The organism is Streptomyces sp. CA-250714 (assembly GCF_050936705.1).
Taxonomy (GTDB): domain Bacteria; phylum Actinomycetota; class Actinomycetes; order Streptomycetales; family Streptomycetaceae; genus Streptomyces.
The window spans coordinates 1,596,216-1,652,055 of the sequence record NZ_JBNJMI010000001.1 but is presented as its reverse complement, the minus strand read 5'-3'; the positions used below and the strand labels follow the sequence as shown (position 1 = coordinate 1,652,055).

Below are 55,840 nucleotides of genomic sequence, written 5' to 3'. Positions count from 1 at the left end.
GAACTGGAGATCCTGGGCCACCTCAACCAGCCGATGGACGTCCGCGAGGGCCCGGTCGCGGTCTTCGACCAGGTGCTGGCCATGGTGGCCAAGCTGCGGGACACCGGGGTCGCCGAGGGGTTCGACGGCGCGGGCATCGGGGTACCGGGGCCCGTCCGCTTTCCGGAGGGTGTGCCGGTGGCGCCGCCGATCATGCCGGGCTGGGACGGCTTCCCCGTGCGGGAGGCGCTCAGCCAGGAGCTGGGGTGCCCGGTGATGGTCGACAACGATGTGAATCTGATGGCCATGGGCGAGATGCAGGCCGGAGTCGCCCGCTCGGTGCGGGACTTCTTCTGCGTCAAGATCGGCACCGGCATCGGCTGCGGCATCGTCGTCGGCGGCGAGGTGCACCGCGGTACCACCGGCAGCGCGGGCGACATCGGGCACATCCAGGTCGAGCCCGACGGCCGCCAGTGCGCCTGCGGCAACCGCGGGTGCCTGGAGGCGTACTTCGGCGGCGCCGCGCTGGCGCGGGACGCGGCAGAGGCGGCCAGGGAAGGGCGCTCGCCCGAACTGGCCCGGCTGCTGGAGGAGCACGGCAGGCTCGGTGCCGCCGACATCGCCACTGCGGCCTCCGCCGGGGACGGCGCCTCCCTCGACCTCATCCGCGACGGCGGCGCCCGGGTGGGCCAGGTCATCGCGGGCCTCGTCAGCTTCTTCAACCCCGGCCTGGTGGTCATCGGCGGCGGTGTCACCGGGCTCGGCCACACCCTGCTGGCCAGCATCCGCACCCAGGTCTACCGCCAGTCGCTGCCGCTGGCGACCGGCAACCTACCCATCGTGCTGGGCGAGTTGGGGCAGGTCGCGGGCGTCACCGGCGCCGCCCGGCTCACCAGCGACCACCTGTTCTCACCAGCCTGACAGCACCCAACACGCACCCGGCAGCGCACGTGCACCACCAGCGCCACCAGCATCACCAGCGCCCACAACAACACCGGCGGTCCTGAGCACCACCAGAGGTTGCCGGCACCGCCAGCGGCATCAGCACCACCAGCACCACCAGCACCCGAAGTACTGCCAAGGCCCTGAGCAGCAACGGATCCACCAGCACCACCAGCACCACCGCCCCCACCAGTACGACGCACAGCGCAGCGCCCCGCACCGCTATCGCACAGCGAAACCCGTACGGCCCCCTGGGACGGAGGTCCTGCATGCCCCTGTTGACCATGTCCGGAATCACCAAGACATTCCCCGGTGTCCGTGCGCTCGACGGTGTCGACCTCGATGTCGAGGAGGGCGAGGTGCACTGCCTGCTCGGCCAGAACGGCGCGGGCAAGTCCACCCTCATCAAGGTGCTCGCGGGCGCCCACCAGCCCGACGACGGCGAAATCACCTGGCAGGGCAGGCCGGTGCGGCTGCCCAGCCCCGTCTCCGCGATGCGGCTGGGCATCGCCACCATCTATCAGGAACTCGACCTGGTGGAGCACGTATCGGTGGCCGAGAACGTCTTCCTCGGCCATGAGATCGCCACCCGCGGCATCGTCCGCCCGCGCGAGGCCCGGGCGCGGACAGCGGAACTGCTGGCCCGGCTCGGACACCCCGAGATCGACCCGGCGGCGCTCGTGGGCTCCCTCTCCGCCGCCGGGGCGCAGATCGTGTCCATGGCGCGCGCCCTCTCGCACGACGTACGGCTGATCATCATGGACGAGCCGTCAGCGGCGCTCGACCCCGACGAGGTCGACAATCTCTTCCGTATCGTCGAGAACCTGACCGCGGACGGCGTCGCCGTCGTCTACATCTCGCACCGGCTGGAGGAGATCCGCCGGATCGGCGACCGCGTCTCCGTACTCAAGGACGGCCGCGTCGCAGCGCGTGATCTGCCGGCCCGCACCACGCCCACCAGCGAGCTCGTCGCCCGGATGACGGGCCGGGACGTGCAGTACGCCTTCCCCGAGAAGACCGCCGAGGGCCCGAGGCGTGCCGAGCCGGTGCTGGTCGCCGAAGGGCTGGCGCGGCAGGGCGAGTTCGAGCCGCTCGATCTGGAGCTGCGGCCCGGCGAGATCGTCGGGCTGGCCGGTCTTGTGGGCTCCGGCCGCTCGGAGCTGCTGGAGACGCTGTACGGCGCGCGCCGCCCCACTGCCGGGCGGGTCCTGGTGGACGGGCAGCCGTTGCGGCCGGGCAGCATCCTGGCCGCCGTACGTGCCGGGATCGGGCTGGCGCCCGAGGAACGCAAGTCGCAGGCGCTGCTGATGCTGGAGTCGGTCACCCGCAACGTCTCCGTCTCCTCGCTGCCCCGCTTCTCGCGCGGCGGCTGGCTCGACCGGGCGCGGGAGCGGGCCGAGGCCCGGCGGCACACCCGCGAGTTGGGGCTCAGCCCCGACGACCCCGATCGGCCGGTACGTACCTTCTCCGGCGGCAACCAGCAGAAGGCCGTCCTCGCCCGTTGGTTGCTGCGCGGCTGCCGGGTGCTGCTGCTGGACGAGCCGACGCGGGGTGTCGATGTCGGCGCGCGCGCCGAGTTGTACGCCGTCATCCGGCGGCTAGCCGATTCGGGGGTGTGCGTGCTGCTCGTCTCCAGCGAGCTGCCCGAAGTCCTCGGGCTCGCCGACCGGGTGCTGGTGCTCCGCGAGGGGCGCGTCGTCCATGCGGCTCCCTCCCATGAGCTGGACGAGCACCGCGTGCTCGACCTCGTCATGCAGGCGACTCCCTCGTGAGGGGGCGCCCGCAGACGGCGAACGGCGAGAACGCACGCACCCACCGGCCCTGCTCTCCCAGAGGTGACCTGAAATGAACTCACCAGCCAATGTGGCCGACAAGCAGTCGGCGCCGCCCCCAGCAAACGCGAGCCCCGCAAGACGCCGATTGCCTCTCGACGTGCGGCACCTCTCCCTCATCGGCGTACTGCTCGCGCTGGCAGTCGTCGGCACGATCACCAAGCCCGACGAGTTCCTGGCGGCGGAGAACCTCCGCCTGATCCTCACTCAGGCGTCCGTGATCGGCGTCGTCACCGTCGGCGTCACCTTCGTGATCATCGGCGGCGGCATCGATCTGTCCGTCGGCGCCATCGTCGCGCTCGCCTCCGTGTGGGCGACGACGGTGGCCACCCAGGACTTCGGCCTCGGCGGCATGCTGCTGTGCAGTGTCCTCGTCGGCGTCGGCTGCGGACTGGTCAACGGGCTGCTGATCGCCTACGGGCCGATGGTGCCGTTCATCGCGACCCTCGCCATGCTCGCCTCGGCGCGCGGTCTGGCGTTGCAGATCAGCGACGGCAAGACGCAGGTCGTCGAGGTCGACGCCGTACTGGACCTGGGCGTCAAGGACTCCTACGTACTCGGCGTTCCGCCGATCGTGCTCGTCTTCGCCGTCGTCTGCGTCATCGGGTGGCTGCTGCTCAACCGCACCACGTTCGGACGGCGCACGGTGGCCGTCGGCGGCAACGCGGAAGCCTCCCGGCTGGCGGGCATCGCCGTCAAACGGCAGCGGCTGCTGCTCTATCTGCTCTCCGGGCTGTGCTGCGGTATCGCCGCGTTCATGCTGATCGTCCTCACCGGCTCCGGTCAGAACACCAACGGCAATCTGTACGAACTCGACGCCATCGCCGCGGCGATCATCGGCGGCACGCTGCTCAGCGGCGGTCGCGGCACCATCCTCGGCTCGGTGCTCGGCGTCCTGGTCTTCACCACCATCACCAACCTGTTCGCCCTCAACAACCTCCAGACGGACATCCAGCAGATCGCCAAGGGCGCGATCATCGTCGCGGCCGTCCTGGTACAGAAGGGTCGTTCCTCCTCATGACTGACATCCCACGCGCACCCCGCGCCGCAACCAGCCGCAGAACCATGCTCTTCGGGACCGCGGCAGCGGGCGCTGCCCTGCTCGCCACGGGCTGCACCAGCAACGAGAACAACGACGAGGGCAAGGAGTCGGCGGGCGCCGAAGTCGCCGACTCCAAGCCGGGCAAGAAGGTCACCATCGGCTTCGCGGGCCCGCAGGCCGACCACGGTTGGCTCAACGCCATCACCACCCAGGCCAAGAACCGGGCCAAGAAGTACCAGGACGTCACCCTGGAGGCCACCGAGGGCTCCAACGACAACGCCACCCAGGTCGGCCAGGTCGAGACGCTCATCAACAAGAAGGTCGACGTACTGGTCGTGCTGCCGGCCGACGGCAAGGCGCTCACCCAGGTCGGCCTCAAGGCGATGCGCGCCGGGATACCCGTCGTCAACCTCGACCGGATCTTCTCCTCGCAGCAGGCGTACCGCTGCTGGATCGGTGGCGACAACTACGGCATGGGCCTCAACGCCGGGCACTTCATCGGCGAACGGCTCAAGGACAAGAAGAACGCCAAGGTCGTCGAGCTGGCCGGGATCGACAGTCTGGAACTGACCCGCGAGCGCACCAAGGGCTTCGACGACGCGCTGAAGAACTACCCGAACATCAAGAAGGTCGCCCGGCAGGCCGCCGAGTTCACCGTCGAGTCGGGGCAGAAGAAGATGTCCGAACTCCTCCAGGCGCAGAAGAGTTTCGACGCGCTGTGGAACCACGACGACGACCAGGGTGTGGGCGCCGAACGTGCCATCAAGCAGGCCGGCCGGGACGAGTTCCTGATGGTCGGCGGCGCCGGCTCCAAGCGCGTCATGCAGGCCATCAAGGACGACGACAGCGTCATCAAGGCCACCGTTCTCTACCCGCCCACCATGGCCGCCTCCGCCATCGACCTGGCCCGCGCCCTCGGCCAGGGCAAGGGCATCGCGGGCATGGCCGAGTACGAGATCCCCGCCCAGGTCACCCTCTACTCCGCCGTGGTGACCAAGAAGAACGTCGACGAGTACCTCCCGATCGGCTTCACCTGATGGGCCGCCCCGCACCGCTGACGTAGATCTGGGGCACTTCCCGGCCGAAGGCCGGGGGAGGAATCCGCGAGAGGGAGGACCTCAATGCCGTACGAGAGCACCGCGCCCGCCGTCGCGCCGCCGCTGGGCGTGGGCATGGTCGGCTACGCCTTCATGGGCCAGGCGCACTCGCAGGGCTGGCGCACCGTGGGGCGGGTCTTCGACCTGCCGCTGAGTCCGGCGCTGGCCGCCGTGTGCGGGCGTGACCCGGCGGCCGTACGCGCCGCGGCCGGACGGCTGGGCTGGGCCGCGGCCGAGACCGACTGGCGGGCGCTGATCGCCCGCCCCGACGTGCAGCTCGTCGACATCTGCACCCCCGGCGACAGCCACGCCGAGATCGCCGTCGCCGCGCTGGAGGCCGGCAAGCACGTGCTGTGCGAGAAGCCGCTCGCCAACACCGTGGAGGAGGCGGAGACGATGGCCGCCGCGGCCCGGGCGGCCCGGGCACGCGGCCAGGTGGCCATGGTCGGCTTCAACTACCGCCGTACGCCCGCGCTGGCGCTCGCCCGCCGTATGGTCGCGGACGGCAGACTGGGCGAGCTGCGGCACGTACGGGTCAGCTACCTCCAGGACTGGCTGGTCGACCCCGCCTTCCCGCTCGCCTGGCGGCTCCGCAAGGAAGCCGCGGGCTCGGGGGCGCTCGGCGACCTGGGTGCGCACGCCGTCGACCTCGCCCAGCACCTGGCGGGTTCCCAACTGGCCGGCGTCTCCGCGCAGACGGAGACGTTCGTAACAGAGCGCCCGCTGCGGCACGGTGAGCCGGACGGGGAACTGGGGCAGGTCACGGTGGACGACGCGGCGGTCTTCACCGGCAGGCTCCACTCCGGAGCGCTCGCCTCCTTCGAGGTCACCCGGGTCGCGGCCGGCCGTAAGAACGCGCTGCGCGTGGAGCTGAACGGCACGCTCGGCTCGCTCGCCTTCGATCTGGAGCGGCTCAACGAGTTGCAGTTCCACGACGATACGCAGTCCGCGGAGGAGGCCGGGTTCCGCCGCATCCTCGTCACGGAGCACGAGCACCCTTATCTGGAGGCGTGGTGGCCGCCGGGGCATGGCCTCGGGTACGAGCACACGTTTACGCACCAGGCGCGGGATCTGGTGCAGGCCATTGCGGACGGCACGCAGCCGGCGCCTTCCTTTGATGACGGGTTGCAGGTGCAGTGCGTGCTGGCCGCCGTCGAGGAGAGCGCGGAGAGGGACTGCGTTTATACGCCGGTGCGGGCTGGGGCGTTGCGGTGATTGCCACGTCCTGCCGTTCGCAGGCTGCGGACACGTCGTGGTTGCTCGCGCCCACGCGGCGGAGCCGCAAATAGACACAGCCCCGCGCCCCTGACGGGGCGCGCATCCCGAACATAGGAGGAGCCGTGGCACGTAAGTTCACTCTGTTCACCGGGCAGTGGGCGGATCTGCCGCTGGAGGAGGTCTGTCGGCTGGCCCGTGAGTTCGGCTACGACGGCTTGGAACTCGCCTGCTGGGGCGATCACTTCGAGGTCGACAAAGCGCTGCACGAGCCCGGATATGTGGACGGCAGGCGGCAGCTGCTGGACAAGTACGGGCTGGAGTGCTGGGCCATCTCCAACCATCTGACCGGCCAGGCCGTCTGTGACAGCCCCATCGACGAGCGCCACAAGGCCATCGTCGCCCCGCGCATCTGGGGCGACGGCGACCCCGAAGGCGTGCGCCGACGGGCCGCCGAGGAGATGAAGGACACCGCGCGGGCCGCCGCCGCACTCGGCGTACGTACCGTCATCGGTTTCACCGGTTCCTCCATCTGGCATCTGGTGGCCATGTTCCCGCCGACACCGCCCGAGATGGTCGAGCGCGGTTACGCGGACTTCGCCGAGCGCTGGAACCCCATCCTTGACGTCTTCGACGCGGAGGGCGTGCGGTTCGCGCACGAGGTGCACCCCAGCGAGATCGCGTACGACTACTGGACCACCCAGCGCGCCCTGGAGGCCGTCGAGCACCGCCCCGCCTTCGGCCTCAACTTCGACCCCTCGCACTTCGTGTGGCAGGACCTGGATCCGGTCGGGTTCCTCTACGACTACCGGGACCGCATCTACCACGTCGACTGCAAGGAGGCCCGACGCCGACTGGACGGCCGCAACGGCCGGCTGGGCTCCCACCTTCCCTGGGGCGATCCACGGCGCGGCTGGGACTTCGTCTCCGCCGGGCACGGCGATGTCGCCTGGGAGGACGTCTTCCGGATGCTGCGGGCCATCGGCTACGAGGGGCCCGTCTCCGTCGAGTGGGAGGACGCGGGCATGGACCGGCTGGCCGGGGCCCCGGAGGCGCTGGCGCGGTTGCGGGCCTTCGACTACGACCCGCCCAGCGCCTCGTTCGACGCCGCCTTCGGCAACTGAGGTCTCTGCCCGGCTCTTTGGAGCTCTCACTTTGTCCTGAGTGTGGACAAAATCAAGCGGAGGATTGTCAAAGGGGTTCCCGCCTCAAACAAACGTCGCTACCGTCCTTGAGGCGTACGGACAACAGCGCGGCCCCCCAGCGCAGGCGCAGCGCGCGCACAGCATCAGTCCGGCATCGGCACGGCACCGCAAAACGGCATCCATCCCCGTTACCTCTCAGGAGGAACCGCTGTGCACAAAAGACACCGCAGACTCCGAACCCGCGTAACAGCCCTGGCGAGCGCCCTCCTCATCAGCGGCGCCACCGTGGTGGCGGCCCAGGCGGCGCCCGGCCCCGCAGCCGCCGACAGGCCCGGAAAGCCGCAGGCCGAGACCGAGTTCCAGCAGGTGACCCTCGCCAAGGGCGTCGCGGAGACCGGCGAGCCGATGACGATGGCCGTCCTCCCCGACCGCTCGGTACTGCACACGGCACGCGAAGGCACTCTCCGGCTGACCGACGCCAAGGGCAAGACGAAGATCGCCGGTGAACTCGACGTCTACAGCCACGACGAAGAGGGGCTCCAGGGCGTCGGCGTCGACCCGCACTTCACCAAGAACCGCTTCGTCTACCTCTACTACGCCCCGCCGCTGAACACCCCCGAAGGCGACGCACCGGACACCGGCACGGCGGCGGACTTCAAGAAGTTCGACGGCGTCAACCGGCTCTCCCGGTTCGTGCTCGGCAAGGACGGCACGCTGGACAAGGGGAGCGATAAGAAGATCCTCGACGTGCCCGCCAACCGCGGCACCTGCTGTCACGTCGGCGGTGACATCGCGTTCGACTCCAAGGGCAATCTGCTCCTGTCGACCGGCGACGACTCCAACCCGTTCCAGTCGGACGGCTTCACCCCCATCGACGAGCGCGCGAACCGCAACCCGGCCTTCGACGCGCAGCGTTCGGCGGCCAACACCAACGACCTGCGCGGCAAGATCCTCCGGATCAAGGTCAGGAACGACGGGTCGTACAAGATCCCCGAGGGGAACCTTTTCGCGCCGGGCACCAGGAAGACCCGGCCCGAGATCTACGCGATGGGCTTCCGCAATCCGTTCCGGATGACCGTCGACAAGAAGACCGACATCGTCTACGTCGGCGACTACGGCCCCGACGCGGGCGCCGCCGATCCGAAGCGCGGCCCGTCCGGACAGGTCGAGTTCGCCCGGGTCACCGGACCCGGCAACTACGGCTGGCCGTACTGCACCGGAAAGAACGACGCCTACATCGACTACGACTTCGCCACCGGCGCCTCCGGTGAGAAGTTCGACTGCGCCGCACCCAAGAACACCTCGCCGCGCAACACCGGACTGACCAAGCTGCCCCCGGCCAAGCCCGCCTGGATCCCGTACGACGGCGCGTCCGTACCGGAGTTCGGCGACGGCTCCGAGTCCCCGATGGGCGGCCCCGTCTACCGCTACGACGCCGACTCCGACTCCAAGGCGAAGTTCCCCAAGAGCTACGACGGCGACTTCTTCGCCGGCGAGTTCGGGCGCCGCTGGATCAAGCGCGTCGAGCAGGACAGCAACGGCGGCAATGTGAAGATCAACGACTTCCCGTGGTCCGGCACCCAGGTCATGGACATGGACTTCGGCCCCGACGGCGCGCTGTACGTCCTCGACTACGGCACCGGCTACTTCAACGGCGACGAGAACTCGGCCCTCTACCGCATCGAGAACGCCACCGAGGGCCACAGCCCGGTGGTGAAAGCGAGCAGCGATGTGAGCGACGGACAGGCGCCGCTGAAGATCGCGTTCACGTCCAAGGCGACCGACGAGGACGGCGACGAACTCAAGCTCAGCTGGGACTTCGGGGACGGGACCACCTCCACCGAGGCCAACCCGACCCACACCTACGAGGCGAACGGCACCTACGCCGCGACCGTCACCGCCGAGGACTCCTCAGGCCGTACCGGGTCCGCGAGCGTGCACGTCACCGTCGGCAACACGGCGCCCAAGGTCGATCTGAAACTCCCCGCCGACGGACGGCCGTTCTCCTTCGGCGACGAGATCCCCTTCGAGGTGCAGGTCACCGACCCCGAGGACCCGCAGATCGACTGCTCCCGCGTCGAGGTCACCTACATCCTCGGCCACGACAGCCACGGCCACCCGATGACCTCGGCCAAGGGCTGCAAGGGCACCATCAAGACCCAGGCCGACGGCGAACACGACCCGAACGCCAACATCTTCGGCGTCTTCGACGCCAAGTACACCGACGGCGGCGCCAACGGCCAGCCCCCGCTGACCGGCCACGGTGAGAGCATCCTCCAGCCCAAGCACCGCCAGGCCGAGCACTTCAACAGCTCCGCTGACGGCGTCACCAAGGGCGAGGCGGCCGGCGCCGAGGGCGGCAAGGCCGTGACAGGGGCGAAGAACGGTCAGTGGATCGCGTACGAGCCCTACCAGCCGGGCGACGTCACCAAGCTCACCGCGCGGGTGGCCGGAAAGGCGACCGGTGCCATCGAGGTGCGCGCGGGTGCACCCGACGGTGCGCTCCTCGGCACCGCGAAGGTCTCCGCGACGGACGGCTGGACGGACGTGAGCACCGATATCGCGGGCGCACCCGAGGGCGCCGACAAGCTCTACCTCGTCTTCACTGGAGGCGAGGGGGCGCTCTTCGACCTCGACAGTTTCACCGTCACGACCGGCTGAGGGGAGGAGCCATGACCACCACAGCACACAGTCGCCGCTTCTCTTTTACTGCGGCTGCCGCCGCGCTGCTGGCCGGCGTGTTCGCGGTGCCGAGTCAGGCGGCCCAGCCGAGTCCCGCTGAGGACGAGGCCAGGAGCGTGCTCGTCTTCTCCAAGACCGCCGGGTTCCGGCACGACTCCATCCCCGAAGGCATCGCCGCCGTCCGGCAACTCGGCGCGGAGCACGGCTTCACGGTCGACGCCACGGAGGACGCGGCCACCTTCACCCCGCGGAAGCTGGCGAAGTACGACGCTGTCGTCTTCCTGTTGACGACCGGTGATGTGCTCAACGAGCGGCAGCAGCGGGCCTTCGAGAAGTACATCGGCAAGGGCGGTGGCTACGTGGGCGTGCACGCCGCCGCCGACACCGAGTACGACTGGAAGTGGTACGGCGGGCTGGCCGGTGCCTACTTCGAGTCGCACCCGGCGATCCAGCCCGCCACCATGAAGATCGAGGACCGCGGCCACCCGGCCACCGCCCACCTGGGCGAGAGCTGGAACCGTACCGACGAGTGGTACAACTACCGCTCCAACCCGCGCGAGAAGGCCCATGTCCTGGCCGCACTGGACGAGAGCTCCTACACCGGCGGCACCATGGGCGGGGACCATCCGCTGGCCTGGTGCCAGAAGTACGCGGGCGGCCGGTCCTTCTACACCGGCGCGGGCCACACCAAGGAGTCGTACGCCGACCCCGCCTTCCGGCAGCATCTGCTGGGCGGCATCCGGTACGCGACGGGCGCCGCGCAGGCCGACTGCCGCCCGGAGAACGGGTACACGCCGCTGTACGACGGACACGGTCTGGACGGCTGGAAACAGGCGGGCCCCGGTTCGTTCGAGGAGAGCGCGGACGGCACGCTCACCACGCGGGGCGGCATGGGAATGCTGTGGTACGCGGCGCGCGAGTTCGGCTCGTACTCGCTGAAGCTCGACTGGAAGATGGCGAGCGCGGGCGGGGACGACAACTCCGGTGCCTTCGTGGGCTTCCCCGCCTCCGACGATCCGTGGTCGGCGGTCGAGAAGGGGTACGAGATCCAGATCGACGCCTCCGACGTCGACGAGAAGACCACCGGCTCCGTGTACGGCTTCCAGTCGGCGGACCTCGCAGCGAGGGACGCTGCGCTGAATCCGCCGGGGGAGTGGAACACCTATGAGATCCGGGTCGAGGGTGAACGGCTCCGGGTGTTCCTGAACGGGGTTCTGATCAACGACTACACCAACGCGGATCCGGCGCGGAGTCTTGCGGACGGCTATGTGGGCCTTCAGAACCATGGGGAGGAGGACGAGGTCGCGTTCCGGAACGTGCGGGTGCGCGGGTTGCGCTGATCCCGTCTCCGCGGGTGGGTGGGGGTTCGCGTGGCCTTCACCCACCCACCCACCCACCCACCCGATACTCCGCATCGATCGGTTGTGGGCGGGCGTTCCGCAAGGGGCGGAACGGGCGGGCACAACCGCACCCGCAGTCGCGTACGGCCGCAACTCACCGCGGGCGCGGGGGTCGCACAGGGGAGCCCCCTGTGAGAAACGGGAAGGGGTGGGGCTGGGGCCGGCCCGCCGCAGGCGAACGGGCAACGAGCGGAACCCGCGAAGAGAGGGAGGACATCGTGACCCACCACAACGCAAGCCCCGCCGACGAGGCACCCCGCACAGGGGTATGGCTCATCGGCGCCCGGGGCTCCGTCGCGACGACCACCATCACCGGCGCCGCAGCCCTCGCAGCGCGCCTGCACCCACCCACCGGCATGGTCACCGAAACCGCCCCGTTCGCCCACGCCTCGCTCCCACCGCTCGACTCCCTCGTCTTCGGCGGGCACGACACCGCCTCCTGCCCCCTCCCCAAACGGGCCGAAGCCCTCGCGGAGGCTGGCGTCCTCCCGTACGGCCTCCCCGCAGCGCTCCGCGCGGAGCTCACCGCCGCCGACGCGGCGATCCGCCCCGGCGCCCCGGCCGCGGAGAACGCCGCCGCGGAGGACGAACTGATCGCCAAACTCGCCGCCGACATCGCTGAGTTCACCCGCGCCCACCAGCTCGCCCGCACCGTGGTCGTCAACGTGGCCAGCACCGAGCCGATCCCCTCCGACGCGGCGAACGGCCCGCTCCCGCCCAGCTCCCTGTACGCGGCGGCTGCGCTCCGCGCACGATGCCCGTATGTGAACTTCACACCGTCGGCGGGGCTGCACCACCCCCGCCTGGCCGAGACGGCCCGCACTGCCGGCGTGCCCCACGCGGGGCGGGACGGCAAGACGGGGCAGACCCTCCTCCGCTCCGTACTCGCTCCGATGTTCGCGCAGCGCGCGCTCGCCGTACGGGCCTGGTCCGGCAGCAACCTCCTCGGCGGCGGGGACGGTGCCGCCCTCGCGGACCCGGCCGCGGCGGCGGCCAAGAACGCGGGCAAGGCCCGGGTTCTCGCCGACAATCTCGGCGCGCTTCCCGAGGGGGAGGTGCACATCGACGACGTACCGGCGATGGGCGACTGGAAAACAGCCTGGGACCACATCGCCTTCGACGGATTTCTCGGCGCGCGGATGATCCTCCAGACCATCTGGCAGGGCTGCGACTCGGCCCTCGCCGCGCCTCTCGTGCTCGACCTCGCCCGCCTGTTGGCCCGCGCCGACGAACTGGGCCGCACCGGACCGGTCCCGGGGCTGGGCTTCTACTTCAAGGACCCCGACAACGGCCCCGCCGACCTGCCCGCCCAGTGGCAGGCACTCCTGGAACTGGCCGCCCGCTTCGCCGGGCCCGCCCGATGACGGGCGGTCGCGCCGCGGCCTGGGCGCAGCTGCTGCGGGTCTCGGCGGTGTCGACCGTGCCGGGTGACGCACTGGTGGGCGCTGTGGTGACCGGCCGGGGCCCGGGAAGGGGCACCGCGCTGGCGGCGGGCGCCTCCCTCTGCCTCTACGAGGCCGGCATGGCGCTCAACGACTGGGCCGACCGCGAGGAGGACGCCCGCGAGCGGCCCGAACGCCCCCTGCCCTCCGGCCGTATCAGCCCGTCGGCCGCCCTCGCGGCAGCCACCGGGCTGACGGTGACTGGGCTGGCACTGGCGGCCCGCGCCGGTCGCCTTCCGCTCGCCACCGCCACCGCACTGGCCGGCACCGTGTGGGCGTACGACCTGAAACTCAAACACACCCCGGCCGGCCCCGCAGCCATGGCCGCCGCCCGCTCACTCGACGTACTGCTGGGCGCGACGGCGACAACCGCGCACGGCGCACGGAGCCGCCCCGCGGCCGCGTCGTCCGCTCGCGGTGTCGCGTCGTCCGGCCGCGGTGCCGTTCCGGTGCTGGGCGCGGCGGCGACGGCCGCACACCGCGCACCGGGCCGCCCCGCCTCCGCGTCGTCTGCCAGCGGCGCTGCGTCGTTCGTACGCGCCTTCGCGTCGTTCGTACGCGGCGCTGCGTCGTCTGTCGGCGTCTCCGCCTCGTCCGCCCATGGCGCTACGTCGTCTGCCCGCGGTGCCGTTCCGGTGCTGGGTGCGGCGGCGACGGCCGCACACCGCGCGCCGGGCCGCCCCGCCTCCGCGTCGTCCGCCCGCGGCGCTGCGTCGTCCACCCCCGCCGCCGCGTCGTCCGCCCGGAGCGCCGCGATGTCCGCCCGCGCCGCCGCTCCTGCGCTCAGCGCCGCGGCGCTCATGGGGGCGCACACCCTTGCGGTCACCGCCGTTTCGCGGCGGGAGGCGGAGGGTGGGGCTCCGGGTGTACCGCTGGTGGCGCTGGGGGGTGTGGGGGCGATCGCGGGGTTGCTGGTCCGGCGGCGTACGCCGTTGACGGTGGCCGCGTGCGCCGCGTACGCGGGTACCGCCTCCCGGCCGTTGGTACACGCCGCGCTCAACCCCTCGCCGCCGCTGCTCCAGCGTGCGGTGGGCGGTGGGATCCGCGCCATGATCCCGCTCCAGGCCGCGCTCGCCGCCCGCGCGTCCTCACCTGCGGCCGGTGACGACGCGGCCCGCAACGAGCGGAATCGGGCCGCCGGTTCAGTGTCCGCCCTCGCGCTGCTCGGCCTGCTGCCCGTCGCCCGCCGCCTCTCCCGGAAGGTCAGCCCCACATGACCAAGTCCCCGCCCGCCGCCCTGCTGCGCTACGCCTACGGCACCAACGGACTCGCCGACCTGCGGCTCGACGACGCCCTGGGGTTGCTCGCCGACCTCGGTTACGCGGGTGTCGGGCTGACGCTCGACCATATGCATCTCGACCCTCTCGCCCCCGACCTGGCGGCCCGTACCGCGAGGGTGGGCCGCGCGCTGGAACGGTACGGGCTGACGGTGACCGTCGAGACGGGGGCGCGTTATGTGCTCGACGCCCGCCGCAAACACCACCCCACGCTGCTCGACCCGGACGCGGAGGCCCGCGCGGCGCGGACGGACCTGCTGCTCAAGGCGGTACGCGTCGCAGCCGATCTCGGCGCGCACGCCGTGCACTGCTTCAGCGGACAGCTCCCCTCGGGCACCACGGCGGACATGGGCTGGGCGCGGCTGGCGGACGGTATCGGCTCCGTGCTGGACGCTGCCGCCGCGGCGGACGTACCGGTGGCGATCGAGCCCGAGCCCGGCCATCTGCTGGCGGACCTGGCCGGGTTCCACCGGCTGCGCAGGGCACTCGGCAGCCCGGGACCGCTCGGGCTCACCCTCGACATCGGGCACTGCCAGTGCCTGGAGCCGCAGCCACCGGCCGACTGCGTACGGGCGGCGGCGCCATGGCTGCGGCACGTACAGATCGAGGACATGCGGCGTGGGGTGCACACGCATCTGCCCTTCGGCGAGGGCGACATCGACTTCCCGCCCGTGCTGGGTGCGCTGCGCGAGGTCGGCTACGCCGGGCTGGTCACCGTGGAACTGCCCCGCGACTCGCACGCCGGGCCCGAACGCGCCGCCGCCTCCCTCGACTTCCTGACCACCGCCGAGGCCCGAGCCGCCGCCCCGCAGGAGGACGCCCCATGCTGACCCCGCTCGCCTCCCTCCGCACCGGCCTGGAGCTGCGCCTGAGCGCCGAGGCCCGCGCCTGGCTGCACCGGGCGCTGGCCGAGGCGGCCGACGCGGCGCGGGACCCGGTCCGGGACCCGGCGGCGCCTGGCCAGGACCGGCACGATGCCGCGCCGACCGCGGCCGGACCGCACGATGCCGCGCCGACCGCGGCCGGACCGCACGATGCCGCGCCGACCGCGCCCGGACTGCAAGACGCCGCGCCGGCCGCGCCCGGACTACCCCGCTGGGAGCTGCACTTCATCACGGCGGGCCGCAAGTGCCGCGGGCCGGCCGCGAGCGACACCGCCGCCACGGCCGTGCCCGATCCCGTCGACGCCGCCCGCGTCCTCATCCTGCACGCGGCGGCCCCCGACACCGACACCCTCGCCCGCCTCTACACGCGCGGCACCGCCGACGAGCGACGGGCCGTACTGCTGGCGCTGCCCCATCTGGACCCGTCCCCCGACACGGCGACCGCGCTGGCACTGGTCGAGGACGCGTTACGGACCAACGACACCCGGCTGATCGCCGCCGCGCTGGGCCCGTACGCCGCCGCGCATCTGGACGCCCACCAGTGGCGGCAGGCGGTGCTCAAGTGCCTGTTCACCGGGGTGCCCCTGGCCGTCGTCGCCGGGCTGGAACACCGCGCCGCGGGGGACGACGAGCTGGCCCGGATGCTGGCGGACTACGCGCGCGAGCGCACCGCCGCGGGCCGCCCCGTGCCCGAGGATCTCGGACACGCGCTGCGCCTCGCCCGGTTCGAGGAGACCCGCGAGACACCGTCCCCGGCCGGCCCCCACCGGCCCCAGGAGTCGTAGCCAGCCGCAAGAGCGCCGAGAGCGAGGAGCGTGCCGCCCATGACGACGCCGACCCGTCCGCACAACCGCCGCATCTTCGACCCGCACATCCATATGACGTCCCGCACCACCGACGACTACGCCGCGATGTACGCCGCCGGGGTCCGGGCGCTGGTCGAGCCCTCCTTCTGGCTCGGCCAGCCCCGTACCTCACCCGCGACGTTCTACGACTACTTCGACTCGCTGCTGGGCTGGGAGCCCTACCGCGCCGCCCAGTACGGCATCGCCCACCACTGCACCCTGGCGCTCAACCCGAAAGAGGCCAACGACCCGCGCTGCACGCCCGTGCTGGACGAGCTGCCGCGCTATCTCCTCAAGGACGGGGTCGTCGCGGTTGGCGAGGTCGGCTACGACTCGATGACACCGGCCGAGGACACCGCGCTTGCGGCCCAGCTGCACCTCGCCCTCGAGTACGAGCTGCCGGCTCTCGTGCACACCCCGCACCGTGACAAGGCCGCCGGGCTCGCCCGCACGCTGGACGTCCTCCGGGAGTCGGGGCTGCCGCCCGAGCGGGTGGTGCTCGACCATCTGAACGAGACGACGGTGGGCGCGGCGGCGGACAGCGGCTGCTGGCTGGGGTTCTCCATCTACCCCGACACCAAGATGGACCCCGACCGGATGGTGCGCATCCTGCGGGTGCACGGCACTGACCGGGTGCTGATCAACTCGGCCGCCGACTGGGGCCACAGCGATCCGCTCAAGACCGCGCACGTCGCCGACGCGATGCTCGCCGCGGGCTTCGACGAGGACGACGTCGACCGGGTGCTGTGGCGCAACCCGGTCGCCTTCTACGGCCAGAGCGGACGGCTCACCCTCGACGTCGTACCGCCGGACGCACGCGAACAGCAGCTGTTCCAGGGCAACTCCATTCTGCGCGGCGGAGAGTGAGGAGAGCGCGGCCATGCGATTCCGGCACCCCGACGGCACCACGGTCCACCTCGCCTACTGCACCAACGTCCACGCGGCCGAACAACTGGACGGCGTACTACGGCAGTTGACCGAGTACGCCGAGCCGGTACGCCGCAGACTGCACCGGGACCGGCTCGGCATCGGCCTGTGGCTGGCCCGCGACGCGGCCCGTACGCTCACCGACGACCCGGCGGCGATCCGCCGGCTGCGCTCCGGCCTCGACCGGGCGGGCCTGGAGGTCGTCACCCTCAACGGCTTCCCGTACCAGGGGTTCGGCGACGAACACGTCAAGTACCGCGTCTACCGGCCCGACTGGACCGACGACGCACGCCTGGACCACACCACGGACCTCGCCCGGCTGCTGGCCGCGCTGCTGCCCGACGATGTGACCGAGGGCAGTGTCTCCACGCTGCCGCTCGCCTGGCGCACCGGCTTCGACGCCGAGGCCCGGCACCGTGCCCTGACCAGGCTGCACACCCTCGCCGCACGCCTGGACGCGCTGGAGGAGCTGACCGGCCGCTCCATCCGCGTCGGCCTGGAGCCCGAGCCCGGCTGCACCGTGGAGACCACGGCCGACGCCGTCGCGGCGCTGACCGGCGAGGACGGGCCGCCCGCACACCGGATCGGGGTCTGTGTGGACACCTGCCATCTGGCCACCGCGTTCGAGGACCCGGCCAAGGCGCTGGCGGCGCTGGCCGAGGCGGGGCTGTCCGTCGTCAAGTCCCAGCTGTCCGCCGCGCTGCACGCCGAGCACCCGGAACGGCCCGACGTACGGGAAGCCCTCGGCGAGTTCGCCGAGCCGCGCTTCCTGCACCAGACCCGGGCCCGCACCCCGGACGGCACCCTGCGCGCCACCGACGACCTCGACCGGGCCCTGGCACCCGGAGCGCTGCCCACCACCGGGCCCTGGCGCTCCCACTTCCACGTCCCCCTGCACGCCCCGCTCTCCCCGCCGCTGACGGCCACCACACCGGTGCTCCGCGAGACGCTGACGCACCTGGTCGGCGGGCCGACGCCGCTGACCCGGCACTTGGAGGTGGAGACCTACACCTGGCAGGCCCTCCCGCCGGCGCTGCGCCCCACCACCCGCGCCCAGCTCGCCGACGGGCTCGCCGCCGAGCTGTCCACCGCGCGCGACCTCCTCACCGGTCTCGGCCTCAAGGAGCTGCCGTGAGCGCCCCGTTGCTGGTCATCGACGTGGTCGGGCTGACCCCCGCGCTGCTCTCCCATATGCCGAACCTGCGCGCCCTGGCCCGGGACGGCTCGCAGGCCCCGCTGGGGACGGTCCTCCCCGCGGTCACCTGCGCGGCCCAGTCCACGTTCCTGACCGGCGAACTCCCCTCCGGGCACGGCATCGTCGGCAACGGCTGGTACTTCCGCGAGCTGGGCGACGTACTGCTGTGGCGCCAGCACAACGCGCTGGTCGGCGGCGAGAAGCTGTGGCACGCGGCACGCGCCCGGCAGCCCGGCTACACGGTGGCGAACATCTGCTGGTGGTACGCGATGGGCGCGGATACCGACTGGACGGTCACCCCGCGCCCCATCTACTACGCCGACGGCCGCAAGGAGCCCGACTGCTACACCCGGCCGCCGTCCCTGCACGACGAACTCGTCGCCGAACTGGGCGACTTCCCGCTCTTCACCTTCTGGGGCCCCGGCGCGAACCTCACCTCCTCGCAATGGATCATCGACGCCACCCGCCACATCCTGCGCACCCGCCGGCCCGACCTCGCCCTGGCCTACGTCCCGCACCTCGACTACGACCTCCAGCGCTACGGCCCCGACGACCCCCGCGCCCACCGCGCCGCCGCCGACGTGGACGCGGCGCTCGCCCCGCTGCTCGCCGACGCGCGCGCCGAGGGCCGCACCGTCGTCGCGCTCTCCGAGTACGGCATCACCCGCGTACGCCGGCACGTCGACATCAACCGCGTACTGCGCCGCGCCGGGCTGCTGGAAGTCCACACCCAGGACGGTATGGAGTACCTCGACCCGTGGACCTCCCGCGCCTTCGCCGTCGCCGACCATCAACTCGCCCACGTCTACGTACGCGACCCCGCCGACCTCCCCGCCACCCGGGAGGCGCTGGCCGGGCTGCCGGGCCTGGACCGGCTGCTCGACGAGACGGGGAAGAAGGAGGCGGGCCTGGACCATCCGCGCTCCGGAGAACTGGTCGCCGTCGCCGAACCCGACGCGTGGTTCACCTACTACTACTGGCTGGACGACCGCCGCGCCCCCGACTTCGCACAGCTCGTGGAGATCCACCGCAAGCCCGGCTACGACCCGGTCGAGCTGTTCATGGACCCGAACGACCCCTACGTCAAGCTGCGCGCCGCCGCCGCGCTGGCCCGCAAGAAGACCGGCATGCGCTACCGCATGGCCGTCGTCCCCCTCGACCCGTCCCCGATCCGGGGCAGCCACGGCCGGCTGCCGGACCGCACCGAGGACGGCCCCGTACTCCTCTGCTCCCGCCCCGACGCGCTCGGCCCCCATCGGCCGGGAGCCGGGGACCAGCCCTTCCCCGCCACCGACGTGAAGCGACTGCTTCTCGACCTCGCACTGGGAGAATCTCAATGATCGTGTCAAGCCGTCTGCGTGACCGGTGGAGCGGAGGTGAACAGCCTCTTGTCACGCAGCATCGCCCACAGCACGTCGACCCGGCGCCGGGCCAGCGCGAGCAGCGCCTGGGTGTGCAGCAGCCCTTCAGCGCGCTTTCTGAGGTAGTAGTCCCGGGACGGCCCGGGGCGCATCATCGCGGTCTGGGCGGCCAGGTGGAAGATGTGCCGCAGGCGTCGGTTGTAGCGTTTGGGCCGGTGGTAGTTGCCGGTCCGGCGGCCGGAGTCCCGGGCGACCGGGGCGAGGCCGGCGTGGGAGGCGAGGCGGCCGGTGTCCTTGTAGCCGTCCAGGTCGCCGATGATGGCGATGAACTCGGCGCCCAGGATCGGTCCCATGCCGGGCATGGACTCGATGATCTCGGCGCGGTCGTCGGTGCGGAAGGTCTCGCGGATCTCCCGGTCGTTGTCCTTGATCCGCTCGTCCAGGGTGAGCAGCTGGTGGGCGAGGTCGCAGACCAGCTTCGCCGCCCGCTTCTCCCCGGGCAGGGCGGTCATCTGCGACTGAGCGGCCTCCACGGCCTTGGCGGCGACGTCGGCGGCGCCGCGGACCTTGCGCCGTTCCAGCCAGGTCGTCAGCCGCTTGACGCCGATCCGGCGAAGGGCGGCCGGGGTCTGGTACTCGGTCAGCATGACGACCGGGCCCTTGGCCGCGGAGTAGTCGAAGGCCCGTTCCAGAGCAGGGCAGATGCCGACCAGGAGGTCACGGAGCCGGTTGACCAGTCTCACCCGGTCGGCGATCAGGTCGGCCCGGTGGTTCGTCAGGACCTGGAGCGTGGTGACCAGCTCCGGAGGAGTACTGAGCGGAGCGAAGTCCCGACGTATGCGGGCCTGGTCGGCGATGACACGCGCGTCCTTGGCGTCGGTCTTGCCCTCGCCCTTGTAGGCGCCGGACATCCGGTTGACCGTCCGGCCGGGCACGTGGACGACTTGCTGGCCGTGTGCGATGAGCAGGGCCAGCAACAGGGTCGAGGCCCGGCCGGAGATGTCCACCGCCCACCGCACCTCGCCGGCCCGCTCGCGGGCAGTCCCGATGAGGGCAAGGATCTGGGCCTCATCGTTGATCACCTTCGTCGAGAACAGCGTCTCGCCGTCGCCATCGATGGCCACCGCCCAGTGGTGTCCCTTGCCGGCATCGACGCCGACCCATATCCGCTCACAAGACGTGCTCAAGCCCGTCGCTCCGTTCCACCATGACCAGCATCTTCGTGGCCCGGAGAACACTCCGCCGACAGGTCCCTGACCAGCGATGACCGCAGTTCTCAATCAGTGGTCGGAGCATCCCGGAGGACCGGGCGGCCATTCTCCCTGAGCCATCAACGGCAACGCCTCATCAGCCACACCCGGTCCTCCCGGACCGCCAACATTCTTAGGGAGCGCCTCATGACCAGCAGATCCGCTCGGCCCCAGCACCCGGAACTCGACCGCACGCTGCGCCGCCGCGGCTTCCTCGGCGTCGCGGCAGGCGCCACCGCCGCCGCGCTGCTGGGCGGCGCCACCGAGGCCGCTGCCGCACCGGGCGAAGCCGCCTCGCCGGGCTGCCGCCCGATCGTCCCGCGCGGCAAGCTCGGCATCCAGCTCTACACCGTCCGTGACCAGATCCAGAAGCTCGGCTTCGCCACCGTCTTCAAGGAGCTGGAGCGCTACGGCTACGACGCGGTCGAGTTCGCCGGCTACACCCAGGGCACCGGAGACATCACTCTCCGGCAACTCAAGCGCCTGCTGCGCGACCACGGGCTGCGCGGAATCGGCAGCCACGTCGGCTACTACTCCGCCAACCCCGACGACTACACCTTCGCCACCCAGCTGGAGAAGGTCCTCGACGACGCCGCCGCGCTCGGCGTCCCGCACGTGGGCACGGCGGCCAGCCCGGACCGCTACGGCCGGACCGTCGAAGCGTGGAAGCGCGCCGCGGAGGACTTCAACACCTACGGCGCGGCAGCCCGCGAGCGCGGACTGAAGTTCTACCAGCACAACCACCAGATGGAGTTCGGCTTCGCCGAGGACAAGCCCGACGTACGCCTCTACGACGTGCTGCTCGCCGAAACCGACCCCGAGCTGGTCTATCTGGAGATGGACATCTACTGGGCGTTCGCCGGCAAGCACCGCTTCAGCGTCCGCCCCGACGGCACCCCGGCCCCCTTCGACCCCGTCGACTACGTCCTCGCAGCCCCGCACCGCTACCCCCTCTTCCACGTCAAGGACGGCGAACACGACGAGGCGTCCCCGGACGGCTACCACATGGTCGACGTCGGCGACGGCGACATCGACTACGAGCACTTCATCGGCACCGTGCTGCGGCGGCACCGCGGCCGCCGCACCGACCACCACTGGCTGATGGAACGCGACGACGCCGTCGACCCCAACGCCAACCCCGCCGGCTCCCTCACCTCCGCCCGCCGCTCGGCCGCCTACCTCCGCGGCAAGGGAGGATCCCAGCAAAAGGGATAAAACGCCCAATCCGCCAGGAAATCCAGGTGAGAAGCACTCCCAACCCTTGGTATCGTTACGGCCGTCGCCACGGCACCCACTCGCCGTGGCACGGCCCGGTCCGGGTGGCGGAATGGTAGACGCGCTAGCTTGAGGTGCTAGTGCCCTTTATCGGGCGTGGGGGTTCGAGTCCCCCCTCGGACACATACCCAGTCCCCACGGCTTCCTGAATGCCGTGGGGATTTGCTGTTTGCGGGGCCGGGTGTGATCTCTGCGAAGCGGACGATCTCGGCGACAGCTTCCCGGGACGCTGGCCCGTCGGCTTGTGTCTGACCGGCGGAGAGCACGGCCTTTGCCTGGTCGGCCCTAAATGCGGGCGAAGGCGTCGCCGTCGACAAGCGGTGTATGGGCGATCTCTTTCAAAATGATCCACTTGTCCTGGGTGCTCCGGCTCCGGCGAGCAGATGCTCCACCCGCCGTATCGGCACCGTCGTCCAGGCCGCAAACGCTTCTTGACCTGCGCGTATTCAGGACAGAAAAGGTTCAGTGCTCGCAGAGGGAGAACTCTCGTTCGTAGAGCTGCACGTTGTGTTCATCGACGAAGAACTTGCGCTCCTGCATGAGTTGTTCGCGGTAGCTCTTGGCCTGTTCCAGGGTCATGGTCGAGGTGTCGGACCATGGCTGTTGCGGTGGCACATCGGATGTCGAGACGATCCTTTCCGATGGGTCGACCAGGAAGAATGCGAGGATTTTGCGGTATCCCGGGCGGGTGGGGTCCGTGAGGCGGAATGAGCTGACGCGGTGTTGCAGGATGTTCGGGAACGCCAGGCAGCGGCCGGCTGGGGTCGATGCCGATCCCAGCATCTGGTTCAGTGCGTCTTCGTCCTCCAGACCGTAGACCTCACGCAGACCATTGTCGTCGTTCTGTTCATAGCCTGGGTCGTCGATTGCCGCCCGGAAACTCAGCCGGCTTTCGGTGATGTTGTCGCTGTCCCAGTAGTAGATGCCGGTCGAGACGATCCGCTCGTTCATCATCCCCTCGACATGCCAGGAACCCCCGGGGTACTCGGGTTTCTCCGCGGTGAGATGAATGGTGGCGAGCTTGACGATGACCTGGAGACGACGGCCGCGCAGGTCGACCCGGGCGGAGTCATCGGGCAACTCCGGAGGGGTGAAGACCGGGGCGTCCGGGATGACCGGGCGGCGGTTTTCCCACCAGTCGTCCTGGGCCTGTTCCCATGCATGGAGGGCTTCTTGGTAGGCCTCATCATCGCTGTAGGAAGATTTGTCCGGAAACTCCGGCTCCGAGTCGTACCACCCGTAAGGATCGGCCTCGATCCGCAGAGGTCGCGGATGACGCAGATCGGTGAGCACGTTCTCCAGCAGCGGGCGCATACGCGCGAACAAGTCCGGTAGGACGGAGGCCAGTTCGCGATGGGTCTCGGGGTGGACGTTGTTGACGTACGAACGGAAGGCGACATCGCCGTCGTCACTGACGTCGACGTCCGTGGGCAGCCACTGGAATTTCTCCGAGAATTCGTACCGCGAATAGCGGTCCGTCGGGTTCTGCCAAGCTCGCTCGGGCGCACCGCTCACCTCGCGCACCAGACAGAAAAGTGAGGGATGAACCAGATCCAGCACCTGGCCGTCGGATCCTGGATGCCAGTCCTGTTCTGCTTCGGGGACCTGTTCCAGAACCCGAACCGCCTCACGCAGCCGGGATCTGAGCTCGTCGTCGACCAGCGTGTCCGACTGCCACACACCGTCGACCGCGGACACCTCGGCGCCAGTTTGCTCGTCCCGCAGCGCGGCATAATGCGCGAGTTCGTCAAGCACGTAGCTAACTTGCGCTTCGGTGAGGCCCTGGGCGACCGCTTCTTGCTGCCACCTGGCGACGATGTCGGCGTCGTTCATCTTGTCGAACCACCCCGGCTTCGCCCGAATGTGTGCGCTGCACTGCATCATCTGAAGTTCCCGCAGCGTTCGAGGTGTCGCGAACGATATGGAACGGGAAGCTTCAAAGGGCAGCGGGAAAGCAGACAGGTCAGTCAATTCTCTTGGTCCTCCCAGTCGGTGTGCGGTGGCGGGAAGGATACTTCGGCAGACTGACACCGCAGCCGTGGTCCCTGTCATGACTGGTCCGGGTGTCAGGGCGCCGGCGTAGTCGCTTGTGGCTCTTGCCGGCCGGTTCGAACGGGTCAGAGCCGGCGGGCAGAGTTCCCTCGTCACTTCCGTGCTCCGCAGTGCGGGGCGTTCACTCCGCTGTCCCTACGGTGACGTGCTTTCATCCTCGCCTGGACGCACCGAGACGTCCGGCCCAGTGCTCAGTGCGGTCGAACGGTCGACAGGGACTCCGGTGCGTCGTCCTGGCCCCTTGGTTCGGGCGTGGACTTGCGGGCATCATGACTCGGCGCCGAGAGCCTGAGACTGGCCGGCGGCTCGTCTGGCAGGCCGACGCGGAAGAGGTGAATCTCGTTCTCGACGATGGCCGCCAGCCAGGCGCCGTCGGGTGACCAGGCGAGGGACTGGGCACTGATCCCGGCCTGTGCGGGGTCCTTCGCAGGGCGTCGCATGATGAGCTCACGGTCGGCGACCCGGTAGATGTCGGGTGTGCACTTCCGCTCATCGTTCCAGTCCTCCGTCGCCACGGCCAGATACGAACCGTCCGGGCTCGCCGCCAGCGAGTTCAGCCAGTCGCCCGGCACGGTGATCGCGTCCAGGATCCCGCCGGTGGCCGGCTCGATCACGTGCACCTTCGAGTCGTGGGCTACGAACATCCTGGTCTCGTCCGCGCTGAATGCCACGCCCTGGACCCGGCCGGAGGATTCGTCACCGAGCCGTATCGTGCGATCGGGCGTGCACTGCCCGGAGACGAAGTCCACCCGGCCGCCGTCACCGTACTCGACCCGGAAGCAGCCGGTGCGCGAGCGTACGCGGCCCGGCTGCACCGGGATATCGGTCCAGGTGTCGGCGTCGAGGTCGAAGGCCCACGGACGAAGCTCGTCGTACTCGTCCTCCTTGAGCGTGACCACGTGCTGCCCGGGCACCCACATGATGTCCCGGCCGGCCGAGACAGGTGATACGCGGAGCCGCTCGGACAGGTTGTCCATGTCGTATACGGCCAGTTCGCCGTCCTCGCTGGTGACAGCGAGAAAGCGGCCGTCGTCGGAGAATGCCGGCACCACGATGTGGTCGTAGTCGGACCCGGCGAACGGAGTGAGGACGGCCTCCGGTTCCGTGAGATCCGGTACGTGCGGGGCATCCTCGGCGCGCAGCCTGCGGGTTGGGTCCGGGTAGTACCCGGTCTCCCAGCTCAGGCCGGACCACAGATGCTCCAGCCAGCGTGGGTCGGTGACCTGCACCTGGTAGTCCGCCTGCACGAGACGGCCCTCATCCGGCCAGCCGTCGTCTCGTTGGTGAATGCCCTCTTCTTGGAGGGCACCGATGTGCTCCCAGTCCTCGCCGGACAGGGGATAGTTGCGGACGGCGACGCGTTCGACGCTTTCGACAAACCACCGGGTGTTCAGGGTCAGCCAGCCGTCGTTCTCGAGCTCCCGCCAGGTGAACACATCACCGAGTGCACCGCCGCCGTCGTCCGCGCTCTCCCACAGCAGCGACAGGAAGAAGCCGGGGTCTCCTGGCAGTTCGGCATGCCACCGGCGTTCGACGTTGTAGTCGACGACGAAGATTCGAAATCTCACATGCCGCCGGTCGGGGGCCGGGGCGAGCACTCGCACGCCGTAGAAGGGGTGGATGGACAAAGGCTTTCCTTCGTCTCGAAGCCAGAGGGCGATCAGTGTGCGCCGACGTGCTTCAGGGCTGCAAGGACCACGATCCGAGGACCGTCACCAACGCCCGGTGGCCTTCAGACACCCAGCAGCAGGTTGAGGCCGTGGTGGCTCTCGCTGCGTTCCTGAACGTCCGCCGGGAAGATCTCGCCCACGCCGCCCGCCGGCGGCAGGTGCGGCGACGGATCAGGGAGCGCCGCTTCCTGCGTGAGCAGACAATCCGCTGAGGTGCTGGCGATGGCGGCGCCGACCTCAGAGTGACACGCGGCCTCAGCCGAGCTCCTCGAGCAACTGCCGTTGGCTGTCCAGGAACCCGTCTGCGAAGAGCCGGCGGGGGGAGATGAGTGCGGTGAGTGTGGTCTTGACGTCGGACTGCTCGATGGAGTGCTTGAGCAGTGAATGGGCGGCGTCGGGGTAGTGCTCGACTGTCAAAGTGCCGCCCGCGTCCAGCGTCTTGCGGTAGACACGCTCGGTGTCAGCGGTGTCCACGTGGATGTCATGGCCTGCGGTGATCAGCAGCACCGGTATGCCGCGCAGGGCGCGCAGGTCTTGGGTGGCGTCCGCGGTGTAGTTCTTTGAGATGAAGCGCCAGCGGTCGGCGGTCATGCCGTCCGCGTCGCCCTCCATGGCCTTGACATACTCCTCGAAGGGCGCGTGGCGTTTCAGCAGCCGGCGGGTGGTGTCGCTCCTGGCGATCGCGGCCTTGGTGCGGGCTGTCGATGCCCCGGCTGCGCGCAGCTCGGCGAGGAGGTTGTAGCGGCCCTGCTGGAGCCAGTTGATCGCGGGCGAGACGGCGATGACGAAGCTCACGGGCGTCTTGGCGGCGACCTTCGGCAGCACCCAGCCCGCCTGGCTGGCGCCCCAGAGTCCGATCCGGTCGCCGTCGATGTCCGGGCGGGCGCGCGCCCAGGCGATGGCGGCGGCTGCCTCGTCGGCCCGGTCGTTCATGGACTGGTCGAGCCAGTTGCCGGGTGCGCCGTTGACGCCGGGCTTGTCCCAGGACAGGGAGGCGTACCCGGCCTTGGCGTTCGCTTCCCACATGGGCTTGTAACCGTCGTCGTGGGTGGCGTCGACGGGCCCGTCACCGTGGACGTACACGACCAGGCCGTGGTGCTTGCGGCCGTCCCTGGGCGTGGTGAGTACGCCGTTGAGGGTGTGGCCGCCGTGGCGGATCGAAACCCGCTGCTCGTCCATGTCGTAGGAGTTCTGCCACAGCACCACACCGACAAGACCGGCGGCCACCACCAGGACGCCGACGAGTGACCACACGGCGATGCGGAGCCCGCGCCGCCGCCTGGTTTTGGATTTTGGGCACATGGGATCCGACCGCCTTTGTCCAGGTGTACGCAGCGTCCTCTCGAAACTATCACTGATGGAACGGTCGTGGCGGTCGTGATAGATTTCAGGCTTAGGTTGGTCGCAGTGAGAGGGGGCACGGACCGTGGAACTGGACGAACCGGGCACGGGCAGTGGAACGGTGACAGTGCGGCGGGGCGTGCCTGCTGGAGCCGAGCGGCGGGCGGCCGAGCTGTACTGGGACGCTTTCGGCCGCAAACTCGGCCCCGCGCTGAACCCGTTGGACAAGGCGGTGTCCTTCATCGCTGCCCACCTGAACGCCGATCGCGCGGTGTGCGCGCTCCTGGACGAGCGGCTCGTAGGCCTCGCCGGCTATCAGCTCGGCGGCCGGGCCCTCACCGGAGGATCGGCCTCCGCCGTGCTGCGCGCGTACGGACACCTGCGAGGACTCCACCGACTGCTGCTTCTCGCCCTGTTCGAACGCCATCCGGCGCCCGGGCAACTCGTCATGGACGGCATCGCCGTGGACCGGGACGTACGCGGCCGCGGCGTCGGGAGCCTGCTCATCGAGGAGGTGGCCGCCGTCGCGGCGGAGCAGGACTGCCGGGAGATCAGACTGGACGTGATCGACACCAACCCGCGCGCCAGAGCCCTGTACGAGCGGCGCGGCTTCACGGCCGTACGGACCGAGCAGACCCCTTACCTGCGCAGGCTGCTGGGCTTCGGCGCGGTGACCACCATGCACCGCCCCGTCGCGACCACAGGAGCGAGAGACGCGGCTACACCAGCGAGAGACGCGACTGCGGGAGCGAGAGACGCGACTGCGGGAGCGAGGGAACTGTGAGCGCCGAAGCGGACCACGTCGAGGTCCCCACCCGCATGCTCGTCCACGCCCTGATCCGCGAGGACGACACCGTCAGCGCGGACGAGCTGTACACCATCGCAAACACCCTGGGCATGAGCGACCAGCAGGTACGGCTGTGCATCAAACGCCTCGTGGCCGAAGGCCGGTTCACCCATGAGGGTCGAGGCCGCAAGGCGGAGCTGCGCGCGACCGCGGACACCACGCGTGCCCTCGCCCCCAACGCCGACTTCCTCCGGCACGCATTCCAGCAGGATGCCGGGCTCGCACCCTGGGACGGCAGCTGGCACCTGGCCGCTTTCGCGGTGCCGGAATCGGCGCGCACCGCCCGGGATTCCCTGCGCGAGACACTCGTCCACCTCGGCGGCGCCCCGCTCCAGGGCGGGCTGTATGTCTGCGCCAACGCCTGGGAACCGTACGTCGAAGACGCAGCGCACCGCCTGGGCGCCCACGGTGCGCTCACCCTCCTCACCACGACGGATCTGCGCAGGGGCCATACCAAAGAGCCTGCCGAACTCGCCCGCCAGCTGTGGCCCCTGCAAGAGATCAGCGACCGCTACCACCGCCTCATCCGCATCGCCCAGCCACGCCTCGCCCGGCTCACCGACAGTGCCGGACTCTCCCCATCCGAACTCCTCACCGTCGCAGTCGAGTTGGCCGCCGAACTCACCCGCTCCATCCAGCCCGACCCGTTGCTGCCGCCTCAGCTCCTGCCCCAGCCCTGGCCCGGCACCCAGGCCCGGGAGCTCGTCGCCCGGTGCTGGGCAGCCCTGCTCGAACGAGACCACGGCGAAGCCCGCCCGGCTCTCTTCCGCCTCTACACCGACATCGCCCGGGAAGCAGCAGACCGGGCCACGCGCTGAGACAGAACGGAAGGCGCACATCACGCTGTTGGGCTACGGCGCCGAGAGAGCGGCGATCTCGGTCGGCAGTTCAGCGGACCGCAATCCGGATGAACTGCGCTTGGGTGGGTGCCGCCGCGGAACGGTTGCCCGACGCCTTGCCCCTCCACCTGACTGCGCTCACATGGACGCATTCACGCGGACGCATTCAGATACGTTCACGCAGACGCATTCAGATAGACGCGTGGAACGCGCGTGCCGATGCGCGTGACGATCTCGTACGCGATGGTGTCGGCGGCCCGCGCCCAGTCCTCGGCGGTGGACTCCCCCCGGTCGCCGGGCCCGAACAACATGGCCTCACTGCCCACCGTGGGCTCGTCGCCACCGAGGTCCACCACGAACATGTCCATGGCGACCCGCCCGGCGATCGTCCGCAACTTGCCGTCGACCAGCACCGGGCAGCTGCCCGACGCGTGCCTCGGGATGCCGTCCCCGTAGCCGACCGGCACCAGGCCGAGGGTGGTCTCACCGGGGGTGACGTAGTGATGGCCGTAGCTGACGCCGTGGCCGCCGGGGACGCGCTTGACCAGGGCCAGTACGGCGCTGAACGACATCACCGGGCGCAGCCCGAAGTCCTCCGGGGTGCCCAACTCCGGGCCGGCCGAGACGCCGTACATGGCGATGCCCGTACGGACCATGTCGAAGTGGGTCTCGGGCAGGGTGAGGGTGGCCGCCGAGTTGGCGATGTGCCGCACCTCGGGCCGTACGCCCTGCTCCTCGGCGTACGCCGTCATCTCCCGGAACTGGGCGAGTTGGGCGGCGATGGACGGGTGACCCGGCACGTCGGCGCATGCGAAGTGCGAGAAGAGTCCGACGATCCGGACCAGCCCCTCGGCCTCCGCGCGCAGCGCCGCCGCGACCAGTTCGGCCCAGTCCTCGCCGGGCCCGCAGCCGTTGCGGCCGAGCCCGGTGTCGGCCTTGAGGTGCACGCGCGCGGGGTGTCCGGCCGCCCGGGCGGCCTCGACGACCTCACGCAGGGCCCACATGCCACCCAGCGAGACGTCGATGTCGGCCTCGATCGCCTGCCGCCAGGGCCCGCCCGGCACCCACAGCCAGCACAGGATGCGGCCAGGAAGCCCGGCCGCGCGCAGCTCGAGAGCCTCTTCGGCCGTGGTCGTGCCGAGCCAGCTCGCGCCCGCGGCGAGGGCCTCACTGGCGCACGGCACCGCGCCGTGGCCGTACGCGTCGGACTTGACGACGGCCATCACGGCGGCGCCCTGTGCCCGGGCACGCAGGGCCTGCACATTGGCGCGCAGGGCACTCAGATCGATCTCGGCACGTGCGCGCACGGTGGCGGTCGGCGCGGCAGCTGTCTCACTCATCGCGTCCCCGGTCCCTTGAGTCGGCGTGGAGGATCCGAAAGCGATCGGGTTCGGCCGGATCTCGATCAACGACTTGGACAGGCGCGCCAGCCCATTGCCACACGCTGATGCCTGGTGTGCGGGAGAACTGGATCTGTCCGCGGGTGCCTTCGACCGCGACGCGCGGCCAGAATTCGGCAATACGCGTCCGGTCGGCGCCGTGAGAACGCAGCACTTCGGCGAGGACGGCGATCGTGTCGTAGCCCTCGAAGGCGACGAAGGAGGGGGCTTCGGCCAGCTGTTCACGGAGGGCCGTCTCGACTCGTTCGCCGAGTGGGGTGAGGCGCTCGGGCAGATAGCGCAGGAACGGGATCGCGGCGCCGTCGTCGCTCAGCAAGGTCGCCCACTCGGTGAACTCGGGTTGCCCGGCCGGAGCACCGATCAAGATCTCGGCCAGGCGCTGGTCGTGGCGTACGGCCTTGACGAGCGGCACTGCCGGTTCCGGGTGGCCGACCAGGAGAAGGAGGGCTGTCGCGCCGCTGTCGACGAGTTCGTCGCACATGGCCGCAGGGGTGAGCGCGCTCATGTCGAGTTCGATGACGGTGCCGCCGCGTTCGGCGAGGTAGTCCCGCAGAATGCGGGTCCCCGATGCCCAGTAGACACTCGGCTGGGCTGCTACGGCGATGCGGCTGTAGCCCGCGCTGAGGAGGAAGTCCGCGTAGATCCGCCAGCCGCGGGACTGCGGCGGGCAGAGGCGCGCTATCAATTCCGTCGGCTGTTCGGTGAGCGCGTCGAGAACCGCTGACGAGCACAGGAACGGCAGACCGAGGGCGTCGGCCCGGCCGGCGGCGGCGCGAGCGACGACGCTGTGATACTCGCCCGCCAAGGCGGCCACGCCCAGGCGAGCCAATTCCTCTACGGCTGCCTCAGCCGTGTGCGGATCAGCGGCGGTGTCCCGGACCACCAGCTCGAGTGGTCTTCCGACGATCCCTCCGGCGTCATTGACGTCGCGAACGGCCAGTTCGAGTCCAGAGAGCAGGTGTTGGCCCGCCTCGACCCAGCCGGGCCGCGTCAGCGGAACGAGAGCGCCGATCCGGACGGCTGATCCGTCGGTCTGCTCGGCAGCAGGTGGCGATGGTGGCGTACTCACGTTGGCGTCTCCCGAGCGACGATTCAGTTGCTGTGTGTCCGGATCGCAGAGTGGAAAGACTCGGGAGTACGCGTTCAGCCGGCCCGGTGGAGAGCTCATCCGTCGTCCCTGCTGCTGTGATCAGGCAGCGGAAGCGTAGCCACACAACTTGGAAATACCAAGTGATGGGCCGCCGCGCGATTGTTCCCTTCTCTCCTGACCGGACTTGACGTCACCGACAGCTGCGCAGCCTCCACCTAGGACTTGTCCGGCCGATCACGCGCGGAGCAGTGCCCGCCGACCACGGGTGTGTTCCCGAACTCGCCCCGGGAAAGAGTCACTTCTGCGAGCGCTGCACGAGCTACATCCGCGTCCGCGCGTACGTTTGCAGTGCGTCGCGGACGAACGTGGCCCCCGCGGCGTCGTCGTACATGCCGGCGAAGCGGGGGTCGTCGACGTACATGTCCCCGAGGCCTTTCACCATTTCGATCGAGCGCTCCCGGTCGCCCTCGGCCGTGGGGGTGCCCGGGATCTCGCTCAGCCACTGGACGTGCCGGGCAGCCAGTGACTGAGCGTGTTCCGATGTCGGAGAAACCCCGGCCTTCGCTGCGGCCACCCATGCGGCGACGAGGTCCTCGGCGGCCTGCTTCCAGGCCCGCTGCTGGTCAAGGGACTTGCCGTGCCACCAGTCGTTGCTCACTTGGAACGCGCGCTCGCCCCAGCGTGAGATCACCTCGTCCTTGTAGTGGTCGTTGAACCCCGCCAGCATGACGTCCATCCGCGGTTCAGCGCCCGCCTCAAGGGCTTCGAGTGTGTGACGCACGGACCGGATCTGCCGTTCGATGCGGTCCCGTTCCTCTTCCAGCTCGGCGATATGGGTGCGGAGCCCCTCGCAGGTGTCCACCTCGTCGGCCAGGACCTCGGCGATGGCCGGCAAGCCCATGCCCAGTCGGCGCATCAGCAGGATCCGCTGGAGCCGGGCGACCGCACCCGCGTCGTAGTAGCGGTACCCGTTGGCGCCGATCCGGGACGGGGCCAACAGTCCGACGCGGTCGTAGTGACGCAGGGTGCGGCTGGTGATGCCGGCCCTCGTCGCGAGTTCCTGGATGGTCCACTCCATCGTTCCAGTGTTACCCGCGGCGGAGCGTGGCTGTTACCCGCGGTGGAGCGTGGCGGCGATGACCTCCGAGCTGTCGGCGTGCAGGGCCTGCGCCGCGGTCTGCCCGGTCGCCGCCAGATAGGTGTCGACCAGCCTGTTGCCCGCGGCGTACCCGGCACCCATCGGCAGTCCCACCGGGGTGAGGCCGAAGCGCTCGGCGCTGGGGTCGCCGTGCACCCAGGCAGTGAAGTTCTCCATGCCTGTCACATCGAGCCCGGTGAGTACCTTGCTGAACACCTCGTCGTCGTGCAGGTGCGGCACCCCGATGCGGGTGGGGCCGAGCTCGTCGCCGTAGAGCTGGCGGGCGAAGGCGTCGGCCAGGCCCTCGCCGACGATGTGATCGCCGACCGTTACGGTCATCGGGTCCCATACGACGCCGCCCGGGGCCCAGCGCAGGTTGTGGTGGAGCTCGTGCACGGCGGTGGCCTCCAGCCGCTCCACGTTCTCGGGGAAGGGCCAGAAAGTGATGGCGATGTGGCCCGAGATGCCGCCGAACCCGGTCAATCCTTTGCAGGGACCCATGAAGTGCTCGTCACCCGGATCGCCGAGGACGAATAGCACGGTGATGTCCGGGGCCTCCAGCCCCGGCGTCGCTTCCAGCAGTACGGCGAGAGCGTCGTCGAGCGCGCGTTGCATCCGCTCCCAGGCTCCGGCCGCCGCCAGGGTTTCGAGCGCGTCGAGGCAACGCTCCTCGTCACGGTCGATGGGGAACCCGGACGATTGGAGGTGCAGGGCCACCAGGTCGACCTCGCCGGGGTGGTAGCGGTACATGCCCCTGTTGGCCTCCAGCATCGAACGCAGCAGGTCAACGCGGTCCGCGACCGGGGCCAGCAGGATCCGGCGCATGGCGGAGTAGGTGTCAAGAACGGTTATCGACATGGCCGCGATGCTAGAAGTTGACGTAACGTCAAGGTCAAACCATCGGCGCTCTCCGTCATGCGGGCGGTCCGCCGTCGCGACTGCGTCCGACAAGATCAGCTTGTGGGTCTGACAAGATCAGCTCGTGGCTCGACCTTCGGTGACCTTGAGCAGAATCGAGCTCGCGGACTGGCGAGCTGTCCACTCCTGGGCTTCCCTCGCTCAGGTCTGCCGCTTCCAGGCGTGGGGACCGAACACCGAAGAGCAAACACGCGACTTCGTGGCGGCTGCGGTCGATGCATGGGCGTACTCGCCCCAGGAACGGTTCGCTTATACGGCGCGTGTCGAGGGCGCCGTAGTCGGCATGGGCGAGCTCCACGTCCGGAGCCGAGGGCACCGTCAGGGCGAGATCAGCTATGCCGTGCATCCTCGGGTCTGGGGGCAGGGCGTCGGAACCGCGATCGGGCAGGAACTACTTGCGCGAGGGTTCGAGGATCTCCGGCTCCACCGCATCCATGCCACTTGCGACCCGCGGAACCTCGGGTCGGCACGGGTGCTCGGCAAGCTCGGCATGACATGGGAAGGACGTCATCGTCACACCGCGTTGATACGGGACGGCTGGCGAGACTCCGAAGTGTTCAGCGTCCTTGAAGACGAGTGGCGTGGGGAAGGCGGCCCGGATGTTCACGGGTAGCCAAGGATTGTCCCGTATCTGCTTCACAGCCTGGCTCTCACGGGATAGTCCCGCCCCATAGGGGACTAGGGGACCACATTCAAGAGAGGCCCAAGGGAGACGGCTCCCCACCGCGCCGTCTCCGGATGCTCAGTCGAGACAGAACTCGTTGCCCTCGACGTCCTGCATCACAAGGCACGACTCGTTTTCCTCATCGGCAGGCAGCAGTCGTACGCGTACCGCGCCGAGCGCGACCAATCGTGCGCACTCCGCCTCGAGTGCGGCCAGGCGCTCCTCACCCACGAGTCCGGTGCCGACCCGCACATCAAGATGCAGCCGATTCTTGACGACCTTGCCTTCGGGAACGCGCTGGAAGTACATCCGCGGGCCCACACCTGAGGGATCACTGCATGAGAACCATGAATCCCGCTCCTCAGGCGGCAGCGAGCGATTGAAATCGTCCCAAGTAGCAAACCCCTCCGGTGGCGGCGGTACGACGTACCCCAGCACCTCGCACCAGAAGCGAGCCACGCGCTCAGGTTCTGCGCAGTCGAACGTGACTTGGAACTGCTTGATCGATGACATCGGCGCACCATATCAGGGCGGGTCTGTTGCTCAACTCCTGGTGAGGAGCCGCACGTTGTCGGGATGCTCACCCACTGGAGGATGCCTCAAGAAGACCGGATCGTGATCGCGCTACGAGCTCATAGGAAATGCTTTGAGCGAGGCAGCGCCCCGCTGCTACCGTCCTGGCGGACCGTGAAGTCGTCGTATGGAGGTGAGACCCGTGAACACAGTTACCCATGGGTGCTCCCTCAACCCGTCACGGTCCGGCGGCTGACGTTCGGTGTCGCCAGGAGCGCCTGAGATCGAGGCACTCCTGGAGGGAGACTCCGATGAACGCGAAGCCTTTTACATCTGGCCTGAGCGAGAACGCGGTGCTGATCACGCGCGTCGCTGACAGGCAATGGCATGCGCTGGAGGACGACCTGGTGGTCGGCCGCGGGCATGCGCAGCACCGGCCCGACGGACGCTTGTTCGTCAGCATCGACGCCTGGCACGACGCCACCTTCGACCGGCTCGCCGAGGCGATGCTGGCGGAACTGCCGGCGCCGCTGTACACGCTGGTCGACGAAGCCGACGTCGAGCTGACGGCCGGCTGGCGGCGGGCCGGTTTCACGATCCGGCGCCGCGAGTGGGAGTACGTCGTGCCGACCGACCCGGGGGTCACAGGGCTCGACGAAGTCCTGCCGCCTTCGGGCGTGACGATCGTTCCCGCCGGTCAGGCGGACGAGGGCCTGTTGCGGGCGGTGGACCGCGCGATCCGTGACGAGGTCGAGGCGGCCGTCGGGTGGCAGTCGATGCCCGCGGAAGTGATTCCCCGCCCCGAAGGCGACACCATCGTCGACCCGTCGAAATACGCGGTCGCCGCGGCGCCGGACCGCTACCTGGGTCTGATCCGGGTGGTGACGACGAACCGGCCGCGCATCGGGCTCGTCGCCGTCCGGGCCGACGAGCAGCGCCGCGGCATCGCGCGGGCGCTGCTGGCCCACACGCTGGGGACGCTGCACCGCTCCGGGTCCACCGCGGCCTGGGCCGAAGTCCAAGAGTCCAACCGACCGGCCTCGGCGCTGTTCGAGGGCATCGGCGCCCGGCCGACGAGCAGCAACCTGGAGCTGGTGCGATGACGAACAACAAGAACATCATCGAAGTCGAGGGCAGGGTCGTCGAGTGCCTGCGCAGCGCTATGTTCACCGTGGAGCTGGAGAACGGCCATCGGGTGCTCGCGCACATCAGCGGCAAGATCCGCAAGAACTTCATCAAGATCATGCTGGAGGACCGGGTGCTGGTGGAGCTCCCACCGTACGACCTGACACGCGGCCGGATCGTGTTCCGGTACCGGAACTAGCGGCGGTCGGCACCTTCCGCGGTAGCTGATCCTGGGGCCCCGGTCACGGCGCTTCCGTGCCCGGGGTCCCGATGATGGCTTGCACGGCTCCCCTCCAACGGATGTGCGCCTCGGGCAGCAGCTCCTTGCTTGACCTGGCGCGCTAGGAGCGCGGGTTGCGCGGCATCCGCGGCTTTGCCCACCGCGCAGGGGCCTGGGCCGGGTAGTCGATCAGCACTCGTTGCAGGTCGGGGTCGACTGCTGCGGCTGCGGTCTGTTGAACCGGCGCAGCCGGTGTTTCCCCTCTGAACCTCACTGAAGTCACAGGCCGTCCTTCGATTAGCGGAAGCGCGTGGCCGGTTCAGGCGGCACCGGAAGAGACGGGGCGAGTCCACCTCATCGCGGGGGTCTTGGGTGAGGGGAGTGGCCAGTGATCAGCGGTGCGGTGATGCGGCGACGCGGCGCCTGGGCAGCGGTTCCGGTGTTGTTGTTGGCGTCACTGACGGCCGGGCCCGGTACCGCGGCGGACGGGGTGCCGCCCGCCCAGATCGAGCTGGGCGCCAGCGGACGCATCCAGCTGATCAACAAGAAGCTCGGCGGTGTCGGCGGCGTGACCACTGCAGCGCCGCGGGCACAGCACTTCCGACGGGCCCAAGCTGAATGTCGGCCTGATCAAGCGACGAGGGCAGGACCGTGTCTTCCAACCAGCGCGAGAAGCACTGGAATGCGGACACCTTCGGAGAGGGCATGGCTCCGATCACCGGCATGGTCTTCACCGAGCCGTACGACACCATCACTTACCCCGCACTCGGCTCCCGCCCGGCACGAAGGACGAAGCCTGCGGGAACTACCGCAATCTCGCCCCGCAGTTACGGAGCCAATCGCCAGAAGCTGGAGACCATGTGGAAGAGCGGGCGTATCGGCGCTATCGCTGGCGCCTGGCTCGGCATGGCCTACGCCTGCAGCGACTGGTAATCCCGTTCCCTTCTCTCCACTGCTCCACTACTCCACGGCGCGCGGCCGTGCGTCACGACCCGGGACGAGCCGACCCTCGCTGCGCCGCGCGGCGTCGGCCCTGGCCGCCGCCGGACCGTGCCGGCCATACCGTCCGGTCGGTGTGGAGCATAGGTATTGGCAAGAACCGGCGTCCTGCACCGGCCGAAGCGATCGATCCGGCCGGAGGCGAGTCGCCGAGGACGGACTGAAAAGCCGACGGCTGCCCCACTGGCAAGTGACGGGAGTCAACGATGCCGAACAGGATCAGCCTCTACACGAGCGAGCCGCTGCGGCCCGGGGCGGACATGCCCGTCTTCTACGAGGTGGAGGCAGCGGGCGACCACCGCGTCGCCCTCTACTGCGGCCCCGACGCGGACGCGGCGTGCGTCACCTTCGAGTACGCGCCGGGCCAGGCCCCCGTCGTGTGGTTCTCCGGCCTGCCTACCGACCCCGACGAGGACGACGCCATCTCACCCGGCCCCTACGTCCTCAAGCTCCAAGGGACTGTCCAGCCAGGCCAGCCACGGGCCGACTCGACCTGCGAGAGCGTCACCGACCTGACGCCCGACCCGTACTTCGTGGTCGGCTCCTTCACCACCGGCAACGCGATCACCGGGCAGCCGGTGTGCGTCCCGCTGACCGGACCGCTGAAGTCCTTCGGCCGACCACCCCCAGCGGCGACGACTGGCTGTCCGTCTCGCCCGCCGACGAAGTGACGGGCGTCGCACCGGGCGGAACGGCGGGCCGGTACGGACACATCGTGGTCACCGCCCGCGACGCCGATGACCTCGACGGCCCGGTGGCCACCATCCCCCTGCGGGCCGACACTGATCCGGTGGCCGACCGGCTGCGGGTGGCCACCTGGAACATGTGGTATGACGCCACCCGCGTCCGGAACGGCGACGACAAGGTCATCCGCGCCCTGCTGGAAGAAAACATCGACCTGGTCGCCCTGCAGAGGTCCACCGCTATCAGGAGCCCGGGACCGTCCGACGGCTCGCCGAACGGCTGGGCCTCAGGAGTTGGGCTTTGGTCCGGGGCCGACGTGCCGGTGGCGCCTGGCCGAGTGGCATTCGACCGGCGTGTGGGATGAGCTTCAGCAGGTGTTGCTGGATCGGTTGCGGGCGGCGGATGGCCTGGTTGACTGGCGTCCACCGCAACGACGTCACCCAACTCCTGCCGCTGGTCGATATTCCCCGCCGGTGCGGGGCAAGCGGGCTGGCCCCGGCGCAAGCCCGCGGCGGTGTATGCCGACCGTGGGTACGACCACGACATCTACCGACGGCTCCGCGAGCGGAATGTCACTCCGGAGATCGCGCGTCGTGGTCAGCTGCACGGCTCGGGGCTGGGACGGGTCCGTTAGGTCGCCGAATCCGCGATCGCCCTTCTTCGCGGCCCGCGTCGCTTGCGTGTGCGCTGGGAGTCCCGGGACGACATGCACGACGCGTTTCTCCAGATCGCTCAGTGCGTGCTCCTCGCCCGCAGACTCCCAGCTTCCTGAAAGCACACCCTTAGGCAAGTGGCTTGCTGGGGCGCCCTGCCATGGGGGCGTCGTACCGAGTAGTGCCCCTGCTGTTGGTCCTGCGCGTCGTTCGGCTGATCAGTCGTACGACGAATGCTGATTCTGCTGCTGTTGGTGATAGTCATCTGCTGCCGCCTGCTGTTGGCGAGCCTCTTCCTCCTCCCTCTCCCTCCGGCGGCGAGCCTCCCACCACTCGTCATCCGCCTTCCGACGGCGAGCGACTTCCTCGTTGTTGTCGCCGGACCTGCTGGCCATATCAGCTCCTTCGCGATTGTCATTCCGCGTCAGCTTGCTACGGCCCCGTCCATGAACGCCATACCACCCTGACCATGACACGGCTTATCCGTATGCCACATCCCCCTGCCCGGAGGTTCCCCCATGGCCCACGTTCCGTGCCTGCTCCTCGCCCGCAGACTGCCAGCTTTCTGAAGGCATTCCTTAGGGGAGGGCCGGGTTGACCACGATGGTCGAGCCCGTGCGCGGCGCGTGCCCCAACGGCAAGGACGCACGCTGAACGGCCTGAACGTTCACCGGGGCATCGGGCGGCAACGGCCGGGACCCCGGCCGCGCCCGGGTGAGATTCCCCGGATACGCCCACCCCCCCCGCATGTGCCCGCTCGGACACGCCGGTTGACTCCACGGAAGACATCTGGCACCACCACGGCCGCCCCAGCGCTGACAGCAACCAGGCCACCCCGACGCTTTTCGCTCGCCAGGACCTGGGACCAGAAGACCGGCCCCGGCCCGGAGTCGTTGGTGGCTGGCCGGCAGGTCGTCGGTGACCTGGGCGCCGGAGCCGCCGTCCAGTCCTCGACCTCTACGACCACCGCGCCCCGCCCCCACCGACCCACCGCGAGTTGCTGCCCGTAGTCGTCGCCGTATCGCGCCAGGACACCAGTTGGCGAGGCGACCACAATGCGTCGCTGGTGGTCCAGGACCACATGTGGGCCAATCCAGGCACTGCCGACACGCTGCCGACCACCGCGTACCGCTCCCCGTAAGCATCCGGTGAAGCTTCCGCCGCACCACCAGGCGGAAGGGGCCCTGCGCCGCCCCCTGTCCGGCGAGCCGGACGTGGCTGGATACCGTGTCCGGCTGGAATTCCGCACGTTGGTGGATGCATGAGCAAAATCCATGCGATCCGCCCGCTGGCGGTGCTTGCTACCACGATCGGTGTTCTCAGCGCCGCCGCGCCCGCGAACGCCACCTCGGTTATCGGCTTCGGCAACGCGGCTTTCAACAACGCCTGTGCCAGTCTGGGAGGTTCTCGTTCCGACGGAGCCACGGCGCGGAATGGCGGCTTCATCGGGGGCCTCGGTGTCGCTCTGCCCGCCAGCAGCCCGGCAAGCCAGTGCGGCGATCTCGGCCTTCCTACCGTCCTTCGCGAGGAAGTGGGGGTGGACATGATCTCCGAGGGGACGGGTGGCGAGGCGTAACTGTCCGGGGAGCGCGCCCCCGTCAGGGGCGCGGGGAACTGCGCGACCAGCCACGACGAGCCCGCAGCCCGCGAGCGTCGGGCAGGGGCAACCCCTCACCGGAACAGCCGGCTGCCCCGGCGGCCCTCCGCTGCGCCGCGGATCAACCGTCCGTCTCGTAGACCGTAACCGATACGCCCCGCCGGACCAGCCGTTCCTCCACCAGCGGCTGGACGCGCTCCCAGCGGCCACCGGCCAGTCCGCAGCCGATCCGGGGCATGTGCACCGAGGCGCCCAGCTCCCGCGCCTTGTCGCCGACCAGGCCGAGCGCGGTGTCGATTGCCTCGTAGCGGACCGGTACGCCCTTGCTGCCCCGGCGGATGCCGCGCTGGCCGACCATGTTGGCCACCCATACGTAGCGGTCGACCTGTACGAACTGGACGGCGCCGAGCCCGAAGTCGTTGTGTGCCCGCTCCCGGTGCCAGCGTCGGAAGGCGGCTTCGGGCTCCGGCCAGCGGCGGGAGAGAGCCAGGACAAAGCCCTTGCCCCAGCCGCCCAGGTCGTTGCAGACGTGCGCGATGATCTTCACGCCCTTGCCCTGCGGCGAGGTCGCGTCCCCCCGTACGATCTCCAGCTGCGCCATGCACCGGACACTAGCCCGCCGCACTGACAACGGTTCGGTCCGTCAGCCCCGCGCGCCCATGGCCGACGGCCGGCTGGCACCGTGGTGGTCAAGGGTGGGCAGGCTGCTCGGTCTGCGTTCGCTTGGGGCTGTCGGCGAGTTTGAGCCAGACGACGCCGACGATGATCACAGTGAGCCAGAAGGCCTTGACCGGGGTGAGGGTCTCGCTGAAGAAGACGGGGCCGAGCAGTGCGGCTCCGACGGCGCCGATGCCGGCCCAGACGGCGTAGCCGATGCCTACGTCGATGGTGCGTAGGGCGAGACTCAGGGCGAAGAGCGTCAGCAGGAAGAAGACGACCGCGACGAGCGACCAGGAGAGCACGGTGAAGCCTTGGCTGCCCCCCACGGAGAGGGCGTAGCCGACCTCGAACGCTCCGGCGAGGAGGAGTACGAGCCATGCTCGTGCCCGGTCGCTGTGGGCGGTGACGTTCTTGTGGGCGGTGGCGGTGTCGCTGGACATGTGAGTTTCTTTCTCGTGAACTATTTCGGCGGGCCGGCGTGGTGCGGGGGTGGTGCCCTGAGGCATCACGCTGCTCCGCTGAGTTGGAGGCCGACGACTCCGGTGATGACGGCGGCGATGCCGAGGAGCTTGCGCCAGTCGAGACGCTGGCCGAAGAGAAGGGCGCCGAGGACGACGATCCCGACGCCGGCGACGGAGGTCCAGATCGCGTAGCCGACGCCGACGTCGAAGGTGAGAAGCGCCAGGCTGAGGAGGTAGGTGGCGATGCCGCCGCTGAGCAGTGTGGCAGTGGTCCAGGCAGGCCGGGTGAAGCCCTGGGCCTTGCCGGCGGCGATGGCGACGGTGATCTCGAAGACGACGGCGATGCCGAGGTGGAGCCAGTGCATGGCGGGTATCCTTTTGTCGAGGTGAGACACAAGTTGTCGAGGTGAGTTATCAGTTGAAGTCGGAGCGGTGCAGGTCGAGGTACCGGGTGAAAGGGACCAGCCCTCGCTCCACGGCGAGGTGCCGGGCCGTCGCCGCGAGGGGCAGTTGGCCGGTTTCGTAGCCGGCCCGGTAGTCGAAGCCCCACTCGGCGGCGGTATCGCGATCCACGGCGAAGCAGACGGCGGCGATGCCGTACGAGGCGGCGACGCGGTAGCACAGGGCGCAGGGTTCGCCCGTCGCAAGCAGCGTGACTCCCTCCAGCCTGGAGCGGCCACGGGCCTGGACGGCTTTGCGGATGGCGACGATCTCTGCGTGGGCGGTGGGGTCGCCGGTCTCGCGGACGAGGTTCACGCCGGGGTCGGAAACCCACCCGTCGTCGGCGACGAGCAGTCCGACGAAGGGAATCCCGCCGGACTCGACATGGCGGACGCTGATCTCCACGGCGTCGGCCATCAGGGCCTGGAGCCGGGTCGTGTCCGCGGTCATGCGGCGGACGTTTCGTGCAGGGCTCGGCGGATCACGCCTTCGGTGGCGACGCCTTCGATGCGCCGGGTGCCGATGATGATCGTGGGTACGACGCCGATGTCCATCCGCACCGACTCGGCCAGCGCCTGCCGGTGTCGCTCGGCGTACTCCTGATCGTCGAGGGCTGCGGTGTAGCCGGCCGGGTCGAGCCCGGCCTCCTCGGCCAGCCGGGCCAGGACCACGCGGTCCCCGATGTCGAGGTTCTCGCGGAAGAACGCCGTCATCACACGACGGTGGTAGACATCGGCCCGGTTCTGCTCCAAGGCGTACTGGGCGCCACGGAAGGCCAGCTCGGTGTAGGGCTGCGGCGAGATGGTCGGCAACCGCATCGGCACCTCGTGGCGGCGTGCCATCGGGTACACGGCACGCTGCCAGATGTCGGGCAGGTACGGGTCCTCGGGCCGAAGAGTGGGCGCCGGCCGGGGACGAAGCTCGTGAGCGTGGTGGACGACCTCGACATCGGGCCGGTCGCTGATCGCGCGCTCGATCAGCTCGTCGGCGATCAGGCAGAACGGGCAGACATAGTCCGACCACACATGGATCTGAGCAGTCATGGCGACCTCCGGTTCCACGGGGCACCCCTGGTGGGCGCCGCCCCCGGATCGTGGAACTTCACACCGGTGTCAACTGCAAGAATGGGAGCCGGCGGACAGCCTCAGGAGGTCTCATGCGCATCGGTGAGCTGGCGGATGCGAGTGGCGTCAGCACCCGGTCACTGCGGTACTACGAGGAGCAGGGGCTCATCCGCTCCGAGCGTACGCCCGGCGGATGGCGCGACTTCGACAGCTCCATGATCGAGCGGGTCGTCATGATCCAGCATCTGTTCGCTGCCGGCCTGTGCAGCGCCACCATCAACGAACTGCTCCCATGTCTGGAGGCGCCGCCCGAGGAGCGCACAGGCGTCATGGAACAGTTGCTCGCCCAGGAGATCGAGCGTCTCGAGACCAAGCGACGCGACCTCGACCGCGAACTCGACACCCTCCAGGCGCTCCGCAAGGAAACGGCCTTGTCCGGCGAAGTCCCGTGATCACCGAAACCAGCTCAGCAGCCGCACTCCGTATCCCGACTCACGGGGACAACCTGGACGTCAAGTCGAAGCTCACCCTCATGGGACACGGACACCACTGAGTAGGGCCAAGCGCTCAAATGCCTGCCCGGTCCTGTGATACAGGATCCGTCATGTCCTTCACACATGTGCTGGCGGTCGCCCCGGTGACCGATATCGATGCCGCCGTGACCTGGTACGAACGGTTCTTCGGCAGGCCCGCCGATACGAGGCCGATGGCGGGGCTCGCCGACTGGCACGTCACCTCCTGCGGCTGGGTGCAGGTCTTCCAGTCCCCCGAGCACGCGGGCAGCACTCTCCTCAACCTTGCCGTCGAGGATCTCGACCGGACGCTGCAGGACCTCGCCGAGCGCGGCGTCACGACGGTGGGCGAGATCCAGCCGGGCGCACAGCAGGTGAGGTTCGCCGCGGTGCACGACCCGGACGGCAACCGGATCACGCTGATCGAGAACCCCGTCGCGTAGCGGAGCGCCCGAGCGGGACGAGTTGCACCTGAGTGCGTCGGTTTTCAGGCGACTACTGCGTCGCCCCGCGTACAGGAGTGAGCGGATTCGGGGTACGACCCGTCCAGCGGTGGAGGACGGCGCGTCCCGTCTGCTTGGTGACGCCGTTCTCCTCAACGGTGCCGGATTCCGCGACGTAGTAGCGCCCGTCGCCGACGGAGACCAGGCCGTACTCGCCGGGGCCCTGCCAGCCCCGCACGCCCGTGGTCGGGTCGTACAGGCCCTGCCGCGCGAGGGTCAGCAACTCGCCCTGCTCCGGCTCGGGTTGGCCGCGCACCGGGCCGCGCACGGCGGGCTTCGTACCGTCGACGGTGAAGAGGGAGTAGTTGGGGAAGCCCGGCTTCTTCCCCTCGTACACCGCCATCTGCCAGTTGCGGGAGGCGGCGTCGTACTCCAGGTTCTGTACGCCGTAGGTGGTGTTGCCGGTGTACGCGAAGTACTTGCCGTCTGTGTGCGCCGGGCCGCTGGTGTGCGGCGCCGACTCACTGAGGGGGCGCTCGTACTTCTTCCACCGGCTCACGTCGTACTGCAGCAGGACCTGGTGGTCGTTGTCGGAGCGCGTGGTGTTGGAGTAGACGCCGTAGGCGACGGTCAGCAGGGGGGCGTCGCGCTTGCCGCCGCGTCCGCCGAGGTCCGGCCCGAAAGCGAGGCCGTCGATGCCGCTGCACCCGTAACGATGGTCGCGGGTTTTGGCGGTGTCGCCGTCGAAGACCCCGTTGCCGTCCATGTCGGCGGTGTAGTCCTCGACGACTTCCTTGAGGTAGACCGTCGAGACGATGTCGCTGGTCTGGGCGTCGATGCCCATCCGGTCGATGCGGTCGGCGTCGAAGGCCGCGATGTAGAAGGACTCGGCATCCTTGTACTCCAGGGAGCCGTAGACCCTGCCGTCACGCTCGTTGAAGTCCAGATCACCCAGGTGGCCGGTGAACCCGACGACGGAGCCGACCGGGTTGCCGCGCAGGTCCGTCTTGACCAAGAGGTTGGTGAAGGAGAAGTACATGTATCCGCCCTTGCGGTCCAGGGCCATGCCCTGGACGTGCCCGGCGTCCCACGCCCCGCCGTCAATGACCGCCGGCAACCGTTTCCCTCCACGGACCTTCACCTCCGCGGCGGCGTCAGCAGCCGCGGTCTGCGGTATCAGAACCGACCCCAGCAGCGTGGCCACCAGCGCAGCACCCGCAACCACGGCGGCGCGCCCGCGCCCGGCCCGCCCGGTCGCCCTCTCCTGCATCTTCATCCCGTCCCGCCCTTCCCCAGTTCCTTGAACACCGCCGCCCCCACCCCGTTCCAACAGGGCAGCTGTCCCCGGGACGGGCAGACCACCGATCACTGCAACACCAGCGGTCATTCTGAGGCTCTGCCGTGAACGCGGGGAAGGCTTACGGGTACATGAAGGCGAAGATCGCGTGCGTCGGACGGGGGCATTGCTCTTAGCTGTGGGTCAGGGCTTCTTGCACCCGCCTGTCGATTAGGTGCGTCCAAAGATGCTCGTCGTGGGGCCGGTTGGGCGGGTTCTGGTGGTCTGGTTCATGTCCGGCGGGTGGCGGTGGTCTGCTCGCGGAGGATGTCGTTGTGGCCGGCGTGGCGGGCGAATTCCTGGATCATCAGTAGGTAGATCCATCGCAGGCTGATGGTGCCGAAGACAGGGTGCTGCCGGGTGGCGTCGAGGTCGATGTCCGCGGCGATTGTTCGTGCGCGGTTGCCGGCACGCTCGAATTCGGCGATTACGTCGGCGACCGTTTCGTGGTCGCTGACCACGAAACTGGCCTCGCCCACCATCGCACCGTCGCATTCGGATTCCGGCAGACCTCCCAAGATGTGCTGGAACCACTTCCTTTCCGCGAATGCAGCATGTTTGACCAGCCCGATCGACGTCGTCATGGACGGGACCAGACGTCGGCGGGCCTCAGTTTCAGACAGGCCGCGCACCGTGTCGATCAGTTCGGCCCGAGTGTGGTCCAGCAGATATTCGAGCAGCTTGCGCTCGGGGCCGTCGGTGATACGAGTCGGGTCGTTCATGTCAGGTGTTTCCTTTCGTGGACAGGTAGACGCGTGGGAGCTTTCGTGTTTCCGGCCGAACGGCCGCATGAAGGCGAGGCGATGTCGCACGGCTTTGATGTGGCGGGCTATGACACCGCAGCATCCAGCGAGCCGACCAGCAGGCGGAGTTGGGTGAGTCGAGTCGATCGGTTCGGTGCCGAACGCGAATCGGATGCCGACCGGGATTCCCGCCGAGAGGGGTGTCGGCGACGACGAGACCGGCATCTCTCCGAACTATGCGTCCGGGCTGCCGCAGAGGTCCCGCTAGCCGCAATCTAGCTCGGCAGCCGACATGAGTCCATCCCGGTAACCGGACACAGCGGCCAGGGGGACGCGCCCCGAAGGGGCGCGGGGAACTGCTCCCCCAGCCTCCGGCCGGGAGGTGCCCCCACCAACCACAAGCAACCCGCAGCCCGCAAACGCCGGACAGGGGCACCCCCTCACCGCAACAACGGAAGCCCGGACGGCTAGGCCACCAGCAGAGCCATGTCCCAGTCCATCGTGGTGCCCCCCTCCGCGTACGCGGCAAGCGCGAGGGCCGTACCCGCGGCGCCCTCCAGGAAGGCGGGGACGTCGGTGCCCTGGGGGGCGCTGGTGAGGGAGGCGCGGAAGCCGAAGCGGTACTCGGGACGGAACCGGGACAGCGTGCGGGCTGCCATGTCGTCGACGAGGTCGGTGAGCCGCTTGTCGCCGATGGACTCGTTCAGTACGGCGAACAGATGCATCAGCCCCGCCCAGCCGTGGCACCCGTTGGGGTCATCGATGCCCCAACTCTCCGGATCGGTGGTCAGGAACGGCAGCAGGGAGCGGTGGGCCAGTCCGAGCCACTCGGCACGGTCGAGGGCGAGGCCCGCGAGTTGTACCGCGCGGGAGACGCCCGGGGCGCCGTAACACCAGGACGGGCGCTGGCGCGGCAGTGGGGCGCCCGGTCCGGCCACCCATTGTTCGAGGGTCAGATGCGGAGGCCAGAGTGGTCCGCCGTCGCTCTCGTGCGTCCACTGCTGGAGGAGGTCGACAAGTCGCTCGATGGCCTCGCGCTGCCCGTCGACGACCGCGCCCTGTTGCCAGGCGAGCGAGAGCAGGGCGAGCGGCCCCGCGACGCCGTGCGAGAGCCCGAGGTTGAGGTGCCCGTCGGGCATCTCGACCTCCTGCCCCAGCTTGGGCGCTGCCCACGTCCACCAACGGGGCACCTGATGGCCCCGGTGGGCGATCTCGCCGTGCGCCATGTGTGTCAGGTAGGTCAGGACGAGCCGCAGCTCCTCCTCGCACTGCTCCCGGCGCGCCAGCAGGTAGCGGCCGATGCCGCTCATGCCGCGTACCACCTCGAACTCGCCGTTGGTCGTCGCCGGGGTGTCACGGACTTCCGGAAGCGCACGGTGGATCAGCCGGCGCTGATGCTCGTCGAGCCGATCGAGGGCGGAGCGGTAGCCGCCGGTGGCACGGTAGGCGACGAGGACGGCGAAGGCGACGGCGCCCGGGCCGGTGTAGATGCCACCCGGGGCGTGGGCGGTGGCAGCCGTGGCCCGCATTGCCCGTACCAGGTAGGCGTGCGCTCGCGCGGCGTCGTCGGGGCCGGGGGTGCCGCGCCCTGTGAACGCCAGGGACACTCCCGGATAGCCGCTGGAGAGGGCCAGATCCTGCCAGAGGGGCTCGCGCAGGCTGATGTGCGAGGCGTCGCCCGGAATACGGGTGTCGGCGGCGGTGGCCTCCGGGTCGGCGAGCCGGCCGAAGACCTGCGCGGCCACGTCCCGGGCCTCGTCCGCGTGACGCGGGGCGGTCATCCGGTCTCCTTCCCGTCCTGGATGTGGGCCAGGCGGCCCTGGTGGTCACGGGCGACACCGCGCAGCACGGCGTAGCCGGTGTCCTCGCCGGTTCTGTCGATGCCGAGCAGGCGGTTGTGCTGCATATGCAGCAGCGCCATGACGGCTTCGGCATGCTGTTCCGTACCGGGCGCCCGCCCTCCGTCGGACAGCAGCAGCGCACCGTATTTCCCGGTCTCCGGCGTGCTGCTCCACAGGGCCGCGAGGAGGGCGCCCAGTACGGGGGCCGCGCTCTGCGCCGTACGTCCGGGCACGATCAGCGATGTGGCCTGCTCCTGGTACGTGCGGTAGGCCGCGTGCGCCGGCCCCTTGGGCAGGGCGCGGCTGATCCAGGCCGACCAGTCCCAGCCGCCGAGTGACTCCAGCAGCAGTGCGTGGTTGACGGCCGCGAGCACGGGCGCCGGCAGGGCCAGGGCGCCCCTCGCCCGCATTCTGAGCTGGGCGAGTGCCGACTGGCTGTCCACGCAGAACATCCGCTCCGCGTGGGCGAGTGCTTCGGGCCCGCCGTAGCGGTCGGTTTCCGGCCGGTAGGTGTCGAGGACCATGCCCTTGATCAGCCCTGTCTCCTGCCAGTTCCGGCTCACCGCGGCGAGCCGGGGCAGGACCCTGGTCCGCAGGGCTGCGGCCTCGCCGTGCAGACGGAGACGGATATGGGGTTCGGGATCGCGGTACCGGAGGAAGTGCCAGCTGCGCAGCTCGTCTTCGACCTCGCGTACGAGTGTGGGGAGGGCGGCGTGCAGCAACTCGTCGTGCGTGTCCTGAGCCGCGTAGAACTTGGCGTAGAGCCAGCCCTCACCCGGCAGATGCGCGGCGGTGTGGTCCGTGGGCCGGGGCGCGGGCACCGGGCGGCGCGGTCGGCGGGCGGTCTCCTCGCGCTGACCCGGCGCGGTGGACCGGGCGAACGGGATGACGACTTCGGCGCAGTGTCCGCCGGACCAGCCCAATTCGCGTCCGCCGTCGGTGAGGTCCTCCATGATCGCCAGGGAGCCGCCTGCGCGGACCTCCTGGCGGAACACCTCCCGCCGCCAGGGGTCCGTGAGGTCCACCCGGTACATACGGTCCCACCTGGCGAGGTTCACCTCGTCGGGTACGCGGTAGCGCTCCCGCCACGCCGCGACCGCGCCCTCCCACCCGGATGTGCCGTCCGCCGCCTCGCGCAGGTGCCGGTCGGGGATCCAGCGCCGGGGGAAGATCGTGACGCGGCCGTACGTGATACGGGGGAGGTAGGGCAGCCCCTCAAGTCCGCACCAATTCCAGCCGGTCCACGTTCTGGCCTTGCCGTAGGCGAGTTCCACCAGCAGCCGGGCGACGGGCGGTGCCTCCCTGTCGAGAGCCAGCATGTGCGGTACGACGGGCAGTACCTCGCGTCCGTCACTCGGCAGGGTGAGCCGTAGTCCGGAGGGCCCCGTCGTGACGAGGAGTTGCCGCCAGTCCAGTGTGCCGGGCGCGTTCCGGTCGGCGTACACGCCCACCGGTATCCGGTGCGGCAACAGGCGCGGCACCTGCGCCATGTTGAGGCCCCGCACCGTGTGCGGCCGGTACACCACCTGCGCCGGGACCGTCTCGGCGTCGCCGAGGCCGGCCAGCAGTGACGCCAGTTCGCCTTCCATCCCGACGAGTTCGGCGAATCGCCCGACAGTCGCCCCGGCGACCCAGGAACCCGGATACGCCGGGGACAGGAGCCGGAAGTCGCCGCGGTCGATGGCCTGTTCGCTCTCGGCCAGCAGCTGGAAACACAGTTCCAGCGACCTCGGCGGGGGCACGGCCGTGTCGGCCGTCCGCCAGGCGGCCAGCCTCTCGACGAGGGCGGGGGTGAGCCGGACCTCGTCGTCCCCGCTCAGCAGTGCCTCCTGCACCAGGTCATATGTGAGGAGACGGCGTTCCTTGGGCAGTTGATCCGGTTCCTGAAGCCCTGTGGAGCCGCCGTCGGCACGCTCGCCGTAGCCGGGCGGGAAGCCGATGCCCCGGTGCCGGTCGACAAGTTGGCCCAGTGGGACCACGCCGCCGGTGCCGTACGCCTCCAGGAACCGGTCCCGGTACGTACGCATATGGGCGTGCGTCTGCCAGTGCCCGGAAAGCTCCCACATGGCGGAGGCGTAGCGGGCCGCCTCGTCGGTCACCGACCGCGAGATCCGCACGTCGGCGTCCATCCGCAGATCGACGTGGACGGGCGGCCTGGCAGCGGTGCCCTCGGGGTCGGTCAGCCGCATGAGGCTGCACCACGCCGCACGGCCCTCGCCGGGCTGCGTCTCGGCGTAGGCGGCCAACGCCGCGCGTACGGACGCGAGTTCCGTTGCCGCTTCCGGTACGGGGGTAACCGCTGCCGCGATGCGGTCGTAGAGCGCGTCGTCCAGATCCTGCGGGGTGATGGAGGTCAACAGAAAGCCGTGCCGGACAAGTTGGAACAGCGCGGCGTCCACCTGGTCGGCAGAGAGGCGGGGGAAGGAGGTGGACGCCTGCTCCAGGAGGCCGGCGTAGCCGACGGGCCGCGCCGCCCGCTCGCACACCCAGGCCACCAGGGCGGTGTTGCGGACGGAGGCCTCACTGCTCTTGCCGGGACTGCTCTTGCCGGGGACGACGAGCCGCTCGCCCCGTGTTCGGCACAGATCGCTCAGCACGACGTCGACGCCGTGGCGTACCTCGGGCAGTTCGAGCCAATCGGTGACGCGCCGCGTCAGCCAGTCCGCGTCCAGCCGTACCGTCTTCTCGCCGGGGCCGGACACCCTCACCTGTGTGCTGTCCGCCGCCCGGGCGGGTGCGACACCCGCGAAGAGCCCGAAGGGCGTCGGCCTGGTCTCGGCTCGCAGCGCGTACCGGGAGAGGGCGAGCGCGGTACGGCGCAGCCGCTTGGCCCCGAGGTCGGCCCCCGTGTCGAGCCGGTCGAGGGAGTTGGCGAGGCTGCCGCTGGCGATGTGCAACGCCTCGCGGAGCAGCGGGTCGGCAGCGGCCTCGCGCACCTGCGCGGCGGAGTCGCCGAGCGGACGGCCACCCGGACCGGTGCGGGGAATCGCCGTGATGCGTACGAACAGGGGGTCCTGCGGCGTGAAGTGATCGTCCCGCACGTGCTCCGGCTCCTCTTCGATCCCGAGAACTGGCACGAACCCGCGTGGGGCGGGGCGCCCCGCCCCACGCGGGCGATGGGACGGTTACGCGCAGCAGAGGTTGCAGGGCGACCCGTATGTGCTGGGCGAGGTGTAGCCCCCGGACGCGAACGCGGGGCCCTCGCCCTCGGTCTCCGAGATCTGGATGTCGAGGTCCAGTTCGGCGAGGTCGGTGGTGTCTTCCAGCAGAAGGTCGGTGCTCATGTGACTCCTCCCGTTCAGTGGCTCGCCGACGTCGGGTGGACGCGGGCGAAACATGTGGTCCTGGTCGAACCAGTCGGGAGCATATGCATGGCCAAAGCTGAACAGCGCGTGTCTGTATGGAAGTTGACCGGATTTGGCGTTACCTCACACCGCAACGGAGACGCTTTTCACGGCTATGCCTCCTATGTGGTGCCCGGGTGCTCCGGCGGAAAGATGTGCCTCGTGTGGTGCTGCCCCAACGTCGATTTCACGCCATGATCACGGAGGTTCGGTGGCGTCGCATCGAGGTGGCTGAGGTACGCGGTACGGGTCGCGGATCTCCCGGGCGCAGCGGTCGGCGGATGTGCGAAATGTTTGGGACATGTTGAGAAATCCCGGGATCGGCCTTGCTCTCTCAAGATCACGGTGCATCAATGGGACCGACTTCCGGAAGCTGACTTGCCATCAGTTCGGGGTGCGCACCCACCCCCACCCCCACCCCCACATGAAGGCGGACTTCATGAGACACGGCAGATTCGCAGCAGGTACAGCCCTGGGCATCGGTGCCGCCCTCGCCGGCACTCTCGCGCTGGCACCCAGCGCCTACGCGGTGGAGCCGCAGACCGCCACCATCTCCTTCGACTGCGGAACCTGGGGTTCGGGCGAGGCCACGCTCGAGGCAACCCAGAACGGCACCGCCGCGACCATCACGGTCGCCACCGACGCGGTCACCGCCCCCATCGACCTTGCGGCCGGCTCCGTCTCCTCGACGCTCACCCTGAGCAAGAACGGCACCGACACCGCGGAGTTCACCGGCAGCGCCAACCCGGCCCTCCCGGCCGGCAGCCCCGTCTCCAGCGGCCCGCTCAACGGTACGGTCGCCTCCGGCGACGCTTTGGAGGCCAAGTCGCTGAAGGTCACTGTCCTGGGCGTCACCGCGACCTGCAACGCGACCTCGGCGCAGGCTCCCGGGGCGTTTGTCTTCGACTGAGCGCCGACGTCTTCGACTGAGCGTCGACCAGTCACGCGGCGGCCTCTTGGCGTCCCCCGGCACGTTCCCGGCACCGGGTTTCCGGTGCCGGGTCTCCGGTGCCGGGGCGATGATGCGGCGAAGGGCGTGCCGCCCGATTCCCCGGTCCCGTCCGGCCCCCTCGCTCCACCCGGTGCGCCTGCACGGTCGCCCGCGCCGCTGGCGTCGCCGGTTCGCGTAAATAATCGCTTGCCAGCCGGACCGTTGTTCAGAATCCTGCGCATCGTGACCGACATACCCGAGCGTTGGAGCCAGGCCAGCGTCTACCCCGACATGTGGGCGGACCCCGACAAGGACCCCCGCAACAACGACCAGCCAAGCCCGGACGGTGAGTTGGCGACGCTGCGGGAGTACCTGACGGACTACCGACTGACCCTGCGGATGAAGTGCGAGGGGTTGAACCCTGAGCAACTGGCGCGCCGTTCGGTTCCCCCGTCGACCATGTCCTTGCTGGGTCTGGTCCGCCATCTCGCCGAGGTGGAGCGGGACTGGCGCAACTGGATCGTGCCGGAGGACCCGGCGCCCAGGCTGTACGGCGAAAAGGACGGCGACTTCGAAGGAGCCCGTCCGGAGCAGGAGCTGGTCGACAGCGCCTTCGCCGATCTCGCCCGCGAACAGGCGGCAACCGACGCTGCGTTGGCCGAGTATTCGGATCTGGGCGCGCGTCTGGCTCACGACAACACCTCCATCCGGGAGCTGTGGGTCCACCGGGTCGAGGAGTACGCCCGCCACTGCGGACATGCGGATCTGCTGCGCGAATGCGTTGACGGTCGGGTGGGGCAGTAGGGGTTGCGGGCTGAGCCGTGTCCTGCGGATCTCGCCCCGCTGTGGTGTTCCGATGAGGGGGTGCCTCGGTCTGCCGCTTGCGGGCTGCGGGATTGTTTTGGTTGCTCGCGCAGTTCCCCGCGCCCCTGACGGGGCGCCGCAGCTCCTCATCCCGAGGACGCAAGACCGGCCATCCATCACTCGGCAGGGCCCGGGGCGCTGTCCCGAGTGAATGCCCACAGTGCGAGCGCGAGGCAGCTGAAGGTGGCGCCCAGTATGCATACGGCGCCCCAACCGGCCGCCGTGTAGAGGGAAGTCGCGGTGATGGCGCCGGTGGCGCTGCCGATGGAGTAGAAGACCATGTATCCGCCGATCAGTCGGCTGCCCGCGTCGGGATGGAGTGCGTAGATCAGGGTCTGGTTGGTGACATGGACCGCCTGTACGGCGAGGTCGAGAAGGATCACCCCGACGACCAGTGCCCACAGCGAGCTGCGTGTGAAGGCCAGGGGCAGCCATGAGGCCGCGAGCAGTGCGAGGGCGATGCCGGTGGTCCGCCGGGAGAGTCCGCGATCGTTCAGCCGGCCCGCCACGGACGCGGCCAGGGCGCCGACGACTCCGATCAGCCCCAGCGCCCCGATCGCGCTGTGGGACAGGAAGTACGGGGCCTCGCTGAGCGGCAGCGCGACGCTGCTCCACAGAGTGCTGAAGGCGGCGAAGATCAGCAGGCCGAACAGAGCCCGGAGCCGCAGCAGTCGTTCCCGTGCGAACAGGGTGACTGTGGAGCGCAGGAGCTGCCCGTAGCGCAAGGTCGTCCGCGGAGCGGCACCGTGGCGCGGCAGCACCCGGTGCAGGACCAGGGCGAGCAGCGCGGTGAGCGACGCCGAGGCGAGGTAGACGGAGCGCCAGCCCGCGAGATCGGCCATGAGGCCGGACGCGGTGCGGGCGAGCAGGATCCCGATGACCACGCCGCTGGTGACCAGACCGACGACCCGTCCGCGCCCGGCGGGAGGGGCCAGTGATGCCGCGAAGGCCACCAGCGTCTGCGTGACGACGGCGAGCAGCCCCGTCGCCGCCATGCCCGCGAGCAGGATCGCCGCCGTGTGGGCGGTCGCTGTCACGGCCAGCGCCGTCACCAGGAGCAGCAACTGGGCCACGATGAGCCGTCTGCGGTCGGCCACGTCGCCCAGCGGTACGAGGAAAAAGAGCCCGAGCCCGTATCCGACATGGGTGAGGGTGACCACGCTGCCGACAAGTGCCGGGCTCATGGCGAGGTCGTGGCCCATGGTCACCAGGAGCGGCTGGGAGAAGTAGACGTTGGCCACCGCCGCCCCGCAGGCGACGGCGAACAGTATGACGACACCACGGGACAGGACGAACGCGGGATCTTCCCCGTTCCAGGCCTCGGTCCGTCGCGTCACAGCCTCACCGTTGCCGGGCATCGCACTTCCCCCGTATCTGGTTTCATCTTGCTACCAATGGCGGACGGCGACGGTAGCCTGCGTTGGTAGCATGTTGCAACCAGTACGAGAGAGGGAGTGGCGCCATGGTGACCAGGACGCGCTTCGACGACAGCGAATGCCCCGTCGCCCGGTCGGTGGACGCGATCGGCGACTGGTGGTCCCTGCTGATCGTGCGGGACGCCTTCGACGGAAGCCGGCGCTTCGGGGAGTTCCAGCGCAGCCTCGGAGTGGCGAAGAACATCCTCACCGCGCGGCTGCGCACCCTGGTCGCCGGCGGTGTCCTCGAATCAGTCCCCGCCTCCGACGGCAGCGCCTACCGCGAGTACGTACTGACTCCGAAGGGCGAGGCGCTCTTCCCCGTCATCGTCGCCCTGCGGCAGTGGGGCGAACAGAACTTCTTCGCCCCCGGCGAGCCACACTCCGAGTTGGTAGACCGCCGCCAGGGACACCCCCTCCGCGCACTGGAAGTACGGTCCGCGGACGGACGACGGCTGAACCCCGAAGACACCACCGTCCACAAGGTCTCCACCCAGTGATCTGAGCGGACACCCGGCCCCGACACCGGCTCTGCTGAAACTGACGGAGGCGTAGCCCTCACGAAGGGCGGTCGGCGTCAGTCGCAGGGGTGTTCGGCGCGGCGGCCTCCAGGTCTGCGATGCTTCCCGACATGATCGTCCGTACGTGCTCGGTGATGTGCTCGGCAGGCCAGTTCCACCAGGCCACCGCCAGCAGCCGGTCGATGTCCCGGTCGTTGTAGCGGGTGCGGATGAGGCGGGCCGGATTGCCGCCGACAATGCCGTAGTCGGGTATGTCGCCGGCGACAACGGCGCCGGAGCCGATGATCGCGCCGTTCCCGATGCGTACGCCCGGCAGCACCGTCGTGCCATGGCCGAACCAGACGTCGTGGCCGACAACGGTGTCCCCACGGCTCGGCAGGCCGGTGAGCAGGTCGAAGTGTTCCGACCAGGAGCCACCCATGGTGGGGAAGGGAAAGGTCGAGGGGCCGTCCATCCGGTGGTTGGCGCCGTTCATGATGAACCGCACACCCGTGCCGATCGCGCAGAACTTGCCGATGATCAGCTTCTCCGGCCCGTAGTGGTAGAGCACGTTACGCGTTTCGAACGCGGTCGCATCGTCCGGGTCGTCGTAGTAGGAATACTCCCCGACTTCGATCAGTTGGGACTTCACCAGCGGCTTCAGCAGCACCACCCGCGGCTGCTCGGGCATCGGGTGGAGGACCGTCGGGTCGGCGGGCGCAGGCATGGCGAGCAATTCCTCAGTGGTCGAGTTGTCGGTATAGGCCCATGATCCCGGTACGGAGCGGTCCACGACACGGATTTCCCCCTGGGCGGTCCACCGGCTACGGAGCAAGGCCGGCGCCGCGCCGAGCACCACCGTGCCGAACGCCTTCCTCACCGGTGACTGGGGGAGGAGTTGCGCAGCGGTGCCGTCGAGCTCATCGCGGACCCCGAGCCGGACCGCGAGCCGGACCCCACCCGGACCCCGGGCCGGAGCGGCGTCCCGCACGGGCCAACCCCGGTGTGGGCACACGTGTTTGTTAGACTCGGCGCATGCATCTCTACTTCCTCTGACCGGGCCCGCCGGCTCCGCCCTCATCTGACGTGTGAGGCGCCGGGAGCCGCGATGTCGCCTGCGGCCCGCTCCGTTCTCCTTTGCCGGGGCCCGGCCGCCGTCAGACGGAGGCTCGCTCACACCCTCCTCGCAGCGTTCGTTCGCGCCAGGGGTGACGTGTGCCTTCTTCCGGAGCCCGGAACACCCGGAGGAACAGACCTTGACTGCCCTTACCCTGCCTGCCCGCGCCCGTGCCCAGCTGACCTGCGCCGATGTCCGCGTCGAGCGCGGAGGCCGCACCGTACTCAACGACGTCGAGATGAAGGTCGCGCCCGGATCGCGCTGGGGCGTCGTCGGCGAGAACGGACGCGGTAAGTCCACACTGCTGCACGTACTCGCGGGCACCCTCGCCCCGGACACCGGGAGCGTGCACCGCACCGGCACTCTCGCACTGGCCGAGCAGGAGATGCCGGCCGAGGACGCGCGTACCGTCGGCGACTTCATCGACGAGCATCTCGCCGACGCCCGCGCGGCGCTCGGCGAACTCGATGCCTCCGCCGAAGCCCTCGCCGACGGCCGCCCAGGGGCCGACCGGGCCTACGCCCACGCCCTGGAGGCGGCGCAGGCGCTGGACGCCTGGGACGCCGACCGCCGCGTCGATGTCGCGCTCGCGGGGCTCGGCGCGGTCAGCGACCGCTCCCGCCCGCTC

General features: G+C 69.7%; 55 protein-coding genes, 1 tRNA gene and 1 pseudogene (2 of these 57 only partly in view). 34 read left to right on the top strand and 23 right to left on the bottom strand.

What is annotated here, in order from left to right; genetic code table 11:
- Positions 1–900, top strand: partial view of an ROK family protein gene (locus tag ACQEU8_RS07375; protein WP_433098073.1) — the 3' portion only. It extends 282 nt beyond the left edge of the window; only the last 900 of its 1,182 coding nucleotides appear in the window; its start codon lies beyond the left edge, outside the window; its stop codon occupies positions 898–900.
- A gap of 52 nt (positions 901–952) precedes the next feature.
- Here ACQEU8_RS07375 and ACQEU8_RS07370 read toward each other — a convergent pair whose 3' ends face one another.
- Positions 953–1,102 (bottom strand): hypothetical protein, encoded by a 150-nt coding sequence (locus tag ACQEU8_RS07370; RefSeq protein ID WP_433098072.1) that lies wholly within the window; start codon positions 1,100–1,102, stop codon positions 953–955.
- 88 nt (positions 1,103–1,190) lie between these two features.
- On the opposite strand from ACQEU8_RS07370, the gene ACQEU8_RS07365 reads away from it, so the two are divergent.
- From ACQEU8_RS07365 to ACQEU8_RS07300, 14 genes are all read left to right on the top strand, one after another.
- A complete protein-coding gene (locus tag ACQEU8_RS07365; protein WP_433098070.1) occupies positions 1,191–2,693 on the top strand; it encodes a sugar ABC transporter ATP-binding protein in 1,503 nt (500 codons plus the stop codon).
- Between the two features lie 73 nt (positions 2,694–2,766).
- A complete protein-coding gene (locus tag ACQEU8_RS07360) occupies positions 2,767–3,774 on the top strand; it encodes an ABC transporter permease (RefSeq protein ID WP_433098068.1) in 1,008 nt (335 codons plus the stop codon).
- Positions 3,771–4,832, top strand: a complete 1,062-nt coding sequence (locus ACQEU8_RS07355) for a substrate-binding domain-containing protein (protein ID WP_433098066.1) — start codon at positions 3,771–3,773, stop codon at positions 4,830–4,832. The genes ACQEU8_RS07360 and ACQEU8_RS07355 overlap by 4 nt, the downstream gene beginning before the upstream one ends.
- 84 nt (positions 4,833–4,916) lie before the next feature.
- A complete protein-coding gene (locus ACQEU8_RS07350) occupies positions 4,917–6,107 on the top strand; it encodes a Gfo/Idh/MocA family protein (protein ID WP_433098064.1) in 1,191 nt (396 codons plus the stop codon).
- 125 nt (positions 6,108–6,232) lie between these two features.
- Positions 6,233–7,231, top strand: coding sequence for a sugar phosphate isomerase/epimerase family protein (locus ACQEU8_RS07345; RefSeq protein ID WP_433098062.1), 999 nt, complete (start codon positions 6,233–6,235; stop codon positions 7,229–7,231).
- Positions 7,232–7,462: 231 nt separating this feature from the next.
- Positions 7,463–9,913, top strand: a complete 2,451-nt coding sequence (locus ACQEU8_RS07340) for a PQQ-dependent sugar dehydrogenase (RefSeq protein WP_433098060.1) — start codon at positions 7,463–7,465, stop codon at positions 9,911–9,913.
- 11 nt (positions 9,914–9,924) lie between these two features.
- On the top strand, positions 9,925–11,274 hold the full coding sequence (locus ACQEU8_RS07335) for a ThuA domain-containing protein (protein ID WP_433098058.1): 1,350 nt from the start codon (positions 9,925–9,927) through the stop codon (positions 11,272–11,274).
- A 278-nt stretch (positions 11,275–11,552) separates the two neighbouring features.
- Positions 11,553–12,698, top strand: a complete 1,146-nt coding sequence (locus tag ACQEU8_RS07330; RefSeq protein WP_433098056.1) for an inositol-3-phosphate synthase — start codon at positions 11,553–11,555, stop codon at positions 12,696–12,698.
- Positions 12,695–13,993 carry a UbiA family prenyltransferase gene (locus tag ACQEU8_RS07325; RefSeq protein WP_433098054.1) on the top strand — a complete coding sequence of 433 codons (1,299 nt, stop codon included), beginning with the start codon at positions 12,695–12,697 and terminating at the stop codon, positions 13,991–13,993. The genes ACQEU8_RS07330 and ACQEU8_RS07325 overlap by 4 nt, the downstream gene beginning before the upstream one ends.
- On the top strand, positions 13,990–14,883 hold the full coding sequence (locus ACQEU8_RS07320) for a sugar phosphate isomerase/epimerase family protein (protein WP_433098052.1): 894 nt from the start codon (positions 13,990–13,992) through the stop codon (positions 14,881–14,883). The genes ACQEU8_RS07325 and ACQEU8_RS07320 overlap by 4 nt, the downstream gene beginning before the upstream one ends.
- On the top strand, positions 14,877–15,722 hold the full coding sequence (locus ACQEU8_RS07315) for an EboA domain-containing protein (RefSeq protein ID WP_433098050.1): 846 nt from the start codon (positions 14,877–14,879) through the stop codon (positions 15,720–15,722). The genes ACQEU8_RS07320 and ACQEU8_RS07315 overlap by 7 nt, the downstream gene beginning before the upstream one ends.
- A 39-nt stretch (positions 15,723–15,761) precedes the next feature.
- Positions 15,762–16,649, top strand: coding sequence for a TatD family hydrolase (locus tag ACQEU8_RS07310; RefSeq protein ID WP_433098048.1), 888 nt, complete (start codon positions 15,762–15,764; stop codon positions 16,647–16,649).
- 13 nt (positions 16,650–16,662) lie between these two features.
- Positions 16,663–17,844: a metabolite traffic protein EboE gene (gene eboE / locus ACQEU8_RS07305; RefSeq protein WP_433098046.1), complete on the top strand. Its 1,182-nt coding sequence runs from the start codon at positions 16,663–16,665 to the stop codon at positions 17,842–17,844.
- A complete protein-coding gene (locus tag ACQEU8_RS07300) occupies positions 17,841–19,244 on the top strand; it encodes an alkaline phosphatase family protein (protein ID WP_433098044.1) in 1,404 nt (467 codons plus the stop codon). Before eboE ends, ACQEU8_RS07300 begins: the two co-directional genes overlap by 4 nt.
- 5 nt (positions 19,245–19,249) lie before the next feature.
- Here the strand turns inward: ACQEU8_RS07300 and ACQEU8_RS07295 are convergent, their stop codons facing one another.
- On the bottom strand, positions 19,250–20,452 hold the full coding sequence (locus ACQEU8_RS07295) for an IS110 family transposase (protein ID WP_433098042.1): 1,203 nt from the start codon (positions 20,450–20,452) through the stop codon (positions 19,250–19,252).
- Between the two features lie 210 nt (positions 20,453–20,662).
- Here ACQEU8_RS07295 and ACQEU8_RS07290 point away from each other — a divergent pair, with 210 nt between their 5' ends.
- Positions 20,663–21,730, top strand: a complete 1,068-nt coding sequence (locus ACQEU8_RS07290) for a sugar phosphate isomerase/epimerase family protein (RefSeq protein ID WP_433098040.1) — start codon at positions 20,663–20,665, stop codon at positions 21,728–21,730.
- A gap of 98 nt (positions 21,731–21,828) precedes the next feature.
- Positions 21,829–21,913 (top strand) — tRNA-Leu (locus tag ACQEU8_RS07285).
- Between the two features lie 339 nt (positions 21,914–22,252).
- Here ACQEU8_RS07285 and ACQEU8_RS07280 read toward each other — a convergent pair.
- Together ACQEU8_RS07280 and ACQEU8_RS07275 are read right to left on the bottom strand one after the other, a co-directional pair.
- The gene (locus tag ACQEU8_RS07280; protein WP_433098038.1) at positions 22,253–23,761 is read right to left on the bottom strand and encodes a DUF4246 domain-containing protein; all 1,509 of its coding nucleotides are present in this window, start codon (positions 23,759–23,761) and stop codon (positions 22,253–22,255) included.
- A 272-nt stretch (positions 23,762–24,033) separates the two neighbouring features.
- Positions 24,034–25,470, bottom strand: a complete 1,437-nt coding sequence (locus ACQEU8_RS07275; protein WP_433098036.1) for a WD40 repeat domain-containing protein — start codon at positions 25,468–25,470, stop codon at positions 24,034–24,036.
- 35 nt (positions 25,471–25,505) lie between these two features.
- On the opposite strand from ACQEU8_RS07275, the gene ACQEU8_RS07270 reads away from it, so the two are divergent.
- Entirely contained in the window at positions 25,506–25,724 is a 219-nt protein-coding gene (locus ACQEU8_RS07270; protein WP_433098034.1) for a hypothetical protein, read from the top strand.
- Between the two features lie 43 nt (positions 25,725–25,767).
- On the opposite strand, the gene ACQEU8_RS07265 is transcribed toward ACQEU8_RS07270, so the two are convergent.
- The gene (locus ACQEU8_RS07265; protein WP_433098032.1) at positions 25,768–26,814 is read right to left on the bottom strand and encodes an alpha/beta hydrolase family protein; all 1,047 of its coding nucleotides are present in this window, start codon (positions 26,812–26,814) and stop codon (positions 25,768–25,770) included.
- Between the two features lie 130 nt (positions 26,815–26,944).
- Between ACQEU8_RS07265 and ACQEU8_RS07260 the strand changes: the two genes are divergently transcribed.
- Positions 26,945–27,637, top strand: a complete 693-nt coding sequence (locus ACQEU8_RS07260; protein ID WP_433102207.1) for a GNAT family N-acetyltransferase — start codon at positions 26,945–26,947, stop codon at positions 27,635–27,637.
- A 35-nt stretch (positions 27,638–27,672) separates the two neighbouring features.
- Positions 27,673–28,518, top strand: a complete 846-nt coding sequence (locus tag ACQEU8_RS07255; protein WP_433102205.1) for a PaaX family transcriptional regulator C-terminal domain-containing protein — start codon at positions 27,673–27,675, stop codon at positions 28,516–28,518.
- Between the two features lie 197 nt (positions 28,519–28,715).
- On the opposite strand, the gene alr is transcribed toward ACQEU8_RS07255, so the two are convergent.
- The 4 genes from alr to ACQEU8_RS07235 all read right to left on the bottom strand — a co-directional run bounded on the left by alr (position 28,716) and on the right by ACQEU8_RS07235 (position 33,025).
- Entirely contained in the window at positions 28,716–29,879 is a 1,164-nt protein-coding gene (gene alr / locus ACQEU8_RS07250; RefSeq protein WP_433098030.1) for an alanine racemase, read from the bottom strand.
- Positions 29,872–31,008: an ABC transporter substrate-binding protein gene (locus ACQEU8_RS07245; RefSeq protein ID WP_433098029.1), complete on the bottom strand. Its 1,137-nt coding sequence runs from the start codon at positions 31,006–31,008 to the stop codon at positions 29,872–29,874. The genes alr and ACQEU8_RS07245 overlap by 8 nt, the downstream gene beginning before the upstream one ends.
- A 340-nt stretch (positions 31,009–31,348) precedes the next feature.
- A complete protein-coding gene (locus ACQEU8_RS07240) occupies positions 31,349–32,107 on the bottom strand; it encodes a MerR family transcriptional regulator (RefSeq protein WP_433098027.1) in 759 nt (252 codons plus the stop codon).
- A 33-nt stretch (positions 32,108–32,140) separates the two neighbouring features.
- Entirely contained in the window at positions 32,141–33,025 is an 885-nt protein-coding gene (locus ACQEU8_RS07235) for a DUF2268 domain-containing protein (protein ID WP_433098024.1), read from the bottom strand.
- Between the two features lie 124 nt (positions 33,026–33,149).
- Here ACQEU8_RS07235 and ACQEU8_RS07230 point away from each other — a divergent pair, with 124 nt between their 5' ends.
- Positions 33,150–33,698: a GNAT family N-acetyltransferase gene (locus ACQEU8_RS07230; protein ID WP_433098022.1), complete on the top strand. Its 549-nt coding sequence runs from the start codon at positions 33,150–33,152 to the stop codon at positions 33,696–33,698.
- A 129-nt stretch (positions 33,699–33,827) separates the two neighbouring features.
- Here the strand turns inward: ACQEU8_RS07230 and ACQEU8_RS07225 are convergent, their stop codons facing one another.
- Complete coding sequence (locus ACQEU8_RS07225) at positions 33,828–34,262, bottom strand: VOC family protein (protein WP_433098020.1); 435 nt, start codon at positions 34,260–34,262, stop codon at positions 33,828–33,830.
- 311 nt (positions 34,263–34,573) lie between these two features.
- Between ACQEU8_RS07225 and ACQEU8_RS07220 the strand changes: the two genes are divergently transcribed.
- The 6 genes and pseudogenes from ACQEU8_RS07220 to ACQEU8_RS07195 form a co-directional block, all read left to right on the top strand.
- A complete protein-coding gene (locus ACQEU8_RS07220) occupies positions 34,574–35,365 on the top strand; it encodes a GNAT family N-acetyltransferase (protein WP_433098019.1) in 792 nt (263 codons plus the stop codon).
- Complete coding sequence (gene infA, locus ACQEU8_RS07215) at positions 35,362–35,586, top strand: translation initiation factor IF-1 (RefSeq protein WP_433098017.1); 225 nt, start codon at positions 35,362–35,364, stop codon at positions 35,584–35,586. The genes ACQEU8_RS07220 and infA overlap by 4 nt, the downstream gene beginning before the upstream one ends.
- A 672-nt stretch (positions 35,587–36,258) precedes the next feature.
- Positions 36,259–36,540 carry a hypothetical protein gene (locus ACQEU8_RS07210; protein WP_433098015.1) on the top strand — a complete coding sequence of 94 codons (282 nt, stop codon included), beginning with the start codon at positions 36,259–36,261 and terminating at the stop codon, positions 36,538–36,540.
- A gap of 272 nt (positions 36,541–36,812) precedes the next feature.
- On the top strand, positions 36,813–37,277 hold the full coding sequence (locus ACQEU8_RS07205; protein ID WP_433098013.1) for a hypothetical protein: 465 nt from the start codon (positions 36,813–36,815) through the stop codon (positions 37,275–37,277).
- A gap of 44 nt (positions 37,278–37,321) precedes the next feature.
- Positions 37,322–37,654 (top strand): hypothetical protein, encoded by a 333-nt coding sequence (locus tag ACQEU8_RS07200; protein ID WP_433102517.1) that lies wholly within the window; start codon positions 37,322–37,324, stop codon positions 37,652–37,654.
- A pseudogene (locus ACQEU8_RS07195) lies at positions 37,575–38,062 on the top strand (transposase); the annotation flags it as partial. The gene ACQEU8_RS07200 and the pseudogene ACQEU8_RS07195, both read left to right, overlap by 80 nt.
- Before the next feature lie 99 nt (positions 38,063–38,161).
- Here ACQEU8_RS07195 and ACQEU8_RS07190 read toward each other — a convergent pair.
- On the bottom strand, positions 38,162–38,338 hold the full coding sequence (locus ACQEU8_RS07190) for a hypothetical protein (protein WP_433098011.1): 177 nt from the start codon (positions 38,336–38,338) through the stop codon (positions 38,162–38,164).
- A gap of 866 nt (positions 38,339–39,204) precedes the next feature.
- On the opposite strand from ACQEU8_RS07190, the gene ACQEU8_RS07185 reads away from it, so the two are divergent.
- Positions 39,205–39,519, top strand: a complete 315-nt coding sequence (locus tag ACQEU8_RS07185; RefSeq protein ID WP_433098009.1) for a hypothetical protein — start codon at positions 39,205–39,207, stop codon at positions 39,517–39,519.
- Positions 39,520–39,661: 142 nt separating this feature from the next.
- On the opposite strand, the gene ACQEU8_RS07180 is transcribed toward ACQEU8_RS07185, so the two are convergent.
- The 5 genes from ACQEU8_RS07180 to ACQEU8_RS07160 all read right to left on the bottom strand — a co-directional run bounded on the left by ACQEU8_RS07180 (position 39,662) and on the right by ACQEU8_RS07160 (position 42,145).
- A complete protein-coding gene (locus ACQEU8_RS07180; RefSeq protein WP_433098007.1) occupies positions 39,662–40,141 on the bottom strand; it encodes a macro domain-containing protein in 480 nt (159 codons plus the stop codon).
- Between the two features lie 88 nt (positions 40,142–40,229).
- On the bottom strand, positions 40,230–40,640 hold the full coding sequence (locus ACQEU8_RS07175; RefSeq protein WP_433098005.1) for a DMT family transporter: 411 nt from the start codon (positions 40,638–40,640) through the stop codon (positions 40,230–40,232).
- 65 nt (positions 40,641–40,705) lie between these two features.
- Positions 40,706–41,026, bottom strand: a complete 321-nt coding sequence (locus ACQEU8_RS07170) for a DMT family transporter (protein ID WP_433098003.1) — start codon at positions 41,024–41,026, stop codon at positions 40,706–40,708.
- Positions 41,027–41,075: 49 nt separating this feature from the next.
- The gene (locus ACQEU8_RS07165; RefSeq protein WP_433098001.1) at positions 41,076–41,552 is read right to left on the bottom strand and encodes a nucleoside deaminase; all 477 of its coding nucleotides are present in this window, start codon (positions 41,550–41,552) and stop codon (positions 41,076–41,078) included.
- On the bottom strand, positions 41,549–42,145 hold the full coding sequence (locus ACQEU8_RS07160; protein ID WP_433097999.1) for a DsbA family oxidoreductase: 597 nt from the start codon (positions 42,143–42,145) through the stop codon (positions 41,549–41,551). The genes ACQEU8_RS07165 and ACQEU8_RS07160 overlap by 4 nt, the downstream gene beginning before the upstream one ends.
- A 113-nt stretch (positions 42,146–42,258) precedes the next feature.
- Here ACQEU8_RS07160 and ACQEU8_RS07155 point away from each other — a divergent pair, with 113 nt between their 5' ends.
- On the top strand, positions 42,259–42,618 hold the full coding sequence (locus ACQEU8_RS07155) for a MerR family transcriptional regulator (protein WP_433097997.1): 360 nt from the start codon (positions 42,259–42,261) through the stop codon (positions 42,616–42,618).
- A 152-nt stretch (positions 42,619–42,770) separates the two neighbouring features.
- On the top strand, positions 42,771–43,121 hold the full coding sequence (locus ACQEU8_RS07150) for a VOC family protein (RefSeq protein WP_433097993.1): 351 nt from the start codon (positions 42,771–42,773) through the stop codon (positions 43,119–43,121).
- A 52-nt stretch (positions 43,122–43,173) separates the two neighbouring features.
- On the opposite strand, the gene ACQEU8_RS07145 is transcribed toward ACQEU8_RS07150, so the two are convergent.
- From ACQEU8_RS07145 to ACQEU8_RS07125, 5 genes are all read right to left on the bottom strand, one after another.
- Entirely contained in the window at positions 43,174–44,391 is a 1,218-nt protein-coding gene (locus ACQEU8_RS07145; protein ID WP_433102203.1) for a hypothetical protein, read from the bottom strand.
- Between the two features lie 296 nt (positions 44,392–44,687).
- Positions 44,688–45,179 (bottom strand): DinB family protein, encoded by a 492-nt coding sequence (locus tag ACQEU8_RS07140; protein WP_433097992.1) that lies wholly within the window; start codon positions 45,177–45,179, stop codon positions 44,688–44,690.
- 488 nt (positions 45,180–45,667) lie between these two features.
- Complete coding sequence (locus ACQEU8_RS07135) at positions 45,668–46,981, bottom strand: lanthionine synthetase C family protein (protein WP_433097990.1); 1,314 nt, start codon at positions 46,979–46,981, stop codon at positions 45,668–45,670.
- On the bottom strand, positions 46,978–50,082 hold the full coding sequence (locus ACQEU8_RS07130) for a lantibiotic dehydratase (RefSeq protein WP_433097988.1): 3,105 nt from the start codon (positions 50,080–50,082) through the stop codon (positions 46,978–46,980). The genes ACQEU8_RS07135 and ACQEU8_RS07130 overlap by 4 nt, the downstream gene beginning before the upstream one ends.
- 84 nt (positions 50,083–50,166) lie before the next feature.
- Complete coding sequence (locus ACQEU8_RS07125) at positions 50,167–50,325, bottom strand: SCO0268 family class II lanthipeptide (RefSeq protein WP_433097986.1); 159 nt, start codon at positions 50,323–50,325, stop codon at positions 50,167–50,169.
- Positions 50,326–50,824: 499 nt separating this feature from the next.
- On the opposite strand from ACQEU8_RS07125, the gene ACQEU8_RS07120 reads away from it, so the two are divergent.
- Complete coding sequence (locus ACQEU8_RS07120) at positions 50,825–51,295, top strand: hypothetical protein (protein WP_433097984.1); 471 nt, start codon at positions 50,825–50,827, stop codon at positions 51,293–51,295.
- Between the two features lie 264 nt (positions 51,296–51,559).
- Positions 51,560–52,120 carry a DinB family protein gene (locus tag ACQEU8_RS07115; RefSeq protein WP_433097982.1) on the top strand — a complete coding sequence of 187 codons (561 nt, stop codon included), beginning with the start codon at positions 51,560–51,562 and terminating at the stop codon, positions 52,118–52,120.
- Positions 52,121–52,296: 176 nt separating this feature from the next.
- Here the strand turns inward: ACQEU8_RS07115 and ACQEU8_RS07110 are convergent, their stop codons facing one another.
- Entirely contained in the window at positions 52,297–53,538 is a 1,242-nt protein-coding gene (locus tag ACQEU8_RS07110) for an MFS transporter (RefSeq protein ID WP_433097980.1), read from the bottom strand.
- A gap of 104 nt (positions 53,539–53,642) precedes the next feature.
- On the opposite strand from ACQEU8_RS07110, the gene ACQEU8_RS07105 reads away from it, so the two are divergent.
- On the top strand, positions 53,643–54,095 hold the full coding sequence (locus ACQEU8_RS07105) for a winged helix-turn-helix transcriptional regulator (protein ID WP_433097978.1): 453 nt from the start codon (positions 53,643–53,645) through the stop codon (positions 54,093–54,095).
- 58 nt (positions 54,096–54,153) lie between these two features.
- Here the strand turns inward: ACQEU8_RS07105 and ACQEU8_RS07100 are convergent, their stop codons facing one another.
- Positions 54,154–54,822, bottom strand: coding sequence for a CatB-related O-acetyltransferase (locus ACQEU8_RS07100; RefSeq protein WP_433097976.1), 669 nt, complete (start codon positions 54,820–54,822; stop codon positions 54,154–54,156).
- A gap of 529 nt (positions 54,823–55,351) precedes the next feature.
- Here ACQEU8_RS07100 and ACQEU8_RS07095 point away from each other — a divergent pair.
- Positions 55,352–55,840 carry the beginning of an ABC-F family ATP-binding cassette domain-containing protein gene (locus tag ACQEU8_RS07095; RefSeq protein WP_433097974.1) on the top strand. It continues 1,173 nt past the right edge of the window, so 489 of the gene's 1,662 nt are visible here — the first part of the coding sequence; it begins with the start codon at positions 55,352–55,354; its stop codon lies beyond the right edge, outside the window.

Bases quoted from the DNA above. Each gene is read 5' to 3' on its own strand.
- ACQEU8_RS07365 (WP_433098070.1), top strand. From the start codon at position 1,191: ATGCCCCTGTTGACCATGTCCGGAATCACCAAGACATTCCCCGGTGTC.
- ACQEU8_RS07360 (WP_433098068.1), top strand. From the start codon at position 2,767: ATGAACTCACCAGCCAATGTGGCCGACAAGCAGTCGGCGCCGCCCCCA.
- ACQEU8_RS07355 (WP_433098066.1), top strand. From the start codon at position 3,771: ATGACTGACATCCCACGCGCACCCCGCGCCGCAACCAGCCGCAGAACC.
- ACQEU8_RS07350 (WP_433098064.1), top strand. From the start codon at position 4,917: ATGCCGTACGAGAGCACCGCGCCCGCCGTCGCGCCGCCGCTGGGCGTG.
- ACQEU8_RS07335 (WP_433098058.1), top strand. From the start codon at position 9,925: ATGACCACCACAGCACACAGTCGCCGCTTCTCTTTTACTGCGGCTGCC.
- ACQEU8_RS07325 (WP_433098054.1), top strand. From the start codon at position 12,695: ATGACGGGCGGTCGCGCCGCGGCCTGGGCGCAGCTGCTGCGGGTCTCG.
- ACQEU8_RS07320 (WP_433098052.1), top strand. From the start codon at position 13,990: ATGACCAAGTCCCCGCCCGCCGCCCTGCTGCGCTACGCCTACGGCACC.
- ACQEU8_RS07315 (WP_433098050.1), top strand. From the start codon at position 14,877: ATGCTGACCCCGCTCGCCTCCCTCCGCACCGGCCTGGAGCTGCGCCTG.
- ACQEU8_RS07310 (WP_433098048.1), top strand. From the start codon at position 15,762: ATGACGACGCCGACCCGTCCGCACAACCGCCGCATCTTCGACCCGCAC.
- eboE (WP_433098046.1), top strand. From the start codon at position 16,663: ATGCGATTCCGGCACCCCGACGGCACCACGGTCCACCTCGCCTACTGC.
- ACQEU8_RS07290 (WP_433098040.1), top strand. From the start codon at position 20,663: ATGACCAGCAGATCCGCTCGGCCCCAGCACCCGGAACTCGACCGCACG.
- ACQEU8_RS07265 (WP_433098032.1), bottom strand. From the start codon at position 26,814: ATGTGCCCAAAATCCAAAACCAGGCGGCGGCGCGGGCTCCGCATCGCC.
- ACQEU8_RS07255 (WP_433102205.1), top strand. From the start codon at position 27,673: ATGCTCGTCCACGCCCTGATCCGCGAGGACGACACCGTCAGCGCGGAC.
- alr (WP_433098030.1), bottom strand. From the start codon at position 29,879: ATGAGTGAGACAGCTGCCGCGCCGACCGCCACCGTGCGCGCACGTGCC.
- ACQEU8_RS07240 (WP_433098027.1), bottom strand. From the start codon at position 32,107: ATGGAGTGGACCATCCAGGAACTCGCGACGAGGGCCGGCATCACCAGC.
- ACQEU8_RS07235 (WP_433098024.1), bottom strand. From the start codon at position 33,025: ATGTCGATAACCGTTCTTGACACCTACTCCGCCATGCGCCGGATCCTG.
- ACQEU8_RS07225 (WP_433098020.1), bottom strand. From the start codon at position 34,262: ATGTCATCGATCAAGCAGTTCCAAGTCACGTTCGACTGCGCAGAACCT.
- ACQEU8_RS07220 (WP_433098019.1), top strand. From the start codon at position 34,574: ATGAACGCGAAGCCTTTTACATCTGGCCTGAGCGAGAACGCGGTGCTG.
- infA (WP_433098017.1), top strand. From the start codon at position 35,362: ATGACGAACAACAAGAACATCATCGAAGTCGAGGGCAGGGTCGTCGAG.
- ACQEU8_RS07205 (WP_433098013.1), top strand. From the start codon at position 36,813: ATGCCGAACAGGATCAGCCTCTACACGAGCGAGCCGCTGCGGCCCGGG.
- ACQEU8_RS07190 (WP_433098011.1), bottom strand. From the start codon at position 38,338: ATGGCCAGCAGGTCCGGCGACAACAACGAGGAAGTCGCTCGCCGTCGG.
- ACQEU8_RS07185 (WP_433098009.1), top strand. From the start codon at position 39,205: ATGAGCAAAATCCATGCGATCCGCCCGCTGGCGGTGCTTGCTACCACG.
- ACQEU8_RS07180 (WP_433098007.1), bottom strand. From the start codon at position 40,141: ATGGCGCAGCTGGAGATCGTACGGGGGGACGCGACCTCGCCGCAGGGC.
- ACQEU8_RS07175 (WP_433098005.1), bottom strand. From the start codon at position 40,640: ATGTCCAGCGACACCGCCACCGCCCACAAGAACGTCACCGCCCACAGC.
- ACQEU8_RS07170 (WP_433098003.1), bottom strand. From the start codon at position 41,026: ATGCACTGGCTCCACCTCGGCATCGCCGTCGTCTTCGAGATCACCGTC.
- ACQEU8_RS07165 (WP_433098001.1), bottom strand. From the start codon at position 41,552: ATGACCGCGGACACGACCCGGCTCCAGGCCCTGATGGCCGACGCCGTG.
- ACQEU8_RS07160 (WP_433097999.1), bottom strand. From the start codon at position 42,145: ATGACTGCTCAGATCCATGTGTGGTCGGACTATGTCTGCCCGTTCTGC.
- ACQEU8_RS07155 (WP_433097997.1), top strand. From the start codon at position 42,259: ATGCGCATCGGTGAGCTGGCGGATGCGAGTGGCGTCAGCACCCGGTCA.
- ACQEU8_RS07150 (WP_433097993.1), top strand. From the start codon at position 42,771: ATGTCCTTCACACATGTGCTGGCGGTCGCCCCGGTGACCGATATCGAT.
- ACQEU8_RS07145 (WP_433102203.1), bottom strand. From the start codon at position 44,391: ATGCAGGAGAGGGCGACCGGGCGGGCCGGGCGCGGGCGCGCCGCCGTG.
- ACQEU8_RS07140 (WP_433097992.1), bottom strand. From the start codon at position 45,179: ATGAACGACCCGACTCGTATCACCGACGGCCCCGAGCGCAAGCTGCTC.
- ACQEU8_RS07135 (WP_433097990.1), bottom strand. From the start codon at position 46,981: ATGACCGCCCCGCGTCACGCGGACGAGGCCCGGGACGTGGCCGCGCAG.
- ACQEU8_RS07125 (WP_433097986.1), bottom strand. From the start codon at position 50,325: ATGAGCACCGACCTTCTGCTGGAAGACACCACCGACCTCGCCGAACTG.
- ACQEU8_RS07120 (WP_433097984.1), top strand. From the start codon at position 50,825: ATGAGACACGGCAGATTCGCAGCAGGTACAGCCCTGGGCATCGGTGCC.
- ACQEU8_RS07110 (WP_433097980.1), bottom strand. From the start codon at position 53,538: ATGCCCGGCAACGGTGAGGCTGTGACGCGACGGACCGAGGCCTGGAAC.
- ACQEU8_RS07105 (WP_433097978.1), top strand. From the start codon at position 53,643: ATGGTGACCAGGACGCGCTTCGACGACAGCGAATGCCCCGTCGCCCGG.
- ACQEU8_RS07100 (WP_433097976.1), bottom strand. From the start codon at position 54,822: ATGCCTGCGCCCGCCGACCCGACGGTCCTCCACCCGATGCCCGAGCAG.